Below are 41,025 nucleotides of genomic sequence, written 5' to 3'. Positions count from 1 at the left end.
CGCAGGGTCAGGGCCAGCCGCAGGGTCAGGGCCAGCCACAGGGCCAGGGCCAGCCGCAGGGCCAGGGCCAGCCGCAGGGCGCGCCGAAGGGTCAGGCCCAGGGCGCTCCGCAGCAGGGACAGCAGGGTCAGCCGGGGAAGCCGTCCACGGGTCCGAAGCCCGGTCAGCAGGCCGGCCCGGCGCCGAGCACGCCGAAGCAGGGCGGGCCGAACCCCGCCCCGGCTCAGAACGGATCCTCGTCGGCCCCGAACCCGGCGCCGCAGAAGGGCTCCGGTCCCGCTGCGGGTGGTGCCGCAGCTGCGGCCGGTGCTGCTGCGGCCGCCGCAGGTGCTGCAGCGGCGAAGGCCTCCGGGCCGTCGGGGCCGTCCGGGTCGAACAGCGCGCCGAATCCGGCTCCGGCCGCCAACGGTGCCGCCGCCCAGAACGGCCAGAACGGCCAGGCCAAGCCCGCCCAGGGCTCCGGCCCGAAGCCGTCCCCGGGCGCCAACGGCGCCGCGGCGGCCGGCCAGAACGGGCAGGCCAAGCCCGGTCCGGGTTCCGGCCCCCAGCCGACGCCCGCGCCGGCCCCGGCCGCGCAGGGTGGTGGTTCCGGCCCGAAGCCGAGTGCCGCAGCGGCGGATGCCCCGACCACGACGGTCGGGACCTCCCCGGCGAAGTCGTCCCCGACCCCGCGTCGCCCCTCGCCCGGCAAGCCGGTGTCGATCAAGCCGAAGAGCTCGTCGTCCTCGTCCTCGACGTCGACCCCGAGCGTGGGCCCCGGTGGCCACACGCCGCCGGCGCGCGGGGGCGGCCTCGACGCCGACACCGTGGCGGTCGACATGCGCCGCAAGGGTGGGCCGAGCCCGACCCCGCGGCCGCGGCCCAACGGCGCCCCGAACCGCGTCGGTTCGGCGGCCTCGAGCGACACCGACCGCGGCGGCTCGCGCGACGCCTGACCCGGTCCGCCACGACGGCCCGGCGCCGGAGCACCCGCTCCGACGCCGGGCCGTCGTCGTTCCGGCTCCGGTGCGCCGCGACACTCACCTCAGGCAGGTCGGCCCGGCCCGGAACCTGCGTGGTGTGACTCTCGCGGACGGGCGCCAGCCGGCCGAGGGCGCCCACCGCCCATCTACCCGACCGAAGGGGCCCTTCGCTCAGAACGGCGGGCGACGGGCCGGGATCACGCCCGGCCGGACACGCGGGCGAACACGGTCGTCCACCCCTCGGCGACCCGGTCGGCCGAGAAGTGGGCCAGGTAGTGCGACCGCGCGGCCGCACCGATCTCGGCGGCCACGGCCGGGTCGGCCAGGCGACCGAGGACGGCCGTCAGGCCGGCGACGTCGTCCACCCCGAGCGGGGGCAGCGACGGCGGGCTGAACTCGGGCAGGCCACCGGAGTCGGAGACGATCGTCGGGATGCCGAGCTGCATGGACAGGACCTGGACGCCGCTCTGCGTGGCGAGCCGGTAGTGCGCCAGCGAGCCCTTCGCGCGGGCGAGGTCGGGCAGGACGTCGGCGTAGGAGAAGTGCTCGCGGCGCCACTCGACGTGCGCGGGCAGGTCGAGCTCGGAGAGCGGCCCGTTCCCGAGCAGGAGCAGCCGGTCGCCCCGGTACTCCGGCGACGCCGTGTGCGCGGCCCAGGCCCGCAGCGCGACCTCGACGTTCTTGTACGGCGACATCCGGCCGAGCAGCACCACGTCGCGCCGCTCGGCGGCGGGCACCGGGACGGCGGGCAGGGCGGACTCCGGGACGTCGGAGGTCAGCGGGACCACGTCGATCCGTCGTCCGAACCGGGCGGAGAGGACCGCGGCCACGTGCGCGCTGGGCGCGACGACGGCGGCCGCCGTCCGGGTCTGCAGGTCGAGCACGGCGCGGCGGTGCCAGGGGCGTTCCTCGGTCGCGTCGTGCGGCCGGTCGTCGTGCACCACCTGCACCAACGGTGCGAGGCGCGTCAGGGGGAGCCACCGCGGGTCGTGCATCAGCTCGGACACGACGACGTCGGGCCGGAACCGGCGGGCCTCGGCGACGACCCGCGCGAGGGCCGGGAGCGTGCGTGGGTCCTTGATGGCCGGGTCGAGCACCCGCTCGTCGGGCCGGGCCGTGACCTTCTCGTAGTGCTGGTCGGTGGTGACGACGAGGCACTCGTGGCCCGCGGCGTCCAGTGCGTCGACCTGGACCCGGGTGAGGGTGCGCAGCCAGGGGGAGAGCCAGAGAACCCTCACAGCAGCTCCGCCGGCTCGCTCGGGCCGCCGGGGACCGGCCGGCCGAACAGTCGGGCGAAGGCCCGCTGGTAGGCGTCGGCCATCGCGGCGTCGGTGTAGCGGGCGAGGGCCCGCTCCCGCCCGGCGGCACCGAGCGCGGCGAGCCGCTCGCGGTCCGTCAGGGCCTCGGTCAGCGCCGCGCTCCAGGTCTCGACGGTCGCGGGCGTGACCACCACCCCGGCGTCGCCGTCGGCCAGCATCTCGGGCACGGTGCCGCTCGCGGAGGCCATGACGGGGACGGCGCGCGTCATCGCCTCCACCATCACCAGCGGGAACGCCTCGAAGTCGCTGGGGACGCAGAGCACGTCGGTCTCGGCGAACGCGGCGTCCGGCCCGGACACCTGCCCGCGCCAGCGGACCTTGTCGCGCAGGGCGGCGGGGGTCCGCGCCTCGAGGCGGGCCCTGTCGGGACCGTCGCCGAAGATGTCGAGCGTCCAGTCGTCCCGCCCGGTGGCCGCGAGGGCGTCGATGAGCAGCAGCGGGTTCTTGTACTCGACGATGCGGGTGAGCATCGCGAAGCGCAACGGCCCGGTGCCGGTCGCCCGGAACGGGATCGGGTCGGCGGCGGGGATGCCGTTCGGTGCCGCCATGACGACGTCGGTGAGCGCCTGGTGCCGGGTCAGGTCGACGTGGTGCCGGGCGGACAGCACGAGGAGGCCGTCCGCGGTGCGCAGGTTGGCGGCGAGCGCCTCGGAGTAGGTGGCCCGGTCCAGGCGCGCCGGGTCGTGCGTCGCCGGCATCCAGCGACGCTCCTGGTTGGTCGTGCGCCCGAACGCACGCCAGGCCCGCGCGAAGCCGACCTCGGTGTTGGTCACCCCGCCCACGACGACGGCCGCGTCGCCCGCGACCTCCACCGTCGGCTGCCACCACGGGACGAAGGCGAGGCGCACCCGCGGGTCGAGCTCGGCGGTGTAGAGCCCGAGGCCCTGCAGGCACACCATCGTCACCGGGTGGCCCCGGTCCACGAGCGTGTTCGCGAGGAGCACCCGCTGCCGCTCGGCCCCGCCGAGATCGAGGTCGTTCGTGGTCACGACGACGCCGGGCCGCCCCGCGGCCTGCTCGGTCAGCGCGATCCGGCGACGGCGGCGGTCGGTGCGCTTCGAGCGCTGCACGCGGTCGAGCACCGCCGTGCCGAGCGAGAACACGGTGCCGGGGCCGCGGTTGCCCGCGTTGCCGAGGGCCATCACCTGGGCGGCGCGCAGCAGGTCGGCCCCGCGCTGGGAGGCGAGCGGGTCACCGGCCTGGGTGCCGGCGGCGGCGTGGCTGACCTGCGGCCCGTCGTCGTCGACCAGCTTCAGCGTCCAGCCGGCGCGGCGCGCGGCGGGCTGCCACGTCGCGTCCTCGCCGTAGACGAAGAAGCGCTCGTCGAACGGTCCGAGGGCGTTCCAGGCGTCGCGGGCGATGAGCAGGCAGCAGCCGGCCATGTAGCCGTCGACGTCGTGCGGGGTCTCCGGGTACAGGTCGGAGAGCCCGGCGAGCACCGGGTGCTCCCGGAGCCGCTTCGCGTAGCCGGCGGCGTTGAGCAGGTTGCGCAGCACGCTCTGCTCGCGGTGCGCGACGTCCCACGGGCGCTCGCGGCCCTCCGGGTCGAGCACCGTCGGCGAGACCGCGGCGACCCGCGGCCGGGCGAGGGCCTCCCGCGCCGCCGTGAGCGGACCGATGAGCTCGGCGTCGGGATTGAGGTGGAGCATGTCCGCCTCCGGGCACTGCGCCGCGAGGCGGTTCATGGCCGCGATGTAGCCGAGGTTCGCCTGCGAGAACGTCCACCGCACCTGCGGCCACGACGTCGCGAGCGCGCGGACCTCGTCGGAACCCGACGACGCGTTGTCCCACACGTACACCGGCGCGTCCGGGAGGTGCTTCTCGACGCTGCGCAGTGCCCGGTCCAGCAGGTCGGCCCGCCGGTAGGACACGATCAGGACCGCCAACTCACGACCCGACACGACCTGCTGTCTCCTTCACCGCCCCCGGAACCGGACACCGCGATCGTGGCACGACGTCGGGAGTGACCCGGCGCCCGCCCCGGTCAGCCCTTCCGGATGACCCGCATCTCGACGAACTTGCCCTGCTGGCGCATGCGGATCGTCTGCAGCGCCGCCATGTCGAGCTCCATGGTGGGCACGTCGGTGATGTCGGCGAGATCGCGGCGGGGCGCGCTGCGCGTGCCGGCGGCGACCGTCGGACGCATCTGCGCGGTCTCGGCGTCGAGCGCGCTGCGGCCCTCGGGCACCCGGGTCATGCCGGGCAGCACCGTCGTCGCGGCGTCCAGGCCGACCCCCGCCGGGTCGATCCGCGGCTCGACCGTCGGCGCGGACGGGGCGACCCCGATCCCGTCGTCGGCGTTCTCCGCCGCCGCCTCGGCCTCCATGCGGTCGAGGCTCTTGGGGCGCAGCGCGCCGAGCAGCGCGTTGCGCATCGACAGCGGGATGGCGCCGACGAGGAGCGCGCCGCCGAAGTAGGCGATCCCGCCCGCGGCCATCGGGACGAGCAGCGGCAGGTCGTAGGTGAGGTAGATCGCGCCGAGGGCGAGCAGGCCCGCGGGGACGAGGCGGGCGAGGTAGCCGAACGGCAGCGGGTGCACCCCATGGCGACGGAGGCGCCACTGCGACATCAGGACACCGATCGTCTCGGTGACGATCAGCATGATCCCGCAGGCCACCGCGCCCAGGCGGGGGACGAGGATGATGTTGCCGACGATGTTGATGATCAGGTTGATCGTCGACATCGTCGTCAGGTACTTCTGCTCGTGCGCTGCGATGAGGCCGTCGGAGACGATCGCCGACAGGAACGTCATGGCCACGGCGATGAAGAAGAACTGCAGGGGCGGCCCGGCGAACGCGCCGACCCCGTTCGAGCCGCCGACGAGGTCGGCCATGCGGTGGGCGAGCGGCCAGCCGATCACCGCGATGGGGAAGCCCACGAGCAGCAGGAAGCGGTAACCCTGGTCGACCGCCCGGGCGAAGCGGTCGCGGTCGGAGTGGTAGGTCTCGTTGATCGTCGAGAGCACCGAGCGTTCGAAGACCTGCGAGATCAACGTCAGGGTGAACGCGATCGAGAGGGCGGCGTAGTAGCCACCGACCTGTTCGGGCGTGCCGAGGATCGACAGGATCAGACCGTCGGCGCGCCAGTACAGCACCGCGATGATCGCGATGACCGTGAGCGGGAAGGCCTCCTTGAGCAGGTGCCACATCTCCGCCCAGTCGACGACCCAGCGGATCTCGGTGAGCCGCCGCGCGCCCCACCACTGGATCACCAGGCGCAGCGCCTGCGGGATGATCTGCACCGCGCACATGGCGAGCAGGCCCCAGTCGAAGAACGCGACCGAGGCGGCCGCGGACAACGTCAGCACCCGGGAGAAGAACTCCGCCGACGCGGCGGAGGAGTAGCGCACCTTGATGTCGAACACCGGCTCGTAGCACGACGAGACCGTGGTGAAGATCAGGCCGACGGCGAGCACGCAGACCGCGGCCTGCTGCTGGTAGTCGCCCCAGTAGACCCCGATCCCGGCGATCGCCGCGATGACCGCCAGCGGCACCGCGTACAGCGTCGAGAAGGAGATGTTCATCCCGACGAGGCGCTCGAGGTTGCCGCCGAAGCCCGCCACCCGGCGGACGATGATGGTGCCCACGCCGAGCTCGGTGAAGGCCTCGAAGGTCTGGGCGAAGACGACGGCGGCGGCCATGATCCCGTAGCCCGACTCGCCCAGGTAGCGGGTGGCGATGCCCAGCGTGACCATCGACAGGGGCAGGGCCGAGAACTTCGCCAGCACCTGGATGACGACGCCGCGCGCGATCGCCGTGGACCGGGTGCTCATCGACCGGAATGCTACTCGTGCGGGTTCGGAGCGGGTCTGGAGCGGGTCTGGAGCGGTCGGGGGCGGGTCGGGGGCGGTCCCGGGAGGCGGGGCCCGGCCCCCGGCGGGGCACCCGCCGCTGGCTAGGGTGACCGCCGATGGACGTCCGGAGCTCGACCTGGCTGCTGACCGGCGGTGCCGGCTACATCGGGTCGCACGTGCTGCGGGCCCTGCGCGCCGGGGGGCACGACGCGGTCGTGCTCGACGACCTCTCGACGGGCCTGGTCGAACGGCTGCCCGACGACGTCGAGCTGCTGCGCCACGACCTGCGCGACCCCGCGCTGCCCGAGGTCCTGGCCGACCTGACCCGTCGTCGGGACGTGGCGGGGATGGTGCACCTGGCCGCCAAGAAGTCGGTGCCGGAGTCGGTGGCGGCCCCACTGACCTACTACGAGCACAACGTCGGCGGCACGGTGGCGGTGCTGCGGGCCGCGACGGCCGCCGGGATCGGCCGCTTCCTGTACTCCTCGAGCGCGGCGGTCTACGGCGAGACGTCGGCCGAGCCGGTCACCGAGGACCAGCCGACGTTGCCCACCAGCCCCTACGGCGAGACCAAGCTCGCGGGGGAGTGGGCGGTGCGTCGGCACGCCGAGGCCGAGGGCCTGGGGTGGACGGCGCTGCGCTACTTCAACGTGGCGGGCACGGCGTCGGCGACGCTGGCCGATCGTGGCGCGACCAACCTGCTGCCGCTGGTGGAGCGGGCCGCGACGACGGGCCGGCCGGTGCAGGTGTTCGGGGACGACTGGCCGACCCCGGACGGCACCTGCCTGCGGGACTACGTCCACGTCGCCGACCTCGCGGAGGCCCACGTGGCAGCGGCCGCGGCGCTGCTCGAGGGCCGGTCGCCCGGGGCGCTGAACGTGGGCCGCAACGAGGGCACGAGCGTGCTCGAGGTGATCAGGGCCGTGTCGGTCGCCCGGGGCCACGCGGTGCCCTACGAGATCGTCGGGCGCCGGCCGGGTGACCCTGCGCGGGTCGTGGCCGACGCGTCGCGGATCGCGACGGTGCTCGGCTGGCGGGCGGCGCGGGGGATCGAGGAGATGTGCGCTCCGCGCAGGTGAGCACTAACAGGTGCGATAGCCCCCCTGAGTGCTCACCTGCGGAGCACCTAGTCGCCCAGCGTCCCGTCGGCGCTGAGCTTGCGGTAGTAGCCCGAGAGGTCCATGCGGCGCTTGGCGTTGACCGTGGACTTGCCCTCGTCGACGAACAGCCGCAGCGGGATCGCACGGAAGTCGAAGCTCACGCGCGAGGTGTCGGTGTCGTTCGGGTAGTTGCCGTGACGGTTGTTCACGGCGTCGAACCGGAACACCTCGCCGGGCTCGACGACGGCGGGCGAGTAGGTGTCGGTGCCCGGGGCGTCCTCGATCCACATCGAGTTGGTGCCGTAGGCGCGCGTCAGCGGCAGCCAGTAGTTCAGGGTGGCCGGCTGGTGGTTGTAGTCGGAGTCCTTGTGGAACTCGGACACGGCCACGCTGCCCGGACGGTGCACCCGGAAGGTGGGCACGCGCTGCACGGCGAGGTCCTCGCCGTACTGGGGGAGGATCCACTCGACGAGGAAGCGGTCGTAGAGGTCCCGCACCTGGTCGTACTCGCGGTAGAAGATCGAGTGGTCGTCGGAGTCCTGGTCGTGGTTGTCCACGTCCGCCCGGCGCCCCAGCTCGTGGATCTTCTCCAGGTCCGGGGTGTCGAGGATCTTCGCGACGACCGTCGAGAAGGGGAACTCGATCGGGTCGTAGGTGAGCACGGTGCCGTGCTCGCTGCGGTCAGCCATGGTGGGGCTTCCTTCCGTGCTGTTCGGGGAGCTGCTCGGGGACCAGGAGTTCGCGGTAGAGCGCCACGAGGCGGTCCGCCCAGGCGTCGGCGCCGAACGGCGCGACGCTCTCGCGGGCCCGGGCTCCCAGCTGCACCCGCACCTCGTCGTCGGAGAGCAGCTTGTCCAGGGCGGCGCCGAGCGCCGCCGGGTCGTTCACCGGGACGACGACGCCGTTGTCACCGTCGCGCACGAGGGTGGCGAGGCCACCGACCGGGGTGACGACCGGGCAGAGGCCCCAGGCCATCCCCTCGAGGACCGACATCGGCAGGCCCTCCCACCAGCTGGGCAGCAGGAGCAGCTCGGCCTCGCGGAGCAGCGCGTCGCGCTCCTCGGGCCCGATCCAGCTGCGCACCTCGACGCTGCCCCCGAGGTCCGCCGCGGCGACGGCCGCGCGGACCGCGTCGACGTCGCCGTGCCCCGCGAGGGTCACGTGCAGGCGGGCACGGTGGTCGGCGTGGAGGCCGGCGATCGCGTCGATCAGGTCGAAGACGCCCTTGCGGTCGATCAGGCGCCCGAGGAAGACGCCGCGGACGCGGCCCGCGTGGGGGTCCCGGGCGGGCAGCTCCGCCGGCCACTCCACCGGGTTCGCGACGACGGGGACGCGCTCGGCCGGGACGCCCAGCCGGCTCGTGTAGGTCTCGCGGGCCCCGTCGGCCAGCACGATCACGCGGTCGGCCCGCAGCAGCCACGCGACGACCCGCCGCAGCGGCCGGGGCAGTCCGTCGAACCACTCCGCGAAGGCGCCCGCGTGGGTGTGCAGCACGGTCGGGACCCCGCGGCCACGGGCGACCGCGACGATCAGGCCCTTGCGCAGGGCGGACAGCCCCTTGGCCACGTGCAGGTGCACCACGTCGACCCGCCCGCCGAGGATCAGGGCGACGGCGCGGGCGATCCCGCCGACCATCAGCCGCAGCCGCGCGGCGGCACCGACCTCGTCGTAGGTGGTGACCAGCCGCACGGTGACGTCGTCCCGCGCGGCGAGGAACCGGACGTGCAGCCGCTGCACCGAGGAGATGCCCCCGGGCGTGCCCTCGGCCTGCCCGACCACGAGGACGCGCAGCGGAGCGGAGCCGGACCGCGGGCGTGAGCCGCGCAGCGGCACCGGAGCGGGGGACGTCACCGGCGGGCCGGGTCCACCGTCGCGTACGCGGCGAGCAGTGAGGTCTGGGAGTGCGACCACGACAGCGCGCCGGCGACGCGTTCGCGGCCGACCTCGCCCATCTGCTTGCGCCGCACCGGGTCGTCGAGCAGGTCCGAGACCAGCGACGCGTACTCGTCGACGTCGTTCGGGCGGGCGTAGAGCGCCGCGTCCCCGGCGGAGACCCGGCCCTCGGTCAGATCGAACGAGACCATCGGCAGGCCCATCGCCATGTACTCCATGATCTTGTTCATGGTCGACAGGTCGCTGAGCGGGTTGAGCGGGTCGGGGGCGAGACCCAGGCACGCGGTGGAGAGGTAGCGCTGCACGTCCGGGGTGTCTGCCATACCCGTGAAGGTGACGCGGTCGTCGAGGCCGAGCCGGTGGGCGAGGTCGACGACGTCGTCGAAGGCGTCGCCGCCGCCGAGGAAGGCGGCGTGCCAGTCGTCGCGGCGCTCGCCGAGCCGGGCGAGGGCGCGGACCGCGTAGTCCACGCCGTCCTGCGGGCCCATCACACCGAGGTAGACGAGCAGGTGCTCCTTGCCGCGCGCCAGGTCGGGCTCCGGCGGGACCTGCCGGAAGCGGTCCAGCGCGGGCGCGGAGCGGACCGTGAAGGCCCGGTCGCCCCGCACGCGGCCACGGCCGACGGCCTTCGACCGGTAGCTCTCGTTGGTGGAGATCACGACGTCCGCCGTGCGGTATGTCAGGAACTCGGTCAGCCGCAGCGCCCAGTACAGCGCGTCGCGCTTCGGGCGGAAGCGGGACAGGTAGAGCTCGGGCACGAGGTCGTGCTGGTCGAACACGACCTTGGTGCGGCCCCCGCTGAGCACCTTGAGCACGAGCGCGACCACGAACAGCAGGTCCGGCGGGTTGCACAGGTGCACGACGTCGACCGGTGCCCGGCGGTGCACGGCCCGCGCCAGCCGCACCGAGTGGAAGAGCGCGGTGGCGTACTCCTTGAGGTAGCCCTGGGGGCCCCCGGACGCCGCCTGGAGCGGGTACCGGTGGATGCGGACGCCGTCGACGGTCGCCTCGCGCTCGGTGTCCCGCGCGGTGCCCCTCGGGCAGATCACCTCGACGTCCCAGCCGTGGTCGCGCAGCGTCGTGGCCTCCTGCCAGACGCGACGGTCGAACGGCACCGAGAGGTTCTCGACGAGGATGAGTGCTCTTCCGGGCAAGATCTCGTCTTCCGTCCTGTCGGGGGCCAGGTCCGGCCCGAGCGGATGCCGTTCGGGCTCGGACCACGGTAGCGATGCGGTGTCGGGGCCCGGCGGGTGCCCGGTGTCCCCGGCACGTACCACTGTCCAGAGGACGTTCGGGGGACCCGGTGGTTGCCGTGACGCAGCGCTCGGATCGATGACGGCGGATGGAACGATGGCGTGGACCGGGGCGGCGGGTGGGCAGCCCGGCGCGGACAGCGACATCCGGCGTTCGGGCCGGGACCGGACATCGGTAGCGTCGCGGTAGCCCGAACGGGTCACGACGCACGGCGCAGGGGGAGACCGAGGACATGCACGTACACGTGGAGCTGCCCGAGGAGCTCGACGTGGAGGCCTACCGGCTCCGGAACGCCCGCGGCGAGATCCCGGACCACACCCCCTACGGCCTGCACCACATCGGCGACGACGGCGACGTCGTCACCTTCCGTCGGCCGGCGCACGGCGCGGTCGCCTACGCCTCGCGCAAGGTGCGCAACCGGCTCGACGGCTACGAGGCCGTGACGGCGGTGACCGGCGCGGTGCAGCGTCGCGGCGCGGACGCGGTGCTGTGCATGGACGAGCGCACCGGGGTGCCGGCGCTGTTCACCTCGCCGCGGCGCCCGGTGGTCACCGGGATCGGCTGGCTCGAGCGCCCCGACCTGCTCGGCCGGGCGGAGCGGATCGCGACGACGCGCGCGCTGCGCCGGGCGGCGGGCCTGTTCAGCCAGTCCCCGGGCGTGGTGCCGATCCTGCGCGAGCACTGGGACGTGGACCCCGGGCGCGTCCACGGGGTGACCCTGGGGATCGACCCGGAGTTCTACCCCGAGCAGCCGTGGGACGAGCGCGACCCCGGCGGCGTCACGATCACCAGCGTCGGCGACGACCGCAACCGTGACCACGACACGCTCGTCGCCGCCGTCGAGCGGGTCCGCGCGGGAGGGGTCCCGGCCTGGCTGGAGCTCGCCACGACGATCCCGGTCACCCTCGCCCCCGACGCCGGGGTGGTGCACGCCCGGCGGATGAACGCCGCGATGCGCGGGCTGTACCGGCGCTCGACCGTCGTCGCCATCGCGCTGCGGTCGAACCCCGTCGGCGCGGGGCTGACGGTCGCGCTGGAGGGGCTGGCCAGCGGCCGCCCGGTGGTCGCGACGGACAACCCCGGCATGGACCACTACGTCGACCACGGCCGCACCGGCATCCTCGTGCCGCCCGGCGACCCGGCGGCGATGGCCACGGCGATCGCCGACCTGCTCTCCGACCCGGAGCGCGCGGCGGCCATGGGTGCCGAGGGCCGCAAGGACGTCGAGACCCGGTTCACCTCCGCGCACATGGCGCGCGAGCTCGCCGACATCGTCCGCGGCGTCATCTAGCCGCCCCCGACGACGGGTGGCCTCGCCACCCGTCGTCGGGAACCGGTACTACGACGTGACGAGCGCGCGCCCGGCGTCGGTGGCGACCATCTCGACGCCGTCGACGGGGACGTCGCCGCGCATCACCTGCAGGTAGGCGGCCCGCAGCCGCGCGAGCACGCCGTCGACCGGGAACGTGAAGCCGTCGATCTCGGAGACGAGCGTGAGCTCGGAGATCGTGCCCGCGATCCCGACCTCCTGGGCGGCGAGGAGCTCGGTGCGGTCCATCGGGCGGCGCACGAGACGGAGCCCGTCGCGCTCGCAGAGCCGCTCGAGGATGCGCACGGTGAGGCTGTCCAGCGCGCCCTCCGAGGACGGCGGCACCACGACCTCGCCGTCGAGCAGCGCGACCACGCAGGCGCCGGTGGCCTCGGCGACGCGGCCCTCCCGGTTGAGCAGGATCGCGTCGTCGTAGCCGAGCCGGCGGGCCTCGATCCGGGCGAGGCGGGCGACGACGTAGTTCGCGCTGCTCTTGACGCGGGTGGGCAGGTCGACGTCGGTGCCGCGGCGCCAGGTGGAGACGCCGAGCCGCATCGGCTCGCCCGACTCCTTCTGCTGGGTGAACGCGGTGATGACGAGCGTGGCCCGCGTGCCCTCGCCCCAGTGACCCTCGGTGACGTAGAGGGTGGGCCGGAACCAGAGGTCGCGGTCGCGCACCAGGAGTTCCGCGGCCAGCTGCTCGAGGCGGCGCACGAACTCCGGGTAGTCGAAGTCCACCGGGATGTGGAAGAGCCTGGCCGACCGGAGCAGCCGCTCGTAGTGCTCCCGCGGCGTGCGGAGGGAGAACGTCTCGCTCGCCGGGTCCCAGTAGCCCTTGACCCCCTCGAACACCGAGAGCGCGCGGGTGAGGGCCTCGGCGGAGATGTGGATCCGGACGTCGTCGTACGGCACGAGCTGGCCGTCGACCGACGCCCACGGCGGGGACTGCAGCTGGGACAGCGACGCGATGTGTGCCATATGTCGTAATCCTCCCCGAACGAACCATTCCAGGTACGTTTCGTGATCGAATCGTACCGACGGTCGCGCGTGCGCATTCTTTTCGGGTACCTCGCTGCACCCGAGCGGACAACCAGTGGCTACCGTGCGACGTCTCGGTAGCCAGGAGGTTCTCCTGCTGTGGGAAGAACCGGCGCGAAGGGGGCCGACGTGACGAACGTTCTCTCGAATCCGTCGTTCGACGACGCGACGCGACGCGAGCACCTGTACTCGGGCGACGTGATGGTCTACGGCGCGACGCCGGCCACGCTCGCCCTCGTCCAGTTCACCCGGGAGCTGGTCGAGGAGGCGTTCGCGGGGCGGGACCCGCAGGTGGCGCAGTACGAGATGGAGGTGCGGGACTTCGCGACGCTGCTCGCGGACCTCAAGCCGCGCTTCATCCACCACCCGCGGTGCAAGGAGCTGCTCCCCGCCATCCTCGAGGAGCGGGGGTGCGACCTGGAGCGCACCTACTTCGACGTGCCGCGGCTGCGCACCTCGACCTCGGACGACTACCTGACGACGGGGATCGCGTTCGCCTTCCACCCGCACCGCGACACCTGGTACTCGGCGCCGATGTGCCAGACCAACTGGTGGATGCCCGTCTACCCGGTGACCGCCGACAACGTCATGGCGTTCCACCCGCAGTACATGACCCGCGGCGTGAAGAACGGCTCGCGGCGCTACGACTACGACGAGTGGAACCGGACGAGCCGGTTCAGCGCGGCGACGCAGATCGGCAAGGACACCCGCGACCAGCCGACGCCCGAGGAGCCGGTGGAGCTCGACCCGCAGGTGCGGGTGGTGCCGGAGGTCGGCGGGATGATGGTGTTCTCGGGCAACCAGCTGCACTCATCGGTGCCGAACACCTCCGGGCGCACCCGGTTCTCGATCGACTTCCGCGTCGTGGACATCGACGACGTCGCGGCCGGCCGCGGCTCGCGCAACGTCGACTCGGAGTGCTCGGGGACGTCGCTGCGCGACTTCCGGCGCTGCTCCGACCTCGCGCCGATGCCCGAGGAGCTCGCCACGCAGTACGACGGGCGGGCGGTCGTCGGGGTCTGACCCCGGGCCACCCGCCGTCGGTCCGTCCGCCGGCCGGTCTCAGCGCCGCCGGGGGGCGGCGTGGGTCCGCAGCGCGGGAGCGACCGGCCGACCCTCGAGCAGTCCCGCCGTCGAGCCGTGCTCGAGGGCCTTGCGGTAGGTGGGCAGGGCGTCGGTGACGGCCTGCACCGTCTGGTCGACGTCCGCATCGGTGTGCGCCGCCGAGACCACGAACGACTGCCCGAGCACCCCGCCGCGCAGCAGCTCGGCGAGGAACAGCGTCCGGAACTCCTGGGACGGCAGGCCGTCCGGCCCGCGCGTGAGGAACACCAGGCAGTTGGGGTGGCCCGCGACGAGCAGGTGTTCCTGCAGGCCCTCGGCCTCGATCGCGGCGTTCGCACCGGCCGTCAGGCGCTCCCCGGCGTGGCGCATGGCGGCGATGGGGTCCCCGGCGCGGTAGGCCGCCACGACCGCGCGGAACGCGGTGAGGCCGACGGTCTCGGGGCCGTTCGTGGTGGAGAGTAGGAACACGCGGCTCGCGTCGGTGGCGAGTCCGCCGAGCTCCATGAGCTCCCGCTTCCCGGCCAGCGCCGCGATCGGGAAGCCGTTGCCCATGGCCTTGCCCCACGTCGAGAGGTCGGGCACGACCCCGTGGACCTCCTGGGCCCCGCCGGCCGCCCAGCGGAAGCCGGTGATCATCTCGTCGAAGACGAGGACCGTGCCCTCGGCCGTGCACAGCTCGCGCACGGCCGCCAGGAAGCCGGGCTCGGGAGCGACCAGACCGGTCGCGGCCTCCATGAACACGGCGGCGATCCGGCCGGGGTGGGCCGCGAACAGCGCGCGGAGCGAGTCGAGGTCGTTGAAGCCGAAGCGCAGCGTCGCGTCCCGCGTGGCCGCCGGGATGCCCGCGTGCATGCCGGTGGTGCCGATGAACCAGTCGTCGACCGAGAAGAACGGCTGGTCGGCGACCGCGACGAGGTCACGGCCGGTGGCGGCCCGCGCGAGCTTCAGCGCCGCCGTCGTCGCGTCGGAGCCGTTCTTCGCGAACTTCACCATGTCCGCGCCGGGGACCGTCGCGAGGAAGTCCTCCGCCGCGGCCACCTCGAGGGTGGAGGGCCGGGTGAAGCTGACCCCGCGGCCCAGGACGTCGCGGACCGCGTCCAGGACCGGGGCGTAGCCGTGCCCCAGGGTCACCGCCCGGAGCCCCATGCCGTACTCGACGAACTCGTTGCCGTCCGCGTCCCACACCCGGGCGCCGTGGCCCCGCTCGATGATCGGCGCCATGCCCTCGGGGTACTGGTCGTCGCCGCGGGCGTAGGTGTGCGCACCCCCCGGGACCATCGCGTGCAGTCGGTCCGCCAGGGCGTTCGACCGGCTGAAGTCGGGAGCGGGTCTCTCCACGGGGAGCACCTCCGGGTCGGGGGCAGCGGACCGCGTCGTCGGCTACGAACGGTGGTCGGGCGTCGGAACGGTCGGACACCATCGTCCGCCACCGGAGCGTCGCGTTCCGCACCGGGGGGTGGTGCAGTTACGTACCCGGCGTCCGGATCATCCCGGTATCGCACGGGCCACGATCGGCCCTCCCGGAGGTGGAACGGCCGTGGTCGGCGTCGGTGACGAAGGTCGGGTGGAACTCCACGATGTACGGTGCGTCACTCCCCGCGGGCGCCGACCGGGACGTTTCGACCGTCCCGGGCGGGCCTGCCCCGATCGGAGGGGGCGGCGCGACGGCGGGCGGTCGCGGGGTCCCCGGTCGGTGCGGCCGGAGGGCGTACGCCGGGGTGCAGGGGTGGTCCCCCGACCGTGATTGCGGGAAACGGCTTCCCAGAATGGTTCACATGGCGGAGCGAGGTTCCTGCGGTACGACCCATGACCGCGGTGCATCGGAGGAGGGCGGCCCGGTGACGGGGTCCTCGGGGGTGCGTCGCGTCGTCGCCCTGCGACCGGCCGTCCGGCGGCCGTCGGAGCCCGTGCCCGCGTGGGCCGAGCCCGGCGTCGCCACGGGGGCGTGGACGCCGTCGTCCGTCCCGTCCGAGGGGGTGGCGGTCCCGGAGGTGGAGCCGCTCTTCCCGTTCGGGGCGGCCCTGCCGTTCGAGCCCGACCCCGAGGCCGCGGCCTTCCTCAACGCTCCGAGGCGTCCGCTCGCGTTCTACGTGGCGCCGTTCGGGACCCCGCCGTTCGGCAACCCGCCGTCCCCCGCGGCCCGCCCGACCCGGGGTGTGCCGTCGGGTGCGCCCGAGTGGGGCCCGGCCTACCCCGCGGGGGCCTGAGCCGACCCGTCGTCGTGCCGGGGGCCTGCCGCCCGGGCATGATCGCACCGGTGACCTCCCTCGCGGGCCTGGTCGACCGGTTCACCGCCTCCCTGCGGTCCGGCGGCCCCTACCGCGCCCCCGACGAGGCCGAACGCGCTGCGGCCGACGCCCTCGCCGTCGCGATCGCCGCCGGCGACGGAGTGGCCCACCACGCCGCCGCCCTCGGGTTCACGACGACGACCGTGGCCGGCCGGGCCGCGCTCGTCGCGGACCCGTGCAGCGAGCGGTCCTGGGGGCTGCTCCTGCTGCCGCGGGCCGAGCCCTCGCTCGTCGTCGAGGTGCCGCACCCGGCGGCCGACCTGCGCACCGAGCAGATCGGCGTCGCCATCGTCGAGGCCCTGCCCGACGCGCTCTACCTGCAGGCGGGCGCCCACCGCCACGCGGGCGCCCCCGCCGGCGCCCGCACGCGCGCCGACTGCCCCGCCGACGTCGCCCACCGCCCGGACTCCGTCTTCGCCCGGGTCGCCGCCGGGCTCGTCGCCCACCGCGGCGTGCCCCAGGTGCAGCTGCACGGCTTCGCCGACCGGCCGGACGTCGACGCCGTCGTGTCGGCCGGCGCGGCGACCGGGTCGGTGGTGCTGGAGGAGACGGTGACCCGACTGGCGGCCTCGGGGGAACGGGTGCGTCGCGGCGGCGAGCCCGGATGCGAGGACCTGTCCGGGACACGGAACGTGCAGGGCCGGGTCGCGGCGCGCCACGGCACCGTGTTCGTGCACGTGGAGCTCTCGCGCTCGCTGCGCCGGTCGGCCCGTCGTCGGGAACGGGTGGCGGAGGCGGTGACCGGGGCCGTGAGGTCGGCCACCTAGGGTGGGCCGCCATGGGCAACCGGCTCCTCGTGCTCGGCTGGCACAACATCGACCCGACGCCCGGGTTCCCCGACCCGCCCGGCGTGGGCCGCCTCGGGTTCGCCCGGCAGCTCCGGATGCTCTCGCGGTTCGCGAACGTGCTCCCGCTGCAGACCGCGCTGGGGCTGATGGAGGCCGGGGAGCCGCTGCCGTCGCGGGCGGTGGTGCTGACCTTCGACGACGGCTACCGGGACAACCTCGAGCTCGGCGTGCCGGCCCTCGAGCGCCACGGCCTCCCGGCCACGTTCTTCCTCGTGCCCGGCTTCCTCTCGGGGACGGTCGGTGCGTGGTGGGAGGACCTGTCGTCGGCGTTCGACCGGGCGCGCGCCGCGACGCTGGAGTTCGGCGGCACGGTGTACCCGCTGGGCACGCCCGCCGAGCGCGAGACCGCCCACGCCGCGGTGCGGGCGTCGCTGAAGCGGCTGGACCACGCCTCCCGGGTCGCCGAGGTCGCGCGGGTGTCGGAGCTGCTGTCGCCGGCGGAGTCCTCGGTCGGTGAGGGCCTGTTCATGGACTGGTCGGGCGCGAAGTCGCTGCTCGCGGCCGGGCACGAGATCGGCTCGCACACCGTCTCGCACGCGATCCTGGAGCGGGAGACCGAGCCGGGCCAGCGGGTCGAGATGGGGGAGTCCCGCGCGGCCCTCGAGTCGGGCCTGGGCATCACCGTCGACACCCTCGCGTTCCCCAACGGCTCGGCCGCGGACTACTCCGACGTCACCACCCGGGTCGCCCGCGACCTGGGCTACCGCTGCGCCATCACGACGACGGCCGGGCTCGCCTCGGGCGGCGACTCGCCCTACGAGATGCGCCGCGTCATCGTCACGCCCACCACCGACATCGCCGGCGTCGCCGAGAAGGGCTGGCGCAAGGCGAAGGGCCTCGTCGGGCGGACGGTGTCGACGCTGTCCCGCCGGCGGTAGCACCTGCTCGGTGCAAGCAATGCGTCACTGCTTGCACCCAGTGCCAGGAAATCCGGCACCGTCGATGGACACGGGTCAGGCGCCTGCTTCGATATCCGGACGCCAGCCGACGTCCACCCGTGGGAGCGAGGCGGCGACGGTGCGGGCGTCGAGGACGTCGCGGTACAGCCCCTCCCGGTCCGACCGCAACCGACTCGGACGGATGCCGACGACGTGAAGGCCCGCCGAGCGATAGGCACGGTGCTGACGCTCGGTCTCGACGACCTGATCCGGCGTCATGAAGTGGTGCTCGGTCGAGTCGACCTGCGCGACGAGGCCGATCTCCTCGTCGAAGGCGTCCGCGATGCCGAGGAAGCGTCCCTGCACGTCGAACAGCCGCACGTTCCACCGCATGGTCCCGAGGTCGGGGTGCTCCGACCACCACCGGCGGACGTCGAACTCGGCGGGGGAGCGGACGCCGTCGTCGATCGATCCGAGGACCTCCCGGGGCGTTCCGGATCCCCGACGACACCCGGCGTCGAGCTCGAGGCGCAGGGCCTGGCGGGTGACCATGCGCCGTTGCACCGGCTCCGTCAGGATCGCCGCGATCCGACCTCGGTCCCGTAGCCGACGCACGGCGTCGAGTACGCAGCGGTCGAGCGGCGCGACGGGCAGACCGTCTCGCAGCACCGGCGTCGGCAACCGCTTCGTCCGCTCCACCCGGATGCCGCGCACGCTGCGGACCTGCCGGAACGCCGCGATCAGGACGTGCACGTCCTCGGGAAGCTCCCCGCGCCGGAGCCCGTGTGCCCGGGCCGCGTCCAGGCCGGTGACCATGGATCCTGGGCCCGCGTGAAGGAGCGCGGCCACGAGTCGTTGGCGGCGGGTCGGGGGCCCGTTGCTCAGCAGGACGGTGGCCGGAGCGAGGAGCTGCCACGGGCCGTCCTTGCGGCACCGACGGTAGATCGTGCTCTCGGGGACTCCGAGCGCCATCAGCGCCACGACGGCGATGACGTCGTCGTCGGCAGCCGCTCGCATGCTCTCGAGGTCGTCGGCCCAGGCTCCACGTCTCATGGCCGAAGGGTGCGGCGCGAAACGGGCCGAGGGGGAGCACGAGTATGCCGCCTGTGGACGAGGCAGGGTCCGCGTCGGACCTGTGGATGGATGGTCGTAGACGCACGACGGCGGGTGGACCAACGAACTGGTCCACCCGCCGTCGTCAGGCTGATGTCGCCACGATGCCGGATTCTCTGGCACTGGGTGCAAGCAGTGACGCATTGCTTGCACCAGGAGGGGGTCACCGCTTGATGCGGAAGATCCCCCAGGACAGCTGACCGGACTTCCCGCCGTTGACCCAGTTGCGCAGGCCGGTCTTCATGTTCGAGATGTAGTCCTCCGAGATCTTCCCGGCGAACGCCTGCTCGGCCTTCTCGAGCTCGGTCAGGACCCGGCCGTAGTGGGTCGTGAGCTGGTCGGTGTGGTCGTCGAAGGCGTAGTCGTTGAACCCGTTCTTCGCGAACTCGGCGCGGTAGAACCCGGGCGAGCCCAGGCTGTCCAGGTGCAGGCGGGCGAGGATCGGCGTCAGGGCCGAGACGTCGGCGCCGTCGGCGGCCATCGGGTCGGTGAACACGACCTGGCCGGTCGGGACGAGCACGCGCGCGATCTCGGCGACGACCGTCGAGCGCTCGCCGGAGTGCAGGAACGCGTCCTGCGACCACACGAGGTCGTAGGCGTTGTCCTGGATCGGCATGTTCTCGAAGGAGCCGTCGACGACGTCGACGAGGTGGTCGAGACCCTGCTCGCGGGTCTTCTCCCGGTTCCGCTCGTTCTCGACCTCGGAGAGGTTGAGGCACGTGACGCGGCAGCCGTAGGTCCGGGCGAGGTGGCGGGCGGCGCCGCCGTAGCCGGCGCCCATGTCGAGCACGCGGGTCTGCGCGGTGATGCCGGCGGTCTCGGCCATCCGCTCGACGGTGCGCGCCGACGCCGGCGCGATCGCCTCGTCGGGGGTCGCGTAGAGCCCGACGTGGATGTCCTCACCGCCCCACACCTCGTGGTAGAAGGTGTCGGCGTCCTCGGAGTTGTAGTAGTCGCGCGCGGTGTGGACCGCGTTCGAGTACGACTCGGTCAGCTCGTCGTCGGTGCGGTACGTCTTCTCGGCCACGTGAATCCAGAAGTCGGGGGTGTCCTGTCCGTAGGTGTCCTGGAAGTCGCCGTAGGTGTCGATCTTCTGGAACCCGACCTCACGCATGAGGCGCCGCACGTACTCCTTGCGCAGCGGGAACATGTTGAGGTGGTACACCGAGCCGTCGTCGTGGAACGTGTACCGGAAGCGGGCGAGGCCCTCGTCCAGGTACTCCGGCTCCGCGGTCACGGTGTCACCGCTGTAGTAGTACTTGTGCTTCGATGAGAAGCCCTCGTCGAGGATCGCGTCGTAGTTGCGCTGATCGAGGATCAGCACCCCGTCGTGCGAGAGCATCGCGTAGAACTCGGCCAGCGCCTTGCGGCGGTCACGCTCGGAGAACAGGTGCGTGAACGAGTTGCCGAGGCAGATGATCGCGTCGTACTCGCCGTGCACGTCGCGGTTGAGCCAGCGCCAGTCGGCCTGGACCACGCGCAGCACGTGCCCGCGGTCGCGGCCGTTCGCGAAGGCCTTGGCGAGCATCTCGGCGCTGCCGTCCGCCGAGACCGTCTCGAACCCCGCCTCGAGCAGCTGCACCGAGTTGAAGCCGGTCCCGGTGGCGACGTCGAGGACCTTCTCGACACCGCGGGCGCGCAGCTGGTCGATGAAGAACGTGCCCTCGCTGGCGGCGCGTCCCTCCCAGCCGATGTAGTCGTCCCACTTGTCGACGAATCCCTTGATGTACTCGTCCTGGTAGTGGTTCGTGTCGCGCATCTCGTTCGGGTTCTCACCGAACTCCTGGTGCACCTCGGCCTCGGTGTAGTCCTCGAGGCCAGCCGCGGTGTCGGGGCTCCGGTCTGCGGCTGTGGTCATCTGGTGGTCCTCCGGACGTCGATGCTCGTCTCGCTTCCAACGGGGCTTCCGGAGAGAAGACGCTAGAGCGGTCCGACGACTATGGACACCGAACACCGTCACGCTCGGTGTCGGGAGCGATCAAGTGAACCGTTCAGGAATGCGCTGCGCTGGGCCGATCAGCCCTGTTGGGACCGCCCGCATCGCGTGCAACGGAGAGGTTGCCGGCGGGTGAAGAGATACCGGTCACGTTAACCGGGCATAGCCTTCGGGAAGTAAACGTGCTTCAGCTCGACGGCTCGACGATGACCTTCCGGTTCGACGACGCCGGCCCCGGCAGCTGCTTGCCGCCCGGCCCCACGTCGTTCACGTAGCCGGGGAACTGGCTCCCCACGCCCGTGGTGGTGATCTGGCCCGCGGCGGCACCCAGGGAGACCAGCAGGCCCTTCACCGCCTCGGCGCGCCGCGTCGACAGGTCCACCTGCGAGGCGGGACTCCCCGCCCGTGCGGTGGTGCCGGTCAGGGCGAGCCGACGGGTCGGCGCCTGCTTGAGGAAGTCCGCGAACGGCGCCAGCACGCCGCGCGCGGCGTTCTCGTCGCGGAAGTCGGCGGTGTCGGGCTGGAAGCCCACCGACCCGTCGTCGGGAAGGACGCTCGCCTTCCCGGGGGTGATGGTCGGCGGCGGCGGCACGTTGACCACCGAGACCGGCGGGACGTCCGACGGGGCGTCCCCCGACCGGGGCTCGTCGACGACCGCGACGCAGGACGCGCCCCCGGCCTGGGCGATGCCCTTCCACAGCGCGACCAACGACGCCCGCTGCGAGGTGTCGAGCGGGCCCTGCGGTGCCGCGACGTCCCCGATCCCGGCCAGGATCACGGTCGCGCCGTTCAGCGCCGGCAGCGCGTTCGCGTCGCGCAACGAGGAGACGACGTCGGCGACGGGGGCGGCGAGCAGCCCCGCGGTGCGGAAGTCGAGCGGGGCGACGGTGGAGAGTCCGGAGTCGACGAGCACCACCGTTCCCGGCCGAGTGCCCTGCACGGAGCGTCCGGCGAGGGTGAGGGCGCCGAGGGTGTCGGCCTCCGGGGTCTGCGCCCGCAGCGTCGGGATCGCGTTGCCGAGACCGGACAGGAAGGCGTTCTGGTCGTCCTGCGCGGCGATCGCGTTGCCCGCGTCGGTGCGGTAGGTGTCGCTGCCCGCCACGGCCGGGCGCCCGTCGACGTTCACGACGGTGAACTTCGGCTGCACCTTCTGGTCGGAGGCGCCGGCGACCACCGAGATCGCCGCCTGCTGCACCGGCCCGGGGAGGCTCGGGCCGGGCTCGTTGGCGCGGCCACCCATCGCGATCGCCATCGGGCCGACGGGCACCGGACACGAGAGCGGCGCGCCCCCGCCGGCGAAGCCGACGCCGCCGGAGGAGTCGCCCGACGAGCACGCCCCGAGGGCGAGTGCGGCGACCGTGGCGAGGGCCAGTGCGGAATTCCGGAGACGCAGCGGAGCGGAGCTCGACCAGGTCGGACGCCGCAGGGTCACGAAGGATCTCCGTTCGCGGACGGGGCGCGGTGGTGGTGCCCGTTGGTGCCGTTCCGGCGGCCGTTCACGACGGCGGGTGCGGGGACCCGGTGCGCAGGCGGGTCGTGGCGCACCGGCGGGCGGGCCTCCCGGCCCGGCTCGATCGCGCGGGCCGGGGTGAACAGCGGGTACGGCGCCGAGTTGGTGAGGCCGTCGGTGATCGACGGGTTCTGCATCTTCGAGGCCATGAGGTTCCGCGCGTAGTTCTGCAGCTCCAGCATCTCCGCGGCCACCTGCTGGCGCGCGGCGACCCAGCGCTGCTCCTCGCGGTCGCGCTCGTTCTGCTGCTGGCGCAGCGCCTCGCGCGAGCGCTCCAGCTCGGCCCGGCTCGACCGCTCCGCGGCGGTGGCCTCCTCGAGGCGGCGCTCGGCCCGGCGCAGCGCCCCGGCGACCGGGTTGAAGGACACGAACGTCGCCACCATGGCCGCGACCCCGCTGGCCAGGAACAGCGCGCCGAAGAGCATCGCGGGCAGGACGGCGGAGGCGTCGAGGGCCGTCGACGAGCTCGACCCGAACCCGCCGCCGGACCCGAACCCGCCCCCGGAACCGAACCCGGAGCCGCCCGAGCCGAAGCCGCCGCCGGAGCCGAATCCCGAGCCCGACGACGAGCCGAACGGGTTCGACGACGTCGACGACGGCGTGAGGAGCCGGGTCACGAACGACGCGATACCCAGCAGGAGCCAGGTGCCGAAGGCGGCGAGCGTGAGCAGCAGGGACGCGCGCGGGTCGCCGCACCGCCGCCGCGCGAGGCCCTGCCCGACGAGGTGCGCGAGCCCGACCGAGGCGGCGGCGAAGCCGACCGTGCCGATGACGATGAGGAACGTCGACCCGCGGAACACCCGGGCGAGGACGACGTAGAACGCGGCGATGTCGCCACCGATGGCGAGCACGATGATGCCGAGCGCGAGGTAGTCCTCCCGCGACCGGTTGATCAGCATCGTCGAGTCGCGGTAGGACCCGGTGGTGCCGGGCCGGGCGCCCCGGCGCAGCGAGAAGCGCGACGGCGGGGACGGCGGGGACGGCGGTGTCATCGGGTCTCCTGCTCGGTGACGGCGTCGTCGACGGCGGGGCCGGTCGAGCGCGCGGGGGCGCGGACCCGCAGCGGGCCGGTGAGGGCCTCGTCGTCGGGCCCCGGGCGGCGGACGGCGAGGGCCTGGCGGGCGGCGCGGGGGCCGCGGGACGCGCTGCGGCGGGGGTCGTCGGCGACGGTCGCGTCGTCCTCGGGCACGCCGGGGCGGCCGGCGGGTGTCCGGGGCGCCTCCATGAGCCGGTCGCGGGCGTCGGCGTAGTCGTGGCGGGCGATCTCCAGGGCGCGTCGGTCGCGCTCGTGGTTGGCCTCGGCGTCGGCGAGCTGCTGGCGGGCGCCGCCGACGAGCCGGTCGATGACGGCGTGGTGGTCGGCGTGCTCGGAGTCGATCCGCGCGAGCCAGCCCGAGGCCCACGACGCGATCAGCGGGTCGAGCGCCGCCCCGGTGCCCTCGTCGACCGCGTTGGGCAGCAGGTCGTTGACGAGGGCGCGGACCCGCCCGCGGGCCGCGGCGACGTCCGGCGAGGCCTGATTCGGGTAGGGCATCGGGCCCACCCGGTCCTCGGCGTAGACCTGCGAGAAGCGCTTCTCCTCGGGGGTGCCGGGCGCGCGCAGACCGGGCGGCGGGGTGTCGGGGGCGCCGGTCACCCGGTGCGCCGGGGCCCGGCCCGCCCCGTCGTCGTCGGACCGTCGCCGGCGCAACCACTGGAACATCAGGACTCCTCGCGCGGGCGGTCGGACGGGGCCGGGGGATCGGCGGGGGCGGCGGCCTCCGCGTCGAACACCCAGCCGGGGATCCGGGGGTGCTGGGCGACGAGCCAGGGCCCGATGGCGTCGCCGCGGGGGTGGTGGCGCACCAGGTGCCGCTCGTAGGCCGAGATGCGGGCCATGGCCTGCGCGTGGAGGCGGCGCACGCGGGTCGCGCCGACCACCTCGCGCGCCCGGATCGCGGCCCGCACGCGGGCGAGCTCCTCGCGGGCGGCCGAGCCGGCGCGCTGCAGGCGGGTGATCTCCTCGACCATGGGGCGGCGCAATGCCTCGTACTCGCGGGCCCGGCGGGCGCGCACCACGTCGTCCGCGGTCAGCGACTCGCCGCCCCGGCGCAGCCCGAGCTGGTCGGCCTCGAGCAGGGCCGGCCACGACGCGACCCGGTCCTCCGCCCGCTGCCGGGCCGCCGTGGTCTCGGTGATCCGGACGGTCAGGGCGGCCTCGGTCTCGAGCAGCGGTGCGAGCTCGACGTCGAGGCGGAGCCGTTCGCGGTGGCTGCGGGCCAGGAAGTCCTGGGCGAGCTCCTCGAGCGTGGGGGTGCCGCCGTCCCCGCTCGGCAGCCCGGCGCGGCCGTCCGCCCGGGCCCGGCGCCGGTCGGTGAAGCGGTTGGCGAGCGTGTAGGCCGGCATGCCCGTCGACCCGTCGGGCGGCGGGATCGGGCGCGACGCCGGGGCGGGTGGCACCGGGGCCTGCGAGGTCGACGGCGGCCCGGCGGGCGGGCGCGGCGCGGGGGCCCCGATGACGGGGGTCCCGGCCGCGGGCGTGCCCGGCTCGGGTCGGCGACCGGCTCCCGCGGCCGGAGCGGACGGGGTGCCGTCGGGGCCCGATCCCGCGTGACGCGGTGGGGGCGGCGCCGACCGGCTCATGGGGGGCCTCCTGCTCGCGGCCCCCGGAGCGCACCCGCGGGCCTTCGATGTCGGACGGCCTCCTCGCGCCGCCGCGACGGGGTCCTCCGCCGGACCCTGCGGCTCCGCAGTGTAGGAGGCGCCCCTGCCAGGGGGGTCCGCGCGGGGGCGGCTACCCCGTTCGGCGGCACCCCCGTTCGGCCGACACACCGAGTCCGGCAGGAGTCCGACACGCCGAGCGTCGTGTCACTCGACCGTGTGGAAGTCGCACCGGGTTTATCGACCTCGATGTGGTGGTTATATGCCGCCCCACCTGCGGCGATGGCCCCAGACGACTCGAATGGACGCGAGACGAAAGGGTTAATGCCTGAGCCGAAAGGTCGATATTCGGGAGGTGCAGAACGTGATGGACGGTTTGGAGGACGCGCTGGCCCCGCACCCCGCGCTCCGGGGGGTGCGGGAGCACCGGCCGGACGATCTCGTGGGGGCGGTACGCAGCTCGGACCTGGTGGACGTGGTCGACGACGAGGTGGTCGCCGCGGTCGCCCGCGAGGTGTCCCGCGCGACCCACGAACTCGCCGAGCGCCCGTCGGAGCCGGAGGAGGTCGACACCCGCGCGCCCGTCGACCTCGAGGTCGTGATCCCGGCCTACAACGAGTCCGGACGACTCCCCGCGACCCTCGCCGCGATGGTCGCCTTCCTCTCCGAGCAGCCGTGGACCTCGCGCATCGTCGTCGTCGACAACGGCAGCGTGGACGACACCGCGGCAGGCGTGCTGGGCGTGACCGGGCGGGCCTGCAACGTCGCCACCGGGTGGTGCGTCGAGGCGGTCGCGATCGGCTGCTCGCAGGCGGGCAAGGGTGCTGCGGTGATCCGCGGGCTGCGGACCAGCCGGTCGCGCGTCGTCGGGTTCACCGACGCCGACCTGTCGACCCCGCTGGAGACCTTCCTGCCGGTGATGGCGGCCCTCGACGACGGGGCGGCCGCCGCCATCGCGTCCCGCCACGCCCCCGGCGCGTCGATCGCCGGGAAGCAGCCGCTCGGCCGGCGGCTCGGCGGCACCGCCTTCCGCATGCTGTCCCGGCCCCTGGTGCCCGGCATCCACGACACCCAGTGCGGGTTCAAGTTCTTCGACCGCGAGGCGGTCCAGAGCGCGCTGTGGAAGTGCCGGTCGACCGGCTTCGCCTTCGACATCGAGCTCCTGCGCCACGTCCGGGACGACGGGGGCCGCATCGCCGAAATCCCCGTGACCTGGACCGACACCGCCGGCTCGACGCTGCGCCCGGTCCGCGACGGCGTCGCCGCCTTCGGCGCGGTGGCGAAGCTGCACCGCGAGCTGAACCGCGGTACCGCGCCGGCCCTGCCCGGACGTCGGACGTCCGCCCTCACCACCTCCGCCCTCGGGAGCACGACGTGACCTCCACCCTGCCCACCCCCGGGGAGACCCTGCCGCCGGTGCGGCTGGTCCCCGTCCTCGGCCGCGCGACCGCCCAGCTCTCCGGGTGCCGCGTGCTCGTCCTCAACTGGCGCGACGTCAAGCACTCGCAGGCCGGTGGCGCCGAGGCGTACGCCCACCAGATCTCGAAGCGCTGGGTCGCGGCCGGCGTGCACGTCACCTGGCTGACCGCCCGCGATGCCGGCCAGAGCGCCCGCGACGAGATCGACGGCATCGAGATCCTGCGGGCCGGCGGCACCATGGGCGTCTACGCGCGCACCGCGATGCGGCTGCTGCGCGGCAGCCTGCGCCAGCGGTTCGACGCGGTGGTCGACTGCCAGAACGGCATCCCGTTCTTCTCGCCCCTGTTCACCCGGGACACCGTCCCGATCGTCCAGGTGGTCCACCACGTCCACCAGGACCAGTTCTCGACGCGGTTCGGTCCCGGGGGCGCCCTCGTCGGCCGGCTGCTCGAGGGGCGCGTGGCGCGCAAGGTCTACTCGGGCAAGCGCACCGTCGCGGTGTCCGCCTCGACCCGCCAGGAGCTGCGCCGGCGCCTCAAGTTCGACGGCCCCATCGACGTCGTCCCGAACGGCATGAACACGGCGATCACGTCCGGCACCCGGCGCCGGGCCGAGAAGCCCACCATCGTGCTGACCAGCCGCCTGGTCACGCACAAGCGCGTCGACCTGCTGCTGCACGCGGTGTCCGCGGCGCTGCCCGACATCCCCGACCTCCAGGTCGAGATCATCGGCGACGGCCCCGAGCTCACGGTGCTGCGCCGCATGGCCGTCGAGCTCGGGCTCGGCCACGTGGTCCGCTTCCACGGCCGCCTGCCCGACGCCGAGCGCGACGCCCTGATGGAGTCGGCGTGGCTGACCACGTCCACCTCCGACGGCGAGGGCTGGGGCCTCGTCGTGCTCGAGGGCGCTGCCGCGGGCGTCCCCTGCCTCGCGATCCGGACGACGGGTATCCGCGACTCGGTCCTCGACGGCGTCACCGGCTGGCTCGTCGACGGGATCGACGACTTCGCCGCGGTGCTGCCGCGCACCATCGCCGAGCTGGCCGACCCGGCGCGCGCCGACGAGGTCGCCGAGGCGTGCCGCACGTGGGCGGGATGCTTCTCGTGGGAGCGCTCGGCGGAACTCCTCGCCGGGTCCGTGCTCTCGGAGATGCGGGCCTTCCACCGCTCGTCGGCCGCGTCCGACCTGCCCCCGGCCGACCGCTCCGCGCTGCACCGCGCCGCCACCCGCCGTCGGGCCCGCTCGGACATGACGGTCCTCGCGCGCTTCAGCCACCCGGACCCGGCCGAGGCCGCCGCGGCACTGCGACTGAGCGACGAGGTGTCGATCTGCCTCGGCCGCAACCGCGTCCTCGCCCTGCTGCGCGGCTGCGACGAGGTGGACGCGCTCGGCGTGATCGGGCGCCTCGGGGCGCAGGAGCCCTACGTCCGGCTCGCCAGCCGGCCGGAGCTCCTGGGCGGCCCCGCGATCGTGGGCATCGCCCGCGGCGAGACCCTGTCGTCGGACGTCGTCCACGTCCCATGACCGCACCGGTCGGAGGCAGTTCCGTGGTCGGCGGCCCGGTCGGCGTCGGTCCCGTCCGTGACGGCAGCGCCTCGTTGCTGACGTCCGGTGACAGCACCGACGCGGTGCTGCCACCGGGGTCGCCGGCACCGTCCGACCAGCAGCGCGACGGCCGCGCCACGGGCGGGACGGCGACCCTGCTGTCGGCCTCGGGCGGCCTGGTCGGGCTGCTCAGCTACGCGGTCACGCTGGTGATGGCGCACCTGCTCGACGCGCCCGCGTACACGGCGTTCGCGGCGGCGGTCGCCGTCGTCGGCACCGCGGGGGTGGCCTCGGCGGCCCTCATCCCGTTCCCGCTGGCCCACGTGGTGCGGGCGTACCCGTCGCACGACCCCCGACGGCGGGCGGCGACGGCGTTCGCGGTCGGCGTCTCGGTGCTCGTCGGGTTCGTCGCCGCCGTGGTGCTCGCGCTGATCGTGGGCCCGGTGTCCGACGTCCCGACCGCCCTCGCGGCGGCCGTCTCCGGGCTCGCGCTCTTCGCGATCGCGCCGGTGTGGGGCCACCTGCAGGGGGAGTCCCGCTTCGTGCGCTACGCCGCGCTGACCGTCGGCGAGGTCGCCGTGCGGCTCGTCGCGAGCGTCGTCGCGGTGATCGTGGGCGCCGGTGCCTGGGGCGCCGTCGGCGGCTTCGCCGTCGGCGCGGTCGCGGTGCTCGCGGTCTCGCTCACCCCGGCGACCGGCCCGTTCCGCGGGCTGACCGTCGGCGACGTCGGCCGCGCGCTGCGCGACCGCGCCCGCTGGGCCGAGACCGGCGGGGTCGCCGGCACCCAGGCGGTGCTGTCCGCCCTCGCGGCGGCCGACGCCGTCGTCGTCGCCCTCGTGGTCACCGACGCGACCGCCGCCGCGGGCTACCAGGCCGTCTCCACCCTCGCGAAGGCGCCGGTCTACGTCGCCGTCGGCACCGCGCTGGTCAGCTTCCCGGTGCTGCGGGTCGCCCACGGCCGCGACCGGGAGCTGCGCCTGCGCGAGGCCCTCGGGTCCTTCGTCAAGCTCGTCGTGCCGGCCGCCGCCGTCGTCGCGACCGTCCCCACCGCCCTCGTCGGGATCGTGCTGCCCGAGCGCTACCTGCCCTCGGTCGCGCTCCTGCCGGTGCTCGCGCTCATGGGCGTCGGGCTGGGGACGACGACGGTGCTCGCCACCCTGCTCCTCGCGGTGCGCGCCCGCCGGGCGCTCGCCGCGTCACTGGCCGCCGCCGTCCTCGCGCTGGCGGCGGGGCTCGCCCTCGGCGCGGCCGGCACGCTCGCCGGTCTCCCCGGCGTGCCCGCCGACCCGGCCGGGCCGCTCGCCGCCGGTGCGGCCGCCGGCGCGCTCGTCGGCGCCGTCGCGGTCGCGGTCCTGGGCGCCGCGCACCGTCCCCGCCGCGTGGCCCCGGGCCCGGGGCTCGGCCGGGCCGCCGCGCTCGGCGTGCTGTACGCGGTGGTGGCCACGGTGGTGCTCGCCGCGGCCCGTCCGTCGGTCGCGCTCTGGCTCGTCGCCGTCGTGGCGTTCGGCCTCGGCCTGGTGGGCCTGCCGGTGCTCGGCCGCCGCATCGCGCCCGGTCCGGACGCTGCCCTCGCGCCGCCCGACCGGGAGCACGGCGCGCTGCACGTGCTGCACCTCGCTTTCGAGGACCCGGACATGCCGGGCTCCGGGGGCGGGGCGCTGCGGACCGCGGAGATCGACCGGCGCCTCGCCGCGGCCGGGCACCACGTCACCGTCCTCACCGGGCGCTACCCCGGCGCCGAGGACCGGGTCGAGCGCCACGGCCTCGGCACCGTGCACTGGGTGCACCCGCACGTCGGGCGGGGCCGGACGCGGCTCACCCGCCTGCTGCCCTACATGGCCGCGGCCTTCCTCGCAGCCCGCCGCGCCGGCCGTCGCCACCCGGGCGACGAGGCCGGCCCGGGCCCGGTGGACCTCGTCGTCGAGGACTTCTTCGCCCCGATCTCGTCGATGGCGATCCCGCGGTGGACGCGGCGACCCGTCGTCGGGGTGGTGCAGTGGCTGAACGCGAAGGAGAAGGCCGCGCAGTACCACCTGCCGGTGCACTGGGTGGAGCGCTGGGCGGTGCGCACGCACCGCCGGATCGTCGCCGTGTCGCACGGCGTCGGCGCGGCCACCCAGACGCTCAGCCCGCACGCCGAGGTCGCGGTCATCGGCAACGGCGTCGACCCCGTGGCCTTCACGGTGCCGCCCGCGCCGGTCGCGTCGCGTCGCGACGTCGTCTACGTGGGCCGGCTCGAGATCGCGCAGAAGGGGCTCGACCTGCTGCTCGACGCGTGGGCTGCGGCCGCCGACCGCATCCCGGGCGACCTCCTCCTCGCAGGCACCGGCCCGGACGAGGCGGCGTTGCGCGAGCGGGCCCGGGAGCTCGGGGTCGCCGACCGCGTGCGGTTCCTCGGGTGGGTCGCCGGCCGTGACAAGTCCGAGCTCGTGGCCGCCGCCCGGATCGCCGCCGTGCCGTCCCGGTTCGAGACCTTCGGCATCGTCGCCGCCGAGGCGCTCGCCGTCGGCACGCCCGTCGTCGCCTACGACATCGACTGCCTGCGCGAGGTCGTCCCCGCCGAGGGCGGCCTGCTGGTGCCGACCGTGGGCGGCTTCGACGCCCGCGCCTATGCCGACGCGCTCGTCGAGGTCTGGCACGACGAGCCGCGCTGCGCCGTCGTCGCCCGCCGCGGGCCGGACCTCGCGCGCATCCACGACTGGGACGCGCTCGCCGCGACGCAGGACGCGTTCTACCGGCGGGTGGTCGCCGAGGGCCGGGGAGGGGCGTGACCGACAGCTCGGTACCGCTCGTCCGCCTGCGCCGGGACCCCAGGCGGGTGCGGACGGCGGGTCCCGACGGCCGGTGGGGCCCGCCGGCGGCGGCGGAGGCGCTGTCCGCCGCCTTCCGGGCCGACGGCGGGGCGACGACCCACCGCTCGGGGGCACCGCGGCACGCGGGCGTGCCGACCCTCGACCCCGACGGGGCCGCCCACCGCTCCCGGGCACGGCGCGGCTACCGGGTGGACCCGTCGGGTCCGGCCGAGGACACCACCCCGACCCCGACCGGCGGCCGGCACGCCGCCGGCGGGGACCCGGCGTCGGGAACGGGCCCGCTCACCACCGCGCGCGGGGGCGGGCGGCACCGGGCGTCCTCGCCCGGGCACCGCGGCGGCACCCCGCCGCCCGCCCGGCCCCGGCACCGTCGGCGCCGGCTCCCGCCGGGCGTCACCCCGCCCCTGGGCCGCGTCCTCGTCACCGCGCCCGGACCGACCCGCGTCCGCCCCGGCGGCCTCGCCGGGATCGAGTGGCGGGTGCGCGACCTGCTCGCGGTCCTCGGCACCTTCCTGCTCGTCCACCGCCCGACGGCGGGTCTGGTGCGCCGCTTCTCCCGGGAGCCCGGCGCCCGGCTCACCGCGGTCCTCTACGGCACGCGGCCGTTCGGCGGCGCGCTGCCCGGGCGCCGGCCGAGCCTCGTGTTCGGGCTGTCGACGCTCGTGCTCGTCGCCGTCGCGGTGGTGCTGCGCGGCTACGACCAGCACTCGGCCTACGAGCTGTTCATGGACGAGGTGCAGTACGCCGACGTCGCGAACTCCTTCGCCGAGGGCACCGGTCCGCAGCTGTTCAACGCGCCGTTCTTCCTGCACCCGCCGCTCGCGTTCCTCTACTTCAGCCGCTTCATCAGCGCCCCGCAGACGAGCATGACCGTGGAGTTCGTGCTCTCGCTGCGCCCCGCCAACCTGCTGTTCGGGGCGGCGAACACCGCGCTCGTCGTCGCCTGTGCCCGCCGGGTGGTCCCGCGCTGGGCGGCGCTCGTCGCGGGGGCCTTCTACGCCCTCGACCCGTTCGTCATCCGCTTCGACAGCCGCCTCATGCTCGAGGCGCCGATGCTCTTCGGGGTCCTCGCCGGGCTGTTCTGCGTGCTCCTCGCGGCCGAGGCGCCGACCGGACGCCGGCGGTGGGTGCTGCTCGTCGTCGGCGGCCTGTTCTGGGGCCTCTCGATCACGACGAAGACCAACGCGGGTCTCGTGACCGGCCTCCCGCTGCTGATCATGCTGGTGTTCTCGTGGGGTCTACGCCGCCGGGAGGCGGTGACGGTGTTCGGCTGCGAGGTCGGCTTCTACCTCTGCTACGTGCTCTGGACCGTGGTCACCGGCCGCTTCCTCGGCTGGGCCGACCAGACCTTCGGCGGGGTCCTCCGGGCGGTCGGGCTGGTCAAGCAGACCGGGTTCAGCTCCGCGAACGCCCCGTCGTTCTCGAGTCGCATCGCGGCGAACCTGAGCCTGACCGGGACGTCCTACGTGCTCATCGGCGCCGCGTCGGTCTTCGCGGCCTGGGTGGTCCTGCTGTCCTGGCGCTCGCTGCGGATCCGCGGCGAGCCGGGTGACCGCTTCGCCGACCCCCGCGACCTCGGCGGGCGCGTCCGCGCGCCCGGCGAGCACGCGCTCGCCGTCATGGTCTGCTGGATCGCCGGCGTGCTCGGCGCGATCACCTACACCTTCGGCCTCGGCGAGGTCGAGGAACAGACGTTCTACCTGCTCGCCGTGCCGCTCTCGGTGGTCGCCGGCCTGCTCGTGACGCGGGCCGCCCGCGCCCGCCGCTGGGTCGCGGGCATCGCCCTCACGCTCGTCGCCGCGGTGCTCCTCGCCTCCGGTGGGATCTGGTGGAACATCCGGTCCCAGACCGACGACACCTACAGCCTGTTCTCGGCCTGGCTCTTCGCGAACGTCGACCCGAGGACGACCCACATCGCGCTGGGGGAGCACACCGCGCAGTTCGTCATGCCCGGCTACGGCGTGTTCCCGCTGCGCGACATCGCCGACGCCCGCGCCTCGAACTCCCGCTACGGCGTCGTCTCGACGCAGCTCTCCGAGCTCGGCCTCGCCGACGTCACGCCCGCCGCCATCGCCGACCTCGACCGGCGCTACCCGGTGGTCTTCCTCGCCCACGGCCGCACCGCGGGCGACCTCAAGGTCTACGACTTCGGCCGGCCGCTCGACGGCTCGGCCCCCATCGGACTCGGTCCCCAAGGCTAGGAGCGACGATGCCCACGCACTCCCGCACCGCTGCCGCCCCGGCGCCGACCGGGCTCATCCCGAGCCTGGTCGGCATCCGCGGCTACCTCGCGCTCGTCGTCGTCGCGGTCCACGTCGCGCCGTTCGCGGTCGCGATGGTCCCCGGCACGGCGGGCTTCTTCCTGCCCGTCTGGCACCACGGCTACGTGGCGCTCGACCTCTTCTTCGTCCTCTCGGGCTTCGTCATCAGCTCGGGCTACGCACGGACGTTCGCGCGCTGGCCGGGCCGGGCCACCTTCGGGAAGTTCCTCTGGGCCCGGCTCTCGCGCTTCTACCCGGTGCACCTCGCGGTGCTCGCCGCGATGGTGGCCGCGGTCCTCGCGTTCCGCGCGGTCGGCCGCGAGATCCCGCACGGCGGCAACCTCACCTGGGACCTGTTCCGCCAGCTCACGCTGACCTCGGGCTGGGGCGGCGCGCACGCCCTGACCTGGAACGGCCCGGTCTGGTCGCTCTCGGCGGAGTGGGCCTGCTACCTGGTGCTCCCGCTGCTCCTGCCGCTGGTGCAGCGGCTGCGCACCCCGGCCGCGTGCCTGGTCGGCTACCTCGTGGCCTGCGCGATCCCGCTGGTCATCTACTCGATCATCGGGTTCGACGACGGCACCATCACCTACAGCATGCCGCTGCCGCGGGCGTTCGGCGGGTTCCTCGCCGGGTGCGCCCTCTACCAGCTCACCACCGTCGGGTCCCGCATCCCGGCGTGGCTCGGGCGGGTGACCGGTCCCGTCGCCGTGGTCGCCTTCGCCGCCATCGTCGCCACCTCGCTGCTGGGTGTCCCGACGATGTACGCGCTGCCGTTCATCGGTCTCGTGGTGCCGGCCCTCGCGCAGCGTCGCGGCGCGTTCGACCGCTTCCTCTCCACCCGGGTGTCGATGATCGGCGGCGAGTACAGCGTCGCGCTCTTCCTCGTCCACGTGCCGTGGATCCTCGCGGCGTCGCTGCTGATCAACCCCCGGACGTTCCCCGGGTCGGGGTGGGGCGTCCTCGGCATCGTCCTGCTGGTGCTCGGCGCGTTCGTCCTGGCGTGGCTGGCCTACGTGGTCGTCGAACGGCCGGCCCAGAAGGCGATGCGCCGCCTCGTGAAGCGCGCCCCGGCCGCGCCGGTGAAGCCCGTGGAGGAACGCATCGAGGCCGCGGTGGAGCGCGGCCCGGAGAGCGCACCGGCTCGGACACCGGGTGCTCACCGGAGTGAGGCCCGATGACCTTCCTGGTCCGCCGAAGGTCCCGAACGGAGCAATCGAGACATGATCGAGACCGGTCTTTCGGTCTCTGATGGGCTGAACGGGTGACACGCTGACGCCTCCGGTGTCAGCCGTCCCCGATCGGAGGCCCGCGTGTCGCGAGCCGTGCGTCTGCTGCCCGCCGCGCTCGTCGCCGCGGTCCTGGTCTCCCTCGCCCTCCCCGCCGGGCGGGCGCAGGCGGCCGAGGGGCCGGCGTGGGGGTTCGTCGACTCCTCGTGCACGGAGTCCTCGGTCGCGGCGAACCGGGCCTACGGCCTCGGGGTCGTCGAGGTCGAGGCCTACTGGGACCGCTACCTCCCCGCCCGGTCCGGGGTGGTCGACACGGCGTACGTCGCCGACCTGCGCGCCCGGATCACCCGGTGCCTCGACGCGGGCCTGCGCGTGGTGCTCGGGCCCGGGCTGCAGTACCCGCCGGCGTGGGTGCGGGCGCTGTCCGGGTCGAGGTTCGTGGACCAGCGGGGGAAGCCGGCCACCGGCGCCCTCGACACGGTCTTCTCCGCCACGGTGCGGGCCGCCCAGACCGACTACCTGAAGCGGTTGGTGGCCGACCTGCCGTCGAGCCGGATCGAGGCGATCCGGATCGGCACGAGCGCACAGGGCGAGATCGGCTTCCCCGGCCCGAACGAGGCCGGCGACGGGTTCCTGCAGAGCTGGTGGGCCTTCTCGCCGGCCGCTCAGCAGGGCACGGGCCTCGCGCCGGGGGCGGCCCGGTCGCCGATGCCGGGCTGGGTCCCCGGCCAGCGCACGTGGCAGGGCCGCACCGTCACGGCCGCGGCCGCCCGCTCCTGGTTCCTCTGGTACTCCCGCTCCCTGACCACGGCGGTGAGGGCACAGCACGACGCGCTGCGCGCCGCGGGGTACACCGGCGCGGTCCACCTCCCCGCGCCGGGTAAGGGAGTGCTCCCCGCCGACCTGACGACGGCCACCGCCGCGCTGCTGAACGGCACCGGTGACCGCGACGGCTCGCTCGGGCGCGGGCTGGACTACCCCGACCAGTTCGCGGTGCTGGCCGGGAGCACGTCGAAGCTCGTCGTCGACCTCACCGGCGTCGACGACGGCACCGCCGTCCTCGCCCGCCGCCAGTCCCCGCCGCAGGACGCCTGCCAGGACGGCGACCCGGCCGCCAGCGTCGCCGCCGGCACCCCGGTGCAGCTGTGGTCGAACCTGCGCTTCGCCCGCGCCCAGGCCGCGCGCGCCGACCTGGCGGCGGTGGGGGAGAACCCCGGTCCGCCGGCGGCGCAGACCGGCGGCACCTCGTACTCCGACTCCCTCGCCGACCAGATCGCCCGGTCGCCCGGCTACGCCCGCGGCTGCCGACTCGCCGTCCTGCTCGTGGCCTTCGAGTGGACGATGGACGATCCCCGCTGGGGCGTGACCCGCGACGACTACCGGCGCGCCGTGCTCGGCTGACGTCACCGGTCCGGGCGGTTTCCGTCCCCGTTCCCGACGACGGGTCCCGCGGCTCGGCCAGGCTGAGCGGCAGCGGCCCGGGGCGGGCCGGCGCGTGCGGTCCTGCTCGCCCGAGGGGCGGGGGCCCGAGATCCATCGCTACTCCGAGCAGGGGATTCACGCTCGGAGTAGATCCGGAGGAGGTGCTGGGCCGTCCGCGTGGAACCGTTCGGCCGTCCGAACGACGCGGCCGCCGAGGTGTGCCATCCGTGCCCGGACGCCGCGATGGCAGGGATCGTGCTCACCCTCGCCCGACCGCTGCGCGCCCCCCGAGGCCTCCGCGTCGCCGTCGTCCTGCTCGCCCTCGTCCCGCTCCTGCTCCTCGGCCAGCGGCCGCCCGCCGCCCGGGCCGCCACCGACCCGTCCTGGGGGCTCATGGCCTCCAGCTGCAGCTCCTCCGACATCGCGGCCAACCAGGCCGCGGGGATCGGGCTCGTCGAGGTCGAGGCGTACTGGGACCGGTGGCTGCCGACCTCGGCCACCGCCGAGAGCACCGACTACGTCACCGACCTCGCCTCCCGCGTGACGGCCTGCCTGAACGCCGGCATCCGCGTGGTGCTCGGGACCGGCACGCAGTACCCGCCGTCGTGGGTGCGGCAGCTCGCCGGGGCGACGCTGGTGGACCAGAAGGGCAACACCCCGAACACCGGCGCCGTCGACACGATCTTCTCCGCGGCCGTTCGGAGCGCGCAGGACGACTACCTCACGCGCATCGTCGCGAAGCTCCCGGTCTCGCGCCTCGACGGCATCCGCGTCGGCACCAGCGCCGCGGGCGAGATCGGCTTCCCCGGCCCGAACGAGTCCGGCACCGGCTTCCTGCAGAGCTACTGGGCCTACGGCGCCGACGCCCAGCAGGGCACCGGCCTCGCCGCCGGCACCCCGAAGTCCCCGATGCCCGGCTGGATCCCCGGTGCGAAGACCTGGAACGGCGCGGCCGTGACCGCCGCCGCCGCGCAGAACTGGTTCCTCTGGTACGAGCGCTCCCTGGTCTACGCGATCAAGGACCAGGCCGACACGCTGCGCACCGCCGGCTACGCCGGCGCCGTGCACGTCCCGTCCCCGGGCAAGGGCGTGCTCCCGGCCGACCTCACCACCGCGACGAACGCCCTGCTGAACGGCAGCGGGGACCGCGACGGCTCCCTGGGCCGCGGCCTCTACTACGTGGACCAGTTCCCGGTGATGGCCGGCAACATCACGAGCACCGTGGTGGTCGACCTGACCGGTGTCGACGACGCCACCGCGGTCACCGCCCGCGGCCTGAACCCCGCGCAGGACACCTGCCAGTCCACCGACGCGACGGCCAGCACGCAGACCTCGACCAACGTCGCCGCGTGGTCGAACCTGCGCTTCGCCCGGGCCCAGGCCGCCCGGGCCGGGCTCGCCGCCGTGGGGGAGAACCCGGGCCCGCCCGCGGCGCAGACCGGGGGCACGTCGAACTCCGACTCCGAGGCCGCGCAGATCCGGCGCAGCCCCGGCTACGCCCGCGGGTGTGCGCTGGCGGCGTTCTTCCTGGCCTTCGAGAGCGTGCTCGACGACCCGTCGTCGGGATCGACCCGCCAGGACTACGTGAACGCCGTCACGGGCGCGAGTTAGCCGCAACTCCTCGCTCACCCACCGTGATCTGGCACGGTGACGTCCGAACCGATCCCGAGGAAGGGTGCCAGGGGTGTTCGCACGGCGGGTCATGGTGGTGGGGACGGGCTACGTCGGGCTGACGACGGGGGCGTGTCTGGCGTCGTTGGGCCACGAGGTGGTGTGCGCGGACATCGACGCGGCCAAGGTGGAACGGCTGCGTCGCGGTGTGGTGGACATCGTGGAGCCGGACCTGGCGGAGCTGGTCGCCGAGCAGACCTCGGCGGGCCGGTTGTCGTTCGTGGTCGGCGCGGGGGCGGCGCTGGGTTCGTTCGAGGACGGTCGGCCCGCGGAGGTGCTCTTCCTCTGTGTCCCGACGCCGATGGGCGCGGGTGGGGTGGCCGACCTGCGTGCGGTGGAGTCGGTGATCGAGGAGGTCGGCGCGGAGCTGGCGCCGGGCACGGTGGTGGTGAACAAGTCGACGGTGCCGGTGGGGACCGCGGCGCGGACCGCCGAGCTGCTCGAGCGCACCGACGTGGCGGTGGTGTCGAACCCGGAGTTCCTGCGTGAGGGGTCGGCGGTCAAGGACTTCCTGGGTCCGGACCGGATCGTGGTCGGGTCGGACAATCAGGACGCCGCGGAGCGGGTCGCGGCGCTCTACGCGCGGCTGGGTGCGCCGACGGTGCTGACCGACGCGGCGTCGGCGGAGCTGATGAAGTACGCGGCGAACTGCTTCCTGGCGATGAAGCTGTCCTACGTCAACGCGATGGCCGAGCTGTGCGAGCGGGTCGGCGCCGACATCGGGGACGTGACCGAGGGGATCGGCTACGACCGGCGGATCGGGCAGGCGTTCCTGTCGCCGGGTCCGGGCTGGGGCGGGTCGTGCCTGCCGAAGGACACCCACGCGCTGCTGCAGGTGGCGGACTCGGCGGACTTCGAGTTCCGGCTGCTGCGGGCGACGATCGACACGAACACCCGGCAGCGGCAGCGGATCGTGGACAAGGTGCGCCTGGCGGTGACCGGGAAGCGGACCGGGTCGCTGTCGCGGGTGCGGCTGGCGCTGCTGGGGCTGACGTTCAAGGCCGGCACCGACGACCTGCGCGACTCCCCGGCCCTGGCGATCGCGGCGCTGCTGCGTCAGGCGGGGGCGGAGCTGGTCGGCTTCGACCCGGCATTTGTCGAGGGCAGCAAGAACAGAGACGGTGCGGCCCCGCCGACCGAGATCGACGGGGTGCCGCTCGCGGCGGACGCGGTGTCGGCGGCGCAGGGCGCGGAGGCGGTGCTGGTGCTCACCGAGTGGCCGATGTTCCGCACCCTGGACTGGTCGGTGATCGCGACCGCGGTGAAGCGCCCGATCGTCATCGACACCCGCAACATCGTCGACCCGGCCACGCTGCGCCGCGCCGGCCTCACCGCCGTCGGCCTCGGCCGCCGCGGGGACGGGGACATCGCGGAGTAGTGCCCCTGACCTGAGCGAACGGCACGTCGCCCGAGCGGGCGTGCCGTTCGTTCAGGCGACGGGGACGCCTCGGGCCCTCCGGTCGAACAGCTCCTGCTGGGCCGTCACCAGCGCGCGGAGCTCGCCCGACGCCGTCGGGCCGAAGCCGACCACGGCGTCACCCCGGTCGATCCCGGCCACGGCCACGTCGCAGAAGGCGTCGAGGTCGGCGCCGTGGGTCGCCCCGCCCAGGCCGGTCGCGACGGCCGGCGGCATCAGTTCCACGACCCGCACCGGGGTGTCCGCCAGCGACGCGCGCAGGAGCAGCGCGTAGTGGTGCAGCGCCGCCTTCGAGGCGCTGTAGAGCGGCGCGAACGGCTGGGGCACGACGGCGCCGCCCGAGGTCACCTCGACCACGGTCGCGGGCCGGCCGTGGGCGAGCAGGGTCGGGACCAGCAGCGCGTCCAGGTGGACCGGGCCGGCCAGCAGCGTGTCGATCTCGGCCTGCCGTTCCGCCCACGGGGCGTCGTCCGCGGCCAGCCCGACCCGGCGCTGCCCGCCCGCGTTCTGCACGACGAGGTCGAGCCCCGGCATCTCCGCCCGCACGTGCGCGGCCAGCGCCTCGCGGTCCCCGGGCCGGGCCATGTCGGCCTCGACCGTCTCCAGCCCGGCGGCCGCGGCGTCCGCCAGGCCGGCTGCGGAGCGCGCCGTGACGATCACCCGGTCGCCCCGCGCGTGGAACCGGGTCGCCAGGCCGAGACCGATCCCGCGCCCGCCGCCGGTCACCAGCACCTGTCGTGTTGTCATGTCACCACCGTGCCACCCGGAGGTTGATGTGACAACACCACTCGACGACGACGAGATCGCGCTCTGGCACGCCTTCAAGCGGGCCGGCGAGGCCGTCCGGGCGGCGGTCGCCGAGGACATCACGCGCGCCACCGGCCTGTCCGACCCCGACTTCGGCATCCTCACGCGCCTCCTCGACGCCGGCGGGTGCCAGCGGCAGAACGAGCTCGCGACCTCTCTCGGCTGGCACCGCAGCCGGCTCTCGCACCAGCTCACGCGCATGGCCGGCCGCGGCCTGGTCACACGTGCCGGGGTCGGGGGCGGCGTCGAGGTCGCTGTCACGGAGGCCGGGTCCGACCTTGCGGAGGCGGCGCGCCCGGTGCACGCGGCCGCCGTCCGCGCCCATCTCCTCGACCGCCTTCCCGACGACGAGCGCGCGCACCTCGCGGCGCTCCTCACCGCTCTCGCCGAGCGCTCCTGACCTGCACGCTCGGCACTCTCGCAGCATCCATGTGCGCGAACGTGCCGGCGATCACGACCCGCTGGGCACGAGCGTCGCCCGCAACACGTCCTCGATCGGGCTGGCGGGCCGACCGACGAGCTCCGCCAGGGTCGGGTCGGCCGGGGCGAAGTCTCCGCGCGCCGCGGCCGGGAAGAAACCGAGCAGCAGGTCCGCCGCGTGCTCGGGCACGCCGCGGCCGACGAGGATCTCCCGGTACTCGGCGGGCTCCACGACGACGCGGCGCACCGTCCGCCCGGTGAGTTCGCCCACCGTGGCCGCCACCTGCTCGAAGTCCACCGCCTCCGGCCCGGTGAGCGGGGCGGTCGGCCCGTCGGGCGCGCCGTCGACGAGCAGTCGGGCGGTCGCCGCCGCCAGGTCCTCGCGCGTGGTCCAGGCGACCGGCCCGTCGTCGGGAAGGCGCAGTTCCCCGGTGCTCGCGGCGTCGGCCAGGAACATCGGGACCGTGTTCGCGTAGAACCCGTTGCGCAGCGACGTCCACGCGGCGCCGCACCCGGCGAGGATCTCCTCCGTCGCGGCATGGTCGGCCGCGGCGGCGAAGGGGGAATCGGGACGGGCGCCCTGGTGTGCGGTGTAGAGGACCCGGCCCGCCCCGGCCGCGACGGCGGCCTCGATCGCCGCCCGGTGCTGGGCGACCCCGTCCGGGCCGAGGGTGTTCGCGCTGACGACGAGCACCTGGTCCGCGCCGGCGAAGGCGTCGGCGAGCGCGGCGGGCTCGGTGAAGTCGCCGCGGCGGACGCGGACGCCGCGGTCGGCCAGGTCCTGCGCCTTCGCGGGGTCGCGGACGCTCACCCCGACCTCGCCGGCGGGCACGATCTCGAGCAGGCGGTCGACGACGAGGCGGCCCAGGACGCCGGTCGCTCCGGTCACGACGATCACGGTGGTCTCCTATCGGTGGTAGCGCGCCGACGCTAACACCGGAAACGTTCCGGCGCTAACAGCACACTGTTATCGTCGTTCTCGTGGAGCCCCGGGAGCGGATCGTCGCGGCGGCCGCCCGGCTGCTCGAGTCCGGCGGCGAGGAGGCCGTGTCGACGCGCGCGGTGAGTGCCGCCGCGG

At 74.5% G+C, this 41,025-nt stretch carries 33 protein-coding genes and 1 pseudogene (1 of these 34 only partly in view); 18 read left to right on the top strand and 16 right to left on the bottom strand.

From position 1 onward, the window contains the following. A pseudogene (locus A3CO_RS40450) lies at positions 1-935 on the top strand (hypothetical protein); the annotation flags it as partial. Between the two features lie 224 nt (positions 936-1,159). Here the strand turns inward: A3CO_RS40450 and A3CO_RS0121280 are convergent. The 3 genes from A3CO_RS0121280 to A3CO_RS0121270 form a co-directional block, all read right to left on the bottom strand. After that, entirely contained in the window at positions 1,160-2,200 is a 1,041-nt protein-coding gene (locus tag A3CO_RS0121280) for a glycosyltransferase family 4 protein (protein WP_018334272.1), read from the bottom strand. Next, positions 2,197-4,182 carry a glycosyltransferase gene (locus A3CO_RS33595; protein WP_157647753.1) on the bottom strand — a complete coding sequence of 662 codons (1,986 nt, stop codon included), beginning with the start codon at positions 4,180-4,182 and terminating at the stop codon, positions 2,197-2,199. The genes A3CO_RS0121280 and A3CO_RS33595 overlap by 4 nt, the downstream gene beginning before the upstream one ends. Positions 4,183-4,265: 83 nt before the next feature. After that, positions 4,266-6,053 carry a flippase gene (locus A3CO_RS0121270; RefSeq protein WP_018334270.1) on the bottom strand — a complete coding sequence of 596 codons (1,788 nt, stop codon included), beginning with the start codon at positions 6,051-6,053 and terminating at the stop codon, positions 4,266-4,268. 137 nt (positions 6,054-6,190) lie between these two features. Here A3CO_RS0121270 and galE point away from each other — a divergent pair, with 137 nt between their 5' ends. Then, positions 6,191-7,153: a UDP-glucose 4-epimerase GalE gene (galE, locus tag A3CO_RS0121265; RefSeq protein WP_018334269.1), complete on the top strand. Its 963-nt coding sequence runs from the start codon at positions 6,191-6,193 to the stop codon at positions 7,151-7,153. Between the two features lie 47 nt (positions 7,154-7,200). On the opposite strand, the gene A3CO_RS33590 is transcribed toward galE, so the two are convergent. The 3 genes from A3CO_RS33590 to A3CO_RS33580 are packed head-to-tail and all read right to left on the bottom strand — an operon-like array spanning position 7,201 to position 10,221. Further along, a complete protein-coding gene (locus A3CO_RS33590) occupies positions 7,201-7,863 on the bottom strand; it encodes a hypothetical protein (protein ID WP_018334268.1) in 663 nt (220 codons plus the stop codon). Beyond that, complete coding sequence (locus tag A3CO_RS37160; protein ID WP_084682105.1) at positions 7,856-9,025, bottom strand: glycosyltransferase family 4 protein; 1,170 nt, start codon at positions 9,023-9,025, stop codon at positions 7,856-7,858. Before A3CO_RS37160 ends, A3CO_RS33590 begins: the two co-directional genes overlap by 8 nt. Next, positions 9,022-10,221: a glycosyltransferase family 4 protein gene (locus A3CO_RS33580; protein WP_211214513.1), complete on the bottom strand. Its 1,200-nt coding sequence runs from the start codon at positions 10,219-10,221 to the stop codon at positions 9,022-9,024. The genes A3CO_RS37160 and A3CO_RS33580 overlap by 4 nt, the downstream gene beginning before the upstream one ends. 332 nt (positions 10,222-10,553) lie before the next feature. On the opposite strand from A3CO_RS33580, the gene A3CO_RS0121245 reads away from it, so the two are divergent. Continuing rightward, positions 10,554-11,612: a glycosyltransferase family 4 protein gene (locus tag A3CO_RS0121245; protein ID WP_026204840.1), complete on the top strand. Its 1,059-nt coding sequence runs from the start codon at positions 10,554-10,556 to the stop codon at positions 11,610-11,612. 48 nt (positions 11,613-11,660) lie between these two features. Here the strand turns inward: A3CO_RS0121245 and A3CO_RS0121240 are convergent, their stop codons facing one another. Beyond that, complete coding sequence (locus A3CO_RS0121240) at positions 11,661-12,608, bottom strand: aminotransferase class IV (RefSeq protein WP_018334264.1); 948 nt, start codon at positions 12,606-12,608, stop codon at positions 11,661-11,663. 189 nt (positions 12,609-12,797) lie between these two features. On the opposite strand from A3CO_RS0121240, the gene A3CO_RS0121235 reads away from it, so the two are divergent. Next, positions 12,798-13,691, top strand: a complete 894-nt coding sequence (locus tag A3CO_RS0121235) for a phytanoyl-CoA dioxygenase family protein (protein ID WP_018334263.1) — start codon at positions 12,798-12,800, stop codon at positions 13,689-13,691. A gap of 39 nt (positions 13,692-13,730) precedes the next feature. Here the strand turns inward: A3CO_RS0121235 and A3CO_RS0121230 are convergent, their stop codons facing one another. Beyond that, positions 13,731-15,080, bottom strand: a complete 1,350-nt coding sequence (locus A3CO_RS0121230; RefSeq protein ID WP_018334262.1) for a glutamate-1-semialdehyde 2,1-aminomutase — start codon at positions 15,078-15,080, stop codon at positions 13,731-13,733. A 491-nt stretch (positions 15,081-15,571) separates the two neighbouring features. Between A3CO_RS0121230 and A3CO_RS0121225 the strand changes: the two genes are divergently transcribed. From A3CO_RS0121225 to A3CO_RS33575, 3 genes are read left to right on the top strand one after another with little or no spacing between them, the layout of a single operon-like run. Further along, positions 15,572-15,940: a hypothetical protein gene (locus tag A3CO_RS0121225; protein ID WP_018334261.1), complete on the top strand. Its 369-nt coding sequence runs from the start codon at positions 15,572-15,574 to the stop codon at positions 15,938-15,940. 50 nt (positions 15,941-15,990) lie between these two features. After that, positions 15,991-16,788, top strand: coding sequence for a hypothetical protein (locus tag A3CO_RS38345; protein ID WP_026204838.1), 798 nt, complete (start codon positions 15,991-15,993; stop codon positions 16,786-16,788). Positions 16,789-16,799: 11 nt separating this feature from the next. Further along, positions 16,800-17,747, top strand: a complete 948-nt coding sequence (locus A3CO_RS33575; RefSeq protein ID WP_018334259.1) for a polysaccharide deacetylase family protein — start codon at positions 16,800-16,802, stop codon at positions 17,745-17,747. 75 nt (positions 17,748-17,822) lie between these two features. On the opposite strand, the gene A3CO_RS0121210 is transcribed toward A3CO_RS33575, so the two are convergent. The 6 genes from A3CO_RS0121210 to A3CO_RS0121185 form a co-directional block, all read right to left on the bottom strand. Continuing rightward, positions 17,823-18,800, bottom strand: a complete 978-nt coding sequence (locus tag A3CO_RS0121210) for a hypothetical protein (RefSeq protein ID WP_026204837.1) — start codon at positions 18,798-18,800, stop codon at positions 17,823-17,825. Positions 18,801-19,023: 223 nt separating this feature from the next. Further along, positions 19,024-20,718, bottom strand: coding sequence for a glycine/sarcosine N-methyltransferase (locus A3CO_RS0121205; RefSeq protein WP_018334257.1), 1,695 nt, complete (start codon positions 20,716-20,718; stop codon positions 19,024-19,026). 265 nt (positions 20,719-20,983) lie between these two features. Continuing rightward, complete coding sequence (locus A3CO_RS0121200) at positions 20,984-22,228, bottom strand: OmpA family protein (RefSeq protein WP_018334256.1); 1,245 nt, start codon at positions 22,226-22,228, stop codon at positions 20,984-20,986. Beyond that, positions 22,225-23,298 carry a hypothetical protein gene (locus tag A3CO_RS37625; RefSeq protein WP_018334255.1) on the bottom strand — a complete coding sequence of 358 codons (1,074 nt, stop codon included), beginning with the start codon at positions 23,296-23,298 and terminating at the stop codon, positions 22,225-22,227. The genes A3CO_RS0121200 and A3CO_RS37625 overlap by 4 nt, the downstream gene beginning before the upstream one ends. Further along, a complete protein-coding gene (locus tag A3CO_RS0121190; protein WP_018334254.1) occupies positions 23,295-24,008 on the bottom strand; it encodes a hypothetical protein in 714 nt (237 codons plus the stop codon). Before A3CO_RS0121190 ends, A3CO_RS37625 begins: the two co-directional genes overlap by 4 nt. Continuing rightward, a complete protein-coding gene (locus A3CO_RS0121185; RefSeq protein ID WP_018334253.1) occupies positions 24,008-24,691 on the bottom strand; it encodes a hypothetical protein in 684 nt (227 codons plus the stop codon). The genes A3CO_RS0121190 and A3CO_RS0121185 overlap by 1 nt, the downstream gene beginning before the upstream one ends. Here A3CO_RS0121185 and A3CO_RS0121180 point away from each other — a divergent pair. The 9 genes from A3CO_RS0121180 (at position 24,690) to A3CO_RS0121140 (ending at position 38,681) form a co-directional block, all read left to right on the top strand. Beyond that, a complete protein-coding gene (locus tag A3CO_RS0121180) occupies positions 24,690-24,899 on the top strand; it encodes a hypothetical protein (protein ID WP_018334252.1) in 210 nt (69 codons plus the stop codon). The genes A3CO_RS0121185 and A3CO_RS0121180 overlap by 2 nt on opposite strands. 414 nt (positions 24,900-25,313) lie before the next feature. Beyond that, complete coding sequence (locus tag A3CO_RS33570) at positions 25,314-26,324, top strand: glycosyltransferase (RefSeq protein WP_157647752.1); 1,011 nt, start codon at positions 25,314-25,316, stop codon at positions 26,322-26,324. Continuing rightward, complete coding sequence (locus A3CO_RS0121170) at positions 26,321-27,889, top strand: glycosyltransferase family 4 protein (RefSeq protein WP_018334250.1); 1,569 nt, start codon at positions 26,321-26,323, stop codon at positions 27,887-27,889. Before A3CO_RS33570 ends, A3CO_RS0121170 begins: the two co-directional genes overlap by 4 nt. Continuing rightward, positions 27,886-30,681 carry a glycosyltransferase family 4 protein gene (locus A3CO_RS38340; protein ID WP_157647751.1) on the top strand — a complete coding sequence of 932 codons (2,796 nt, stop codon included), beginning with the start codon at positions 27,886-27,888 and terminating at the stop codon, positions 30,679-30,681. The genes A3CO_RS0121170 and A3CO_RS38340 overlap by 4 nt, the downstream gene beginning before the upstream one ends. Next, positions 30,678-32,924, top strand: coding sequence for an ArnT family glycosyltransferase (locus A3CO_RS0121160; RefSeq protein WP_018334248.1), 2,247 nt, complete (start codon positions 30,678-30,680; stop codon positions 32,922-32,924). Before A3CO_RS38340 ends, A3CO_RS0121160 begins: the two co-directional genes overlap by 4 nt. Positions 32,925-32,932: 8 nt before the next feature. Continuing rightward, positions 32,933-34,162, top strand: coding sequence for an acyltransferase family protein (locus A3CO_RS0121155; protein WP_018334247.1), 1,230 nt, complete (start codon positions 32,933-32,935; stop codon positions 34,160-34,162). A gap of 132 nt (positions 34,163-34,294) precedes the next feature. Beyond that, a complete protein-coding gene (locus tag A3CO_RS0121150; protein WP_157647750.1) occupies positions 34,295-35,611 on the top strand; it encodes a hypothetical protein in 1,317 nt (438 codons plus the stop codon). Positions 35,612-35,875: 264 nt separating this feature from the next. Further along, complete coding sequence (locus A3CO_RS0121145; RefSeq protein WP_157647749.1) at positions 35,876-37,243, top strand: hypothetical protein; 1,368 nt, start codon at positions 35,876-35,878, stop codon at positions 37,241-37,243. A 73-nt stretch (positions 37,244-37,316) separates the two neighbouring features. Further along, entirely contained in the window at positions 37,317-38,681 is a 1,365-nt protein-coding gene (locus A3CO_RS0121140) for a UDP-glucose dehydrogenase family protein (protein ID WP_018334244.1), read from the top strand. A 51-nt stretch (positions 38,682-38,732) separates the two neighbouring features. On the opposite strand, the gene A3CO_RS0121135 is transcribed toward A3CO_RS0121140, so the two are convergent. Continuing rightward, the gene (locus tag A3CO_RS0121135; protein WP_033414724.1) at positions 38,733-39,467 is read right to left on the bottom strand and encodes an SDR family NAD(P)-dependent oxidoreductase; all 735 of its coding nucleotides are present in this window, start codon (positions 39,465-39,467) and stop codon (positions 38,733-38,735) included. Between the two features lie 28 nt (positions 39,468-39,495). Between A3CO_RS0121135 and A3CO_RS0121130 the strand changes: the two genes are divergently transcribed. Beyond that, entirely contained in the window at positions 39,496-39,927 is a 432-nt protein-coding gene (locus A3CO_RS0121130; protein WP_018334242.1) for a MarR family winged helix-turn-helix transcriptional regulator, read from the top strand. Positions 39,928-39,978: 51 nt separating this feature from the next. Here the strand turns inward: A3CO_RS0121130 and A3CO_RS0121125 are convergent, their stop codons facing one another. Next, positions 39,979-40,845, bottom strand: coding sequence for an NAD(P)H-binding protein (locus tag A3CO_RS0121125; protein ID WP_018334241.1), 867 nt, complete (start codon positions 40,843-40,845; stop codon positions 39,979-39,981). Positions 40,846-40,928: 83 nt separating this feature from the next. Here A3CO_RS0121125 and A3CO_RS0121120 point away from each other — a divergent pair, with 83 nt between their 5' ends. Continuing rightward, positions 40,929-41,025 carry the start of a TetR/AcrR family transcriptional regulator gene (locus A3CO_RS0121120; protein WP_018334240.1) on the top strand. It continues 584 nt past the right edge of the window, so only the first 97 of its 681 coding nucleotides appear in the window; its start codon is at positions 40,929-40,931; the stop codon falls past the right edge of the window.

The sequence above is a fragment of the Actinomycetospora chiangmaiensis DSM 45062 genome (assembly GCF_000379625.1).
GTDB classification, from domain to species: domain Bacteria; phylum Actinomycetota; class Actinomycetes; order Mycobacteriales; family Pseudonocardiaceae; genus Actinomycetospora; species Actinomycetospora chiangmaiensis.
The sequence above is the reverse complement of the archived record's forward strand: the minus strand, read 5'-3'. Positions and strand labels throughout refer to the sequence as shown.

Excerpts from the sequence above, each read along its gene's own strand:
- A3CO_RS0121145 (WP_157647749.1), top strand. The coding sequence starts at position 35,876 with ATGGCAGGGATCGTGCTCACCCTCGCCCGACCGCTGCGCGCCCCCCGA.
- A3CO_RS38340 (WP_157647751.1), top strand. The coding sequence starts at position 27,886 with ATGACCGCACCGGTCGGAGGCAGTTCCGTGGTCGGCGGCCCGGTCGGC.
- A3CO_RS0121135 (WP_033414724.1), bottom strand. The coding sequence starts at position 39,467 with ATGACAACACGACAGGTGCTGGTGACCGGCGGCGGGCGCGGGATCGGT.
- A3CO_RS0121270 (WP_018334270.1), bottom strand. The coding sequence starts at position 6,053 with ATGAGCACCCGGTCCACGGCGATCGCGCGCGGCGTCGTCATCCAGGTG.
- galE (WP_018334269.1), top strand. The coding sequence starts at position 6,191 with ATGGACGTCCGGAGCTCGACCTGGCTGCTGACCGGCGGTGCCGGCTAC.
- A3CO_RS0121205 (WP_018334257.1), bottom strand. The coding sequence starts at position 20,718 with ATGACCACAGCCGCAGACCGGAGCCCCGACACCGCGGCTGGCCTCGAG.
- A3CO_RS0121180 (WP_018334252.1), top strand. The coding sequence starts at position 24,690 with ATGCCCGTCGACCCGTCGGGCGGCGGGATCGGGCGCGACGCCGGGGCG.
- A3CO_RS0121155 (WP_018334247.1), top strand. The coding sequence starts at position 32,933 with ATGCCCACGCACTCCCGCACCGCTGCCGCCCCGGCGCCGACCGGGCTC.
- A3CO_RS0121245 (WP_026204840.1), top strand. The coding sequence starts at position 10,554 with ATGCACGTACACGTGGAGCTGCCCGAGGAGCTCGACGTGGAGGCCTAC.
- A3CO_RS0121185 (WP_018334253.1), bottom strand. The coding sequence starts at position 24,691 with ATGCCGGCCTACACGCTCGCCAACCGCTTCACCGACCGGCGCCGGGCC.
- A3CO_RS33570 (WP_157647752.1), top strand. The coding sequence starts at position 25,314 with ATGGACGGTTTGGAGGACGCGCTGGCCCCGCACCCCGCGCTCCGGGGG.
- A3CO_RS0121190 (WP_018334254.1), bottom strand. The coding sequence starts at position 24,008 with ATGTTCCAGTGGTTGCGCCGGCGACGGTCCGACGACGACGGGGCGGGC.
- A3CO_RS37625 (WP_018334255.1), bottom strand. The coding sequence starts at position 23,298 with ATGACACCGCCGTCCCCGCCGTCCCCGCCGTCGCGCTTCTCGCTGCGC.
- A3CO_RS33590 (WP_018334268.1), bottom strand. The coding sequence starts at position 7,863 with ATGGCTGACCGCAGCGAGCACGGCACCGTGCTCACCTACGACCCGATC.
- A3CO_RS0121240 (WP_018334264.1), bottom strand. The coding sequence starts at position 12,608 with ATGGCACACATCGCGTCGCTGTCCCAGCTGCAGTCCCCGCCGTGGGCG.
- A3CO_RS33575 (WP_018334259.1), top strand. The coding sequence starts at position 16,800 with ATGGGCAACCGGCTCCTCGTGCTCGGCTGGCACAACATCGACCCGACG.
- A3CO_RS0121210 (WP_026204837.1), bottom strand. The coding sequence starts at position 18,800 with ATGAGACGTGGAGCCTGGGCCGACGACCTCGAGAGCATGCGAGCGGCT.